This is a genomic window from Cohnella sp. GbtcB17 (assembly GCF_019091135.1).
In the GTDB taxonomy this organism is placed as follows: Bacteria; Bacillota; Bacilli; order Paenibacillales; family Paenibacillaceae; genus Cohnella.
In genome coordinates this window covers 1-57,671 of the sequence record NZ_JAGXJW010000041.1, presented here as the reverse complement: position 1 = coordinate 57,671, position 57,671 = coordinate 1, and the positions used below count along the sequence as shown (strand labels likewise).

The following is a 57,671-nucleotide window of genomic DNA, read 5'->3' as shown; positions in this document are numbered from 1 at the left end:
CATCAGAATCGCGTCGATAAAACCGAGGGGAGCCACCTGGCCCCGGGTGCTGATATATTCCATCTCGATCCCCTTATCCGTGTGAATGTTTGGTCTATTGTATCAAAAAAGAGGAGCGATTCCCACAATGTATCGAACCTCGTCGCAAGATTCGACGTATTTATGATACGATCAAATGGACAACCCTTGCGCATCGCCGGGAACGGGGAAGAGCGGGCGAACAAAGAACTGACGGAGTCGATCAACTATGGGAACGCCCTATTCCGCCATACTGACATTAATTATCACGGCAGGCGTTATCAACGTGCTCATGGGCATTTACGCGCTGTCCGGCCGCTCGAAGGTGTCCATGGTGAGGACATTCGTCGCCTTCAGCCTGATGTCGGCTATTTACACATTCGGGTCCGCGCTGGAGCTGGCCGCGGGCTCTCTGGAGGAGATCGTCCTCTGGATCAAAATTCAGTACCTGGGCATGCCGTTTCTGCCGCCGCTCAACCTGCTGCTGGTCATGTACTTCCTCGGCATGGAAAAGTATTTGAGGCGCTCGTTGCGTATCGGCCTTTTCATCGTGCCCGCGATTACCTTGATCCTCGTCATGACGAACGAGGCGCATCACCTTTATTACCGGGATATCTTGTTGCGTCCCGATACGCTCACCCCCAAGGCCGATCTCGTCGCCGGTCCCTGGTATCTGATCGCGGGCGCCTACACCTTCGGCTGCATGATCGGCGGCGTCGTTCTGCTGCTCGTCCAGTGGCGGCGCAAAAAGATGTACCGATTCCAGATGGTCACGCTGCTGTTCGGCTTGACCCTGCCGCTTGTCGGCGACTTCTTCTATCTTGGCGGCGTCACGCCTGACGGGGTAGACCCGATTCCCGTCATTATGACGTTGACGTCCGCGGCTTATATGTGGGCGCTGGCGTCCCGAGGCCTTTTCCACGTCGTGCCGATCGCCCGGGACAGTCTGTTCGAGAGCATGCGCGACGGCGTCCTCGTGCTCGACATGGAGGATCGGCTGGTGGATTACAACGCGGCTGCCGCGGGGATCATTCCCGAGCTGGTTGCGACCGATATCGGCCAGCGGCTGGACCGGCTCTGGCGCGGACATACGGATGCCGTATTGCTGCCGCGCGATACGGCAGGCGAAGGCAATGCGAAGGACGCTGGCGTCGTGGATATTCAGGAGATTCCATGGGCGATCGAGGACCGCTCGTATCATTATCAGGTTCGCACGTCGATCGTGCGCAACCGCGGCGGATTGGAAGCGGGCAAGCTCATCGTCCTGATCGACATCACGCAGCGGGTGCAGCTGCAGGAACAGCTCCGGCAAATGGCTTATTACGACGGCCTGACGGGCGTGTACAACCGGGCTCGCTTTATGAGCCTGTGCACGTCGATGCTGAGCGAGGCCGAGCGCGCGGGCGAGCCGATGGCCGTCATCCTGTTCGACATCGATCATTTCAAGCGGATCAACGATACTTACGGGCACGACGTCGGCGACCAGGCACTGCTCCATATCGCGGACCTGTGCAGGCGCGCGCTGCGGACGGAGGATCTGCTCGCGCGGTACGGCGGCGAAGTGTTCGTCATCGCGCTGCCCGGCATGGATGCGGCGAGAGCGGAGTCCGCCGCGCACCGCATCCGGCGCGAGCTGGCGGCGCAGCCCCTGAGCGTGCCGGGCGGCGAGCTGCGGATGACGGCGAGCTTCGGCATCGCTGCGTCGGAAGGAGCGGCTGGCGGCGGAGCCGGCAAGGCAGGCGGGATGGAAGGCGCGAGAGAAGCGGACGGAGCGGACGCGGGGGCGTTGCTGAAGCTGCTGCTGAAGCAGGCGGGCCTGGCGCTGTATGCGGCCAAGCACGGCGGGAGAGACGCGGTGCGGCTCGCGGGGAGCGAGGGCGCGAGCGCTTGATTGTTCCACGTGGAATATGGGTGGAATTTAATGGCAGGCTGTGGGCGTGCGTGATATAATCTTCGCAAATCGAAGCGGAGGGATCGCACTTGATGCGCAGCGGCAATCCAACATTGAACGACAAGGCATTTGAAAGGCAGGGCCAGGCTTACGGCCGGGATACGATGACGATCGACGGCACGGTGAACAAGGCGTTTATCATGCTCGTCCTGCTCATGGCGGGCGCGTTCGTCGCCTGGAACAGCTACTTCGACGGAGGCGACGTGATTCCGTTCGCGATCGGCGGCGCGATCCTCGGCTTCGTGCTGGCGCTCGTCATCAGCTTCGCGCCGAAGACGGCGCCTTATCTGGCGCCGGTCTACGCGGTGGCGGAGGGTGTATTCCTTGGCGCGATATCGGCGAATTACGAATCTTACTACGACGGCATCACGCTTCAGGCCGCGCTGCTGACGATGGGCATCTTCATCGCGCTGCTGCTCGCCTACAAGACGCGGTTGATCAAGGCGACCGAGAACTTCAAGCTCGGCGTGTTCGCGGCGACGGCCGGCATCGCGCTCGTGTACCTGCTCAGCTGGGTGCTCGGCATGTTCGGCGTGACGGTGCCGTACCTGCACGACAGCACCCCGCTCGGCATCGGCATCTCCGTGTTTATCGTCATCATTGCGGCGCTCAATCTCGTGCTGGACTTCGACTTCATCGAGAACGGCGCCCGCCAGGGCGCACCCAAGTACATGGAATGGTACGGCGCGTTCGGCCTGCTCGTGACGCTGGTATGGCTGTATCTCGAGATTATCCGGCTGCTGGCGAAGATTCGGAGCCGCGACTAGGCGGGAAGGCTGTGAATCGAATCGAAGGAAGTTCGTGCCTGGGGGCGCGGGCTTCTTTCGTTTTGATATGGAGACCCGGCGGCTGGGGGAGCGCCGTTGTGCGGTGGAACCGTGTAATTCCAGACTGATGGTGTCTCGGGCGCGCCGTTGTACGATAAAACCGTGTAACTCTGGGTGAAAGGTGTCATGGGCGCGCCGTTGTGCGGTAAAACCGTGTAACTCTGGGTGGAAGGTGCCATGGGAGCGCCGTTGTGCGATAAAATCATGTAACTCCTGGGCGGAAGGTGTCATGGGAGCGCCGTTGTGCGGTAAAACCGTGTAGCTCTGGGTGGAAGGTGTCATGGGAGCGCCGTTGTGCGGTAAAATCGTGTAACTCTGGGTGGAAAGTGCCATGGGCGCGCCGTTGTGCGGTAAAACCGTGTAACTCTGGGTGGAAGGTGCCATGGGAGCGCCGTTGTGCGGTAAAACCGTGTAACTCTGGGTGGAAGGGTGCCATGGGCGCGCCGTTGTGCGATATCACCGCGCAACTCTCGCAGGCCGACACTCGGGAGCGAGAGCGGTGTTACACCGAAAAACCGCACAACGCGATGCCGATGGACCCAAAAAGGCACTAACGCGACCACTGCGACGCTCGAAAAGGTGCCGATAAGTGCAAAAGGGCGTTAACGCCACCTCTGTGACGCTCAGAAAGGTGCCGATAAGCGCAAAAGGGCGCTAACACCACCACTGCGACGCTCTCAAAGGCGCCGATAAGTGCAAAAGGGCGCTAACGCCATCTCTGCAACGCCCGGAAAGCTTCTGCATTTTCCGCTTCAATTACCTCAGCCCTGTCCGTTCCGGCACTTCGAAGGAGACGGTCGTGCCTTGCCCGGGTTGGCTGACGATATGGAGGCCCGCGCCGTACAAGCGTTTGAGCCGGCGGTTGGTATTGTACAGGCCGACGCCGTGGCGGCCGGACGCCGGCTGCGACAGAGCCTGCCTTGCCTGTTCGGCGGTCATGCCGACGCCGTCGTCGCCGACTTCGATGCGGACAAGGCCGTCGGCGCGCAAGATCCGGATGCGCACCGTGCCGCCCTCGCTTTGCCGGAGCACGCCGTGCTTGACCGCATTTTCGACGAGCGGCTGGATCGAGAGCGGCGGCACGTACGGCTCCAGGCCGGGCTCCGTCTCCCAGACGACCCGCAGCCTGTCGGGGAAGCGCTCGCGCTCGATGAACAGATAGGTCTCGGTGAGCCGGACCTCATGCGACAGCACGACCAGCTCCTCGGTATTGAGGGAGTCGAAGCTCAAGCGCAGAAACGAGGCGAACGCATGACCGAGCTCCCGCATGCGGTCGGGGTCGGTCTCGCCCAGCGAAACGATCGAGTTCAGCGTATTGACGACGAAGTGCGGCTGGATCTGGGCTTGCAGATAGGCGGCCTCCAGCCGCAGGCGCTCGCTGGCCGACAGCTTGAGCGCGACGAGCGCGCGGATGCGGTAGCGCAGCTCGAGGGCATCCACCGGCTTGGCGACATAATCGCTTGCGCCCGCCTGAAATCCCGCATAAATATCGGCAGGCTGGCTGCGCGCGGTAAGGAGCAGAATCGGCAGCTCGGAGGCATTGTAGCGCGTCCTGACGGTTTGCGTCAGCTCGTAGCCGGACATGCGCGGCATCATCACGTCGGCGATGAGCAGGTCCCATCTGCGTCCGCCAAGCATAGCGAGAGCTTCCTGCGCCGAACGGACGTACGAGATATCGTACGGCTCGTTGGAGAGAATGCCGGCGAGCACCGTCAGGTTCACCGGATCGTCGTCGACGGCGAGGATGCGCGCGCGCGTTTCCTGCGCTCCAAGCAGCGCAGCTGCGGCGACTTGCGCGGAGCCGTCCGACGCCGATCCATCCCATGCCGATCCGAGCCGGTCGCCGGCGAGCGCTTCGCCCGGCTCTGCAGCATCGCTCGGTTTCGCATCGTCGCTGCGACGGGCGGCTTCTTCTGCGGCAGACGATGAATCCGTCGTTTCCGCGGCGGTGGCAGGTCTATTCGCCGCAGCCTCCGCATCCGACGACGCCAATGCGGACTCCGCGACCGGCAGATCGAAGCTGAACGCAGCCCCCTCGCCCGGCGCGGACCGCACTGTCAGCGTGCCGCCATGCAGCTCCGCGAGCTGTCTGGAGATGCTGAGACCGAGCCCGATGCCGTCGCCGTAGCCGTCGGCGCCTTGCTCGTAACGCTGGAAGACGCGATTCTGCGTGGCCTCGTCCATGCCGCTGCCGGTATCGGACACCGTGATGCGGACGCGCCCGCCCTGCAGCGCGGCGGACACGGCGACGGCACCTTCGTCGGTGAACTTGACCGCATTGTGCAGCAAATTGTACAGAATCTGCACGACGCGCTGCTCGTCCGCGAGGACAGCGGGCAGCGTCTCGGGAATGTCCGCGCGCAAGCGGACGGTCTTGCTCTCCGCGAGAAAGCCCAACATGTCCAGCACGCCCGGCACGACCGACTGGATGCGCATCGGCGCCATCCGCAGCTTGACGCCGCCGTCCTGCAGCCGGGCGACGTCGAGAAGATCGTTCAGCAAGTGCGACATGCGCCGGCTGACGCCGACGAGCAGGTCCATGTCCTTGAGGGCGCCGTCGCTGAGACGCTTGCGTTCCCGGGCCATCACGTTTTCCGCTATATTCATGATGCCGTGCAGCGGCGTGCGAAGCTCATGCGACGTGTTGGCCAGAAACTCGTCCTTCAGCTTGTCGGCGGCACGCAGACGTTCGTTGAGCTGCGCGTTCTCCCTGGCGTTGCGGAAGTAGACCTGGAACCAGTACGACGAAAAGCCGATGATTGCAACGAGGACGTCGATCGGATAGTACGTAGGCATAAATTCGATTATGCCCCCGACGACGCTCGACAGCACAGCCAGACCTGAAGCCATGAGGAACACGGAGCCTTCTTCGTTGCGCCTGCGGACATACATCCGGACGATGAGCCAGCCCATCCTCGCGAACGGCACAAGGTAGAAAATGCTGAACAGGTAATAATGGCGCGATATGTATACCCAAGAGGCCGGCACGATGGCAACGAACGCCGTATAGGCGCATAATGCGCCGAAGAAGACCCGGAACCCTGCCCTCCAGATGGGCTCCGTACTGAACCTTTTGTAAATCAGAAGTATGAGAAAGGACAGCCACATGTACGAGAACAGACGGATCTTAAGACTCCAGGCGAAGTCGATCGGCAGCCAGAGCATAAGCAGGTTGTCATGGTCTGAAGTCACGGTCAATCCCGCGGCGAGCGTGAGCAGGCTGAAGAGCAGGAACGTCCGGTCGCGCCGGTTGAGCAAATACAGAATGACGGCGTAGAGGCCGTGGAGCATCAACACAACGAAGGTGATCATCTGAAAGCCGATCGAATACCATCTGATGAAGTCGATCGACGACGCCGCGCCGAACAGCACGGAACGGGAGAAGCCGCCCATCAAGGGATGGTCAAAGTTCGATACCTGCACGAGTAGATCGATCTCCGTCGCGCCGACGGCGTCATAGGTCGAGGTGAAGGAGACGCTCCTGGGCATATAGGTCTCCTTGGTCGCGCCCACCCGGCCGATCGTGCCTTCCGAAAAGCCGTTCATCGACACGAAGGCGGAGGACTGGACGCGGTTGAGCCATGCCGTGACCGGCTTCTCCAGCGGGTCGGTCAGGATGCGCAGCCGGTACGTGCCATAGCCGTAGGAGGGCGCTCCGTCGTGGGCGTCCAGCGCGCTGCGCCAGTCGCCCGGCACTTGAATGGGACGGGACGCGTACGTCTCCGCCCTGGCCTCTTCCTCGGAGAGGAGGCGTGAAGGATAGAACTGCCACTCGCCGTCCAGCGCGAACGGCGGCGAGGCTTCCAGATCGACGCCGCGCAGATCGAGCACGCCGTCCTCGATGACGGGGTACGTGATCGGGAAAAAGAGATGGGTCCAGGACCATCTGAGGCCCAGAAGGACGGCGAAGAAAAGCACGGCGACGGCGATATATTGGCGAGTGGATAACGGTTTTCTTGTCATAACCTGCAAATTCGACAACGCCTCGCAAATTTCCTAGCGGCGGGCTTATTTTTTTGTTTCCAGCGGCAGCGTCACCGTGAACGTCGTTCGCTCGCCGGGCACGCTCTTGGCGGAGATCCGCCCGCGATGCTGCTCGACGATCGACTTGGCGATGGCGAGGCCGAGACCGTAGCCGCCCTGCTTGCGCGAACGCGAGGCGTCGGCGCGGTAGAAGCGGTCGAAGATGCGGTCGACGTGCTCTGCCGGGATGCCCGCGCCGGTATTCGAGACCGCGAGCTGAATCTGATGATGCTGCTTCTTGAGCGTCAGCGCGATCTCGCCCTGGGACTCGTTGTACTTGCTCGCGTTGTCCAGCAGGATCATGACGACCTGCTTGATCTGCTCGGCGCTGCCGAAGGCCGTCAGGCCGGGCTCGATGTCGTACGACAGCGTAAGATCCTGCTCGAAAATGACGGCCTCCATCGTCAGGAGCACGCCCTCCGCGGCGTCGCTGACGTCGAAGGGCACGAAGATCGTCCGCGAGCGGGCATCCTCCATCTCGGTCAGATACAACAGATCGTTGGTCAGCGTCTTCATGCGCTCGGTCTCCGACTTGATATGGTGCAGCCACTTCGCTTGCGACGCGATCGTCTCGCCTTCGTTGGCGAGCAGCACGTCGGCATTGGTGTTGATGACGGCAAGCGGCGTCTTCAGCTCGTGGGAGGCGTCGGCGATGAACCTCTTCTGCTTGTCGAAGGCGTCCCGCACCGGCGCGATGGAGCGTCCGGCGAAGTAGCGGCTCGTGGCATAGATGACCGCCAGCATGACGAGCGCGACCGCGGAAAAGGCGTACACGAGATTGGTGAGAATCTTCTGCTGAGCGGTGACGTCCATGTAGGAAACCGTGTAGCCCGACGGACCGGGCTCCACACTGTACGCCCATCGCGTGTCGCTTAGCGTGAAGCGCCCGCTTTTCACAGGTTTGGCTTCGGCCTTCTTAAGCGCCGCAGCGTAGAATTCATCGTCCATATCGTACCGGGAGTCCGCCTGGAGCAAGTTCCAGTCCGCATCCGTCCGCAGGCCGAACGATACGGAGCGTTCCGCGAACGGACCCATGTCGTCGCCCGCCATCTGCTGCGGCGGTCGACCGCCGTCCTGCCCCTGACGCTGCTTGCCCCCGTTCATGAAGTCGCCTTTATGATAGAAGTCCGCTACGCGGTGGAGTTCCATGTCGATGTCCCGCTTCGTGTTCTGGTACGTGATGATATAGATCGACGCGAAGGCGACGAGCATGATGATCGTGATGATGACCATATTCATCAGAAGAAACCGATTGCGCAGCCGGTTGAACATCAGTCCGCCGCCTCCAGTACGTACCCGACGCCCCGTATCGTGCTTATGCGCGCTCCCGCGTTCAGGAAGGTCAGTTTTTTCCGCAGAAATGAAATATACACCTCCACGTTGTTATGCTCCGCGTCCGAATCGAAGCCCCACAGCTTCTCGATGATCTGCTCCTTGCTCGTCACCGCCTGCTTGCGGGAGATGAGTAGCTCCAGCAGCTCGCTTTCCTTCAGGATCAGCTTGAGCTCCTTGCCCTTGCACGACAGCTTGAGCGTCGACGTGTTGAGCTCGAGGTCGCCGAACCGCAGTCCGTCGTCCGGTATGACGGCCTCGCCCTTGCGCCGCAGCGCCGCCCGGATCCGCGCCAGCAGCTCGCCCGTAACGAACGGCTTGGCGATATAATCGTCCGCCCCATAATCGAGTCCCGCGATCTTGTCATCGGTCTCGCCCTTGGCGGTGAGCATGATGACGGGCGTCTGAACGCCTTGCTTGCGGAGCGTCCGCAGCACCTCGATCCCGTCCATTTCAGGAAGCATGATATCGAGCAGCAGCAGGTCGTAGATGCCGCTCAGCGCATTGTCCAGCCCCGACTGTCCGTCGTGCGCGGTGTCTACGGAGTAGCGGTTTTTGCGAAGAATCTGCGAGAGCGCCTCAGCCAGATGCACCTCGTCTTCTACGATCAGTATTCTCATGGTTGTCCGAACCCCTTCATCTATCGTCTTGCCCTTTATTGTAGGAAGAGAACCTTTAATCAACCTTAATCGTACCATTGCGGCGCGCCGGACAAAAAAGTTTTTACACGACGTTTACAATTTAAGATTCGTTAAAGGTTCCCGCTCTAAGCTTGTGCCATGGAAGGGCGAGACAGTCGCCGACAAGGAAGGGAGCGCGGACGCATGGCGATCGAAGTTTTCAACCGCTACGAGAACAAATACCTGATGAACACGAAGGCCTTTTACTGCATTTACAACCGCCTCACTGAATACATGGAGCTCGATGCGCACAACAAGGACGACAAGTTCTACTCGATCAGCAACCTTTATTACGATACCCCGCAGCACACGCTGATCCGCATGAGCCTCTCGAAGCCGAAGTATCGGGAAAAGCTGCGAATCCGGGCTTACGGCGTGCCGGAGCCGGACGCGAAGGTGTACCTGGAGCTGAAAAAGAAGGTGTTCGGCCTCGTGAACAAGCGCCGGACGTCGCTGGGGCTCGGCGAGGCGTACGAATTCGTGAGGACGGGCCGGCCGCCGGCCTTCCGCGAGGGGATGAACAAGCAGGTGATCGCGGAGATCGCGTATTTCCTGTCGCGGTACGAACTGGTGCCGATGACGTACCTGGCGTACGACCGGATCGCGATGTTCGCGAAGGACGGCCGGGATCTGCGAATTACGTTCGATACGAACATCCGGTCGCGGCGGCACGATCTGGCGCTGGAGGCCGGCGATTACGGCGAGCAACTGATGGAGAAGGGCCAGTGGCTCATGGAAGTGAAGGCGGAGAAGACGGTGCCGGTGTGGCTGTCGCGGCTGCTGTCGGAACTGTCGATGTACCGGACGGGCTTCAGCAAGTACGGCAACGAGTACAAGAAGTCGATCCGATACGCAGGCAGGGTGCCGGAGCTCTACGCGGCGCGTGCCGGAGGGATCGATGCACAAACGATGGAACGGGCGCAAGTGGAAAGGGAGAGAATTGGGCTATGATCGACTCGATCTTCACGACGGTTGCCGCCGACACGGAGCTGACCTTGACGCACGCGCTGCTCACCTTCGGAATCGCCATCCTGCTGGGCGGCATCATCAGCTTTACTTATATGAAAACGCAAGTCGCTTACTCGCCGAGCTTCACGCTCACGATGATGGTCCTGCCGACGATCGTCGCGATTATTATTCTCCTCATCGGCAGCAACATCGCCCGAGCGTTCAGCCTGGCGGGCGCCTTCTCGATCATCCGGTTCCGAAGCGCGCCCGGCGATTCGAAAGACATCTCCTATGTGCTGTTCTCGATGGCGGCGGGTCTGGCCTGCGGCGTCGGCGCTTACGGGTACGCGGCGCTGTTCACGGTGTGCTTGTGCATTCTGATGTTCGTGCTTAAAGCGATTAACTTTGGCGCGAACAAAGCGCAGACCAAGCTGCTGAAGGTCACGATTCCAGAAAATCTGGGCTATGAAGAGGCGTTCGACGAAATTTTCCGCAAGTTTGGCGTTGGCTATGAGTTGAAAAAGGTACGGACGACGGAGCTCGGCAGTTTGTACGAACTTGTGTATGCGGTCCAGATCGGGCCGCAGACGAGCCAGAAGGAGCTGCTGGACGCGGTACGAACGCGCAACGGCAATCTGGATATTACGCTTACGATGAACCCCGTCGTGCAGGAGTATTGATAACATTCTGACCGAATCCTAACCGAAAAGAGGGAATCCTATGAAACATTCGCATCGAGCAAAAGCGATCGCTATCGCGCTTCTCGCCGCCATGCTGGCGGCAGGCTGCAGCGCCAAGTCGGGAGACGCGGCCGGCGCCGCGTCAGCGAGCACGGTCCAGACGGCAGCCACATCGTCCGCGTCGTCGGGGACAGGGGTCACGCTGGCCAGCGTGAATCTGGACGACAAGGTGACGTTCGACGCGGACGACACGACGGCAACGTGGTCGGCGGAGGGCGCGACGACGATCGCGTTGGATGGCGGCGCGGCGACCGTGACCGGATCGGGCGCGACTGCGCAGGGCGGCGCCGTGAAAATAACGGCGGCGGGTACCTACGTGCTGAGCGGCACGCTGGACGACGGGCAGATCGTCGTCGAGGCGGGAGACAGCGACGTCGTGCGCCTTGTCCTGAACGGCGTTGATATAACGAACAAGAACGGTTCGGCCATCTATGTGAAGGCGGCCGACAAGGTTGTCGTGACGCTGGCTGACGGTACGGAAAACGCGGTGACAGATGGCACGACCTATGCGGACACCTCTGAAGAAGCGCCGACGGCGGCGATCTACAGCAAGGACGACCTGACGATCAACGGTGCCGGCAAGCTGACCGTCACGGGCAACTTCAACGACGGCGTGAAATCCAACGACGATCTGAAAATCGCGAGCGGCACGATCGCGGTCAAATCGGCGGACGACGGGCTGATCGGCAAGGATCTCGTCGCGGTCCGGGACGGCGACCTCACGATCGACGCGGGCGGCGACGGCATCAAGTCGACCAACGACAAGGACGCGGAAAAGGGCTTCGTCGCGATCGCGAACGGCACGTTCAAGATCGTGTCGGCGAACGACGGCATTCAAGCGGAGACTGCTCTGTTGGTGGCGGACGGCACGTTCGACATCGTGACGGGCGGCGGCGCGGCGGCCTCGACCATCGTCCATACGGAGAACGGGCCGGGCGGCATGGGCGGATTCGGCGGCGGACGCGGAGATTGGCAGGGCGCGGACGGCCAGATGCCGCAGCCGCCGGCGGACGGGCAAATGCCGGCCGACGGGCAGCAGCCGCCCGAGCCGCCGACGGGCGGCCAGGGTCCGAGTTCGAGCGGCGTGACGGCCGATGTCAGCGGGAACGACGCGGATGAAACGAGTGCGACGTCGACGGCGACGGAAGAGACCGAATCGACGAGCGCCAAGGGATTGAAGGCAGGCGGCGATATCGCTATCGCAGGCGGCACGTTCGCGGTGGATGCGGCTGACGATGCGATTCACAGCAACGCCAACATCGGTATCTTGGGCGGCACGTTCAGCCTGCAGAGCGGAGACGACGGCATTCACGGCGACACGACGCTGACGATCTCGGACGGCACGATCGACATCGCCAAGAGCTACGAAGGCATCGAGAGCGCGAGCATCACGATCGCGGGCGGCGAGACGCACGTCAAGTCCAGCGACGACGGCGCGAACGCATCGGCAGACACAGGCGAAGCGCTGCTCACAATCTCCGGCGGCTACCTCTACGTGGATGCGGGCGGCGACGGGCTCGACTCCAACGGCTCGGTCGTCATGACCGGCGGCACGGCCATCGTCAACGGTCCGACCAACGCGGGCAACGGCGCGCTCGACTACGACGGCACGTTCGAGCAATCCGGCGGCACGCTGATCGCGGCCGGCGCAGCGGGCATGGCGCAGGCGCCGTCCGAGGATTCGAAGCAGGTCTCGCTGCTCATGACCTTTCCGAGCACGCTTGATGCGGGTACCATGGTCACGCTGACGGACAGCGCAGGCAACGCTGTCGCGACCTTCGCGCCGGCCAAGACATTCCAGACACTCGTCTACTCTTCGCCCGATCTGCAATCCGGCGAGAGCTACACGATCTCGACGGGCGGCACGTCCGGCGGCACGCCGAAGGACGGCCTCTATACCGGCGGCGGGACGGCCGGCACGACCAAAGTCGTCACGTTCGAGCTGGGCGACAAGACGACTTACGTGAACGAGTCCGGCATCACGACCGGCGGTGGCGAGATGGGCGGCATGGGCGGAGGACGCGGCGGCTTCGGCGGCGGCCGAGGCATGGGCCGTCCGGGTGCGGACGGTACGACGGGCACCAATTCGACAGGCGCGACCGGTTCGACAAGCGGCAGCGCCAACGGCGCCAGCACGTGAACTCCGATTCAACCGACGCCATAGATTAAAGTGAATGAGGCCTGTGAAACTGCGCGCTCCATACCGGAACCGCGATTTCACAGGCCTCATTTCATTTCGCCATATTCAAACCATGGAACGAGACGCCAGATACCGCCCCGTGTTCCTGGGTAGAAACACTTGTAGCGAGGAACACGCCGAGTACGCCCCAATGATCCTGAGTAGAAACACTTTTCGCCAGCGAGACGCCGGTACGCCCGAATGTTCCTGATTAGGACTACCTTCGGCCCATGGAGTTCCTGGTGCGTCCCAGTGTTCCTGATTAGGACCACCTTCGGCCCATGGTGTGCCTGATGCGTCCCAGTGTTCCTGAATAGGACCACCTTCGGCCCATGGTGTGCCTGATTCGCCCAAGTGTTCCTGTCCAGGACCATCTTCGGCCCACGGTGTGCCTAATTCGCCTCAGTGCGCGAGTCCCGCCTAGTGAATATCGTGCTTCTTGAAGTTGCCGCCTTTAACCTCGGCCACGTCATACACCATAACGAAGGCGCTCGGATCAATTTCGTAGATGATTTCTTTCATTTTGCTCTCTTCCAGCCGGTTGATGACACAGGTGATCTCTTTGAACTGTTCGTTCGAATAGCCGCCCTCGACGACGTTGTAAGTGGCGCCGCGTCCTAGGCGGTCGCGGATCGTCTCGACCATGGTCTCGGGATATTTGGAGATGATCTTGAACGTCTTGGCGCCGCTTAAGCCTTCTTCGACGATGTGGATGACCTTGGAGGCGATGTAGTAGGCGATGCCCGACATGATCGCGCCCTGCAGGCCGAATACGGTTGAGACGACGATAAAGACGAACGCGTTCAGGAACAGGATCAGATCGCTTGTGCCAAAAGGCAGCTTGCGGGACAGCAGCACCGCCAGCATGTCGATCCCGTCCAGCGCGCCGCCGTTGCGCAGGGCCAGACCCATGCCAAAACCGATGATGATGCCGCCGACGACGGTGACCAGCAGCGTATCGCCTTCCAGAATGGGCTTGATATGATGCATCGCAATGGTGCCGATGGCCAGCGAAGCGATGCCCAGCACCGAGTTGATGGCGAAGCTTTTGCCGATCTGCTTGTAGCCGAGGAAAATAAACGGGACGTTGAGCACCGCGATCAACAGGCCGAGCGGCAGATCGATCAGTTCCGATCCGACGATGCTGAGACCCGTCACGCCGCCGTCGGATACGTTGTTCGGTATCAGCACCGCTTCAAGGCCATAGGCCGTTATGAATGCGCCGATGATGACCGCTAACGCCCGCAGCACTTTTCTTAAGACGACAGACTGCTTTTTTCCGCTTCCCAATATCGAAACCTCGTTTCCGAATAATGTACTTCGTTTATTTTATCGGATAACGCGCCTAATATCGAATCGCTTGAGATCGCAATTCGGACGCCCGCGGAACAAGCATACGAAAAACCTCTCCGAAATGTAGTCTGCATTACAGAACCCTTCCCGCATGTCGCGTATGATGAAGTCATAGGAATTCCAACGGGAGGGTTAATGAAAATGAAAAAGAAAACGGTACTGAAGGCAGCGGGACTGTTTGTAGCGGGCGTGGTGGGCGGGATCGGTCTCATGATGAGCAGCGACGCATACAAGGCGGTTAACGATGCCCTCGGCAATTCGACGAGCAATTCGATTTGGAGAGATAATTTGCCGGCGTATAATGCGCTGAAAGCTGCGGAGCAGCAGCAGGCGCAGGTCGGAAAGCTCGTTCAAAATGCGGACGCGCTGAAGAAGCAATCGGATCAAGCTGCGCAGAAGAAGACGGAGGATGCAGCGACCAAACAAGATGAGGCCTCATCGGCGCAGCAGCAACAAGAGCAAATTCAGCAGGAGATGCAGCAGCAGATCCAGCAAATGATCACGCAGATTCAACAGATGCTGCAGCAAATGCAGCAATCCCAAAATGAGACGATCAAGGCGTTGACTAAAGCCTAATCGCCGTTGGACTCCGACCGGTTCCCCATGCCGCATATATGCGGACGAGAGGGAGCCGGTTATTTTTATACGCGCACTTGTGGCACGGTCAGCATCGGCCTCTCTTTCCCTCCCTCTCTCTGTGCGATACAATCGCGCCGTAACCCGCTTGTTCCGTCGTTCGTTCGACAAGCCGTGCCTTACCTGCTCCCCTTCTTTTTGCAATCGGCGCTTGTCCTCCCCGCTCCGGGCCCGACTCTCACTGCCTCTGCACCGCACAGCATACGACTCGACGCCTCTTCGTCAGCATCGCCATATGGCTGTTTATCTCGATTTGCGATACCCACCCTGCGCACCCCCGCGTTCCCTATACCATCGCGACATTTCGCGGCCCGTCCGATCATCGCCATTTTTCCTCTTTTTTCGCACGCTTTCCTGCTTCCTCCCCCTCTCGATATGTGCGGAAGACTATGTCCTATCGTAATATTATCCTATAATTAAAGGTGGCGTTTTGGATCGTTTTTTTGGATGTTTTATTGATTAATGTAAGAATATAGAACCCACCGTTTGCTCTAAAAGGGTCGCTACGAGGTGCGGACGCAAGGTTGGCCGTTAAAGAAGATTATTAATAAAAAGGGAAAAGGGCCGCGAATGGGAAGGAGTTATAGGGCTTTACATTTCAGATGATAAAAAGAGAAAGCGATTACATTTCGCTAAGAGAATTAAAAGCAACGCTGCCGGGTTTCGCCTATTGCCGACAGAATCAGGCGAGAATACGCCTTTTCCCGATCAGCTTCTACAAATATACGCATGGATTGAATCGTATAATCGTTCAAAATTAAAATCGTCATGTATGTTCTCACGATTCGCTTGTCCTGTCGCGAAGCGATCAGTGCAGTTTCTTGGGTGCGGACGGCTGGTTGAGCGGGTTAACAGTTTCCGCAAAAATGTCGGCTTGCGGAGCAGGAGCCGGCACGACGAGCTGAGGAAAGTTCGCCTTCAGCATCTCCTCCAGATCGCGCCTTGTCACGGGACGCGCATGCGGCATCAGCTCGTAGCCAAACGCGCCGTTCGTCTCGATCGTTCCGTACTGCACGTCCCGGACGCTCGCGATGCCCGCCAGCCGCAGCCGCTTTTCCAAATCGTCCACGGAAAGCCGAAGCTTTTTCATATTGGCGGTTAGCAGGCTGCCGTTTTCGATGACCGGCACCGCGACGCCCTTTAATGCCCGTTCCGCAGGATTCCACTTCAGCGTGATCCATTCCGACAAATAAAGGACGGCCAGGAACGTAAATACGGCGAGCAAGGAAGCGAGCAGCCCTTTGCCGGCCACATCGGAGCCGAGGATCGTTCCGATCGTGAGCAGCACGCCGACCTGGGGAATCGTCATTTCGGAGATCGACTTGCGGCCGCTCAGTCGAAGCAGGAAAATGCCGGCGAACGCTAATACGAGGGATTGCCAGAATACGGTGAGCATGGCGGGACTCCTGTCGGATTGGGATGTTTGTGGCCGTCGTTGACACGGATATCAGTCTTGCCGCAGGAAAAAGCTTGTATACTGGAGGGAAAGGGGGAGACCCGGGAGGAATGGGGCTATGCGCTATTCGGCTATCGTACTGGACTTGGACGGGACCTTGTTGACCACAGGCAAGCAAGTCTCGGAACGCAACCGCCAAGCGGTTCGGGCATGCCATGAAAAAGGAATCAAGATCATCTACGCAACGGCACGCCCGCCTCGGTCGGTCAGGCAGTTCCTTTCCGAAGAAATGATAAGCATCGGCGCATTTGTCTACTACAATGGCGCGCAGGCGATGTGCAGCCACACCGGAACTTCATTTTGCGAATCGATCCCTTCCGGCCTGACCGCGAGCCTCATTGAATATGTCATGGGTTATCGGCCCGATTTGGAACTGTCCATCGAAGTGAACGACGAATGGTTCAGCTATCGCGCGTTGGATTATACGGTCGCGATGAATACGGCCGCCAATCCAATCGTCAAATCGCTGGATGAGTTAAAGGCGTTGGACGCTACGAAAATATTGATCGCAAGCGACCGTCCGATTCCCGAATTACTCGAGCGTTTCGGACATCAGGTTAACATCATCGTCACCGATCAGGGTCAGCTGATCCAGATCATGCCCTTGCAGGCGTCGAAAGAGGCAGCCGTTCGGAAACTATGCGATGTCTATGGCATCGAATGGCGCGAGGTTGTTGCTTTTGGCGACGATTATAACGATCTCGGGTTGTTCGAAATGGCAGGCTGCACGGTCGCGATGGGCAATGCGGTGGACGCGCTGAAGGCCGCGGCGCACGAGACGACGGCGACGAACGATGAAGACGGCGTGGCGATCGTGTTGGAGCGCATGTTTACGTTGGAACAAGAGAGACGATGAGGGGAGACCTTTTAATGGAAGCCAATATCAATGAGCTTTTAATAGAAGCGGATATCGCTTCCTTGCAGCACGCGATGGAGGCAGGGACGTTAACGTCGGAGGCCTGCGTGCGCTGGTACCTGGAGCGACTCGAGCGGTTCAACCCGAAGCTGAGAGTGGTGCTCGAGGTTAATCCGGAGGCGATCGCGATCGCCGCGGCGCTCGATGCGGAGAGGCGCGAACGCGGGGCGCGCGGGCCGTTGCACGGCATCCCGATCCTGCTCAAGGACAACATCGATACGGGCGATCGCATGCATACGAGCGCGGGGTCGATCGCGCTTGCGGCGCACTTCGCGCCGGCGGATTCGGCCGTGGCCGCACAGCTGCGGGCAGCGGGTGCTGTCTTTCTGGGCAAAGCCACCATGGCGGAATGGGCGAACTTCATGTCCGGTACGATGTGGGCGGGCTACAGCTCCAGAGGGGGGCTTACGCTTAATCCTTACAGCCCGGGCGAATTTTTCGTAGGCGGTTCGAGCTCGGGCTCGGGCGTCGCGACGGCCGCGAACCTGTGCGCTGCCGCTATCGGAACGGAGACTTCAGGCTCGATCATCAGCCCGGCTTCGCAAAATAGTCTCGTAGGCCTGAAGCCGACGATCGGACTCGTCAGCCGTAGAGGAATCATCCCGATCGCGCATAGCCAGGATTCGGCCGGTCCGATGACCCGCACGGTCAGGGATGCCGCGATCCTGCTCGGCGCAATGACGGCGGCGGATCCGGCGGATACCGCCATGGGAGAGAGCGGGCGAATCGCCTATTCGGATTACACGCCCTTCCTGGATGCGGACGGCCTGCGCGGCGCGCGGATCGGCATCGCCCGGCATTACTATCAAGGATTGGACGAGGCGCGGGCGGAGATTATCGAACGGGCGATCGAACGATGCAAAGCGCGCGGCGCGATCGTCGTCGATCCGGTATCCCTGCCTTGCGAGAGCGCAAAGTGGGATTGGGACGTGATGCCGTACGAATTCAAAAAAGGGCTGAACGATTATCTCGCCAAAGCAGGCCCGGGCGCTTATGTCCGGTCACTGGGCGAACTCATCGCCTTTAATGAAGCGAATCGGGACGCCGCGTTAAAGTACGGGCAGGACACGCTCATCTGGTCGAACCGGACGAGCGGCACGCTAACCGAGCCCGAATACGTGGAGAGCTTGCGCCTCAACCGTGAGATGGCCCGGGAACAGGGCATCGATCACGCGATTCTCGAGCATCGGCTCGATGCGCTGCTGTTTCTCGGCAATGAGGAAGGGCTCGACTTGTCCGCGCGCGCGGGCTATCCGGCGATCACGGTGCCTGGCGGGTACGCGGAGACGGGAATAATCGCGGAAGGCGGCTACACGACCAAGGGCCCGCAAGGCATTACATTCGTAGGAACCGCCTACAGCGAACCCGTGCTGCTCCGCCTCGCCTTCGCCTACGAACAAGCGAGCAGGCATCGCATTGCGCCGCCCGACCCGGTCTAATTTCACAGTAGCAATCTCAGTTGATCGGACCAGCCGGACGGGATAGAATCGGAGACAGCGAGCGAAACGGGGGAAAAGCGGATGAAGATAAACGAAAAGCTGCGCACCTGCGCGTTGTCCGAGATTGCGCATACGAAGGTGCACGGACGCACGACGGGGCGTCTCGATCCGTTGACGTTGTTCTGGACGGGGAGCGGCGTCGAGTGGAACGTGAAGGCGAGCGAGCTGTGGATTGAAGTCGAAGCGGACTACGATCAGTTGGAACCCTGGATCAGCGTCCTCGTGAACGGCGCTTGGGTGAGCAGGCAGATGATCGCGGCGGGCAGGCAGTGGGTGTGCGTGTTCAGGGCGATGAAAGGGGACACCGTTAAAAACGTGCGGATCGTCAAGGATACGCAGGCGATGAGCGCCGACCCGGGCTGCCTGCTGCAGATCCGGTCGGTCCGATGCGACGGCGACTTCTTGCCGGTGGCGGACAAGCCGCGGAAGATCGAGTTCGTCGGCGACAGCATCACGTCGGGAGAAGGTGCGATCGGCGCGACCTGCGAGCAGGACTGGATCCCGATGTGGTTCAGCGCCATCGACAACTACGCCGCGATGACGGCCGAAGCGCTGGACGCCGAGTACCGGATCTTGTCGCAGAGCGGCTGGGGCGTGGTGACGGGCTGGGACAACAATCCGCATTCGAGCCTCCCGGCCTATTACGAGCAGGTGTGCGGCTTGCTTGCGGGTGACCGGAATCGGGAGCTGGGCGCTTTGGAGGCGAACGACTTCGACGCCTGGCGGCCGGATGTGGTGGTCGTTAACCTCGGGACCAACGACGACGGGGCGTTCCACTGGCAAGAGTGGCGGGACCCGCAGACGGGCGAGACGTACGAGCAGCGGCTAAATGCGGACGGTACGATGAATGCGGACGACTTGGCGGACTTCGAGCGGGCGGTGGCGCAGTTTGTGGGTAAGATTCGGCGCTTCAATCGGGACGCGCACATCGTATGGGCATACGGCATGCTTGGCACGGGAATGCTGCCTGCGATCGAGCGGGGGGTGAGTGCGTACCGTGCGCAGTCGAGAGACGAGCGCGTGACGGTGGTTCGTCTGCCGGAGATGACGGCGGACACCGCCGGCGCGCGGAGTCATCCCGGGAAGAGGGCGCATGCGCAGGCTGCCGCGGTGTTGGTCGAGGCAATCGAGGCGATCGAGGCGATCCGCGAGCAGGGGCGGCTGACGCAGACGTAAGGTTCATGTGGAACGCGATGAAGCAGGACAAGCATCGGCTACGGGCTCGTGGTTGGCTGGCGCTTGTCTTTTTGTTATAGGCGAGAAGACGACATTTATATAACTTTACAGAAATATAACCAGAAGGTAATATAATATTATGGATACCAACAAGTTATTTGAAGTATTGGCCGAGCCGCAGCGGCGGCGCATGCTCGATCTGCTGCGGGTCAAGGAGCGGTCGGTAGGCGAGCTGGTGGCGCTGTCTTCGCTCAGTCAGCCCGGCGTGTCCAAGCATTTGCGGCTGCTGCGGGAAGCCGGTCTCGTGACGACCCGGAGAGCAGGGCAGACGCGCCTGTACCGGCTGGACGCGAAGCCGCTGCGGGAGATTGACGATTGGTTCGAGCCTTATCGGGCCTATTGGTCGGACAAGCTCGACGAGCTGGAACGGCGGTTGGGTGAAGATGACAAGGGAGAGTAGTTGGGCTCGGGAGGGCGGATCAATTTTTAACTCATTTTAAAAGGATTGGGGATGGGTGTAATGTTGGCTTCAATAGAACGGACGGCGGATGGCTATGTGGCGCGGTTCGAGCGGCATCTGAAGCATCCCGTGGAGAAGGTATGGTCCTATCTCACCGAGAACGAACGGCTGGCCAAGTGGTTCGCCGAGCTGTCCGTGGACGATCTGCGCGAGGGCGGCGTGTTCAAGTTCGATATGGGAAACGGGACATTCGAAACGATGGAGATTCTCGAGCTGAAGCCGTACAGCGTGCTGGCATACACCTGGGGCGAAGACCGCGTTCGCTTCGAGCTGTATCCGGAGCCGGGCGGCTGCCGCCTCGTCCTCGTCGAGAACATCGCCAAGCTGACAGACCATACGCCGCGCGACCTCGCGGGGTGGGATGTGTGTCTGGACGTCATCGCCGCGCTGCTGGATGGGGGCACGATCCCGGACCGCAAGGCCGTCTGGGCAGGCCGGTATGAGGAATACAAGGCGCTCATTCGCTCAAGCACTGAGGAGAAATGACGAGATGAATTACTGAACATCCCACCAGAACTGCTGACGAATGTATCAGCGACGTGCGTTTATAATGAGAGGTAAACCTCGTCTTCGAGGGAGGGCTTCCATGTATAAGCTGATTGTCGTCGACGACGAATTCTCCACGCGCAACGGGCTTAAGGTGTGCATCAACTGGTTCGAATACGGCATCGAGGTGGTCGGCGAGGCCGAGAACGGGCTCAAGGGGCTGGCCCTGGCCGAGAGCTGTCGGCCCGATATTGTGCTGACGGACGTCAAGATGCCTGGGATGGACGGCATCGAGATGGCCAGGCGGCTAAGGGCGGACATGCCCGATACCAAGATCGTTTTTATCAGCGGCTATGACGACATTGCTTATCTCAAATCGGCGATGAAGATGGACGCGGTGGATTATATTCTTAAGCCGGTCAATCTGGACGAGCTCATCGCCGTGGTCGAGAAGATCATGGACATGTCCAAGCGGGAGAAAAACCGCAAGGACCTGCTGCAGCAGATGAGCGCCAAGCTCCACCAGAGCATCCCGCTGCTGCGGGAGAAGTTCCTCATCCAGCTCATTCGGGACGCCAACCCGGACCGCGCGCAGATCGAGAAGCGGATCGGCTTCCTGGAGCTGCAATTGCCGTACGATACTGCCTATTGCGCGCTCATCATCCGTATCGAAAATGCATTCGCCGTGTTCGAAGCGATGGCGGAGCAGAACACGCAGCTGATCTCGTTCGCGATCCAGAATATCTGCCAGGAGCTCGTCGATCAGCGGACGTCGGGCTATTCGTTCGAGAACCGGCGCGGCGAATATGTGCTGATCCTTGCCTTGCCGGAAGCGCTGGGAGAGGACTTCCTGCTGCCGTTCGTCGAGGAATTGACGGACAGTCTGAACGGATTTCTGAAGCGGCTGATCGAGATTAATCTCACTATCGGCATCGGCGGCTCCGTCGCGCATCTGGGCCGGTTGGCAGACAGCTATCAGACGGCCGCGGAGGCGATCGAGCGCAAGCTGTTCCTTGGCCGAAACCAGGCCGTGATGTTTGACGCGATGGCGGCCCGCAAGGATGTAGATTACGGACGCATCAACGAGCTGCTGGCCGCGATCGCATCCGTGCTCAAGACGGGAGACGCCGACCAGATCGAGCAGCTGCTTGACGGCATGCTGCGGGAGCTAAGCGAGAGCCGTGGCATCGGCTACAAGGATTGCCAGCGAATCTGCCTGCAGGTGCTGCTGGTCGCCTCGCAGTTTCTGTCCGAATTCGGTCTGCGCACCGGCGTCCAGAATGGCGAGGAGTCAGAGGTGTGGGAGCAGCTGTTGAAGCTGGAGACGCTGGACGAGATGAGCCGCCATCTCAAGCAATACCTGTTCTCGATCTGCCGCCTGGTGGAGAACAAATCGTTCAAGAAAACGCCCGAGGTCATCGGGGAGATCGAGCGGATCATCCGCGGGCGCTACAGCGAGAACCTGACGATCGCGGACATCGCGCAGCAGGTGTATCTGGCCAAAACCTACATCTGTCTGCTGTTCAAGCAGGAGACCGGCGAGACGATCAACGAATATATCACGAGGGTGCGGATGGAAAAAGCGAAGGAGCTGCTGAAGGAAACGGACAAGAAGCTGGCAGACGTCTGTCTCGCGATCGGCTATGCCGAACCGAGCTACTTCACGAAGCAGTTCCGCAAGTTCACGGGCATGACGCCCAGCGAATACAGGGACATTCACCGGAGATAACAACCAAGCGGGATCGTTGGCAAGGCCGAAGCGGTGCGACGATTCCTTTTTTGGCGGAGATTCGAACCGGTCAGGAGAGGCGGTGCGGCGGTTATGGGCGTGACCGGAAAATTCCGGCTGCTGTGGGAGACGCACAGAAGGATGATTCTGCTGTACCTGATCATCGTGCTGCTGCCGGCCGGCGCGCTGCTCTATTACTACTTCCAGCGCTCCGAGGACATTCTCGAGCGGCAGGTCACGATGTCGATTCTCAATTCGGTCCGGCAGGTGAAGATCAATGTCGATTACCGCCTGTCCAAGGTCGACGAGATATCGGACGCGCTGATCCTGAATCGGGAGCTGTACGAGCTGCTTGCCAGCGACCCATCTTCAGGCCCGTCCTATAGCCAGGTGCAGGAGGGGGACAAGCTGGGTCAGCTCATCCGGAGCCTGCAGGGCAGCGACATTCGCAAGATCAAGCTGTATGTGAATCCCGGTAAAATGTACGCGCGCGAGCACGTCAATTTTTTCAGCCTGGACGAAGCTAGGGAGGAACCGTGGTACGAACGGGTGATCGAGCGCAACGGCGCGGTGAGCTGGATCCCGGCGCGCACGGTATCCTATCTCGGTTCGCCGGGCCAAGTCCGCGTCGTCTCCTCCGCTCGCATCATCCGGGATCCGGACGATTATGCCCGAATGATCGGCATCCTGGAGCTCGACGTGCCCGAAGCCAACCTGTCGGCCATCCTTGCGCAGGCCGAGGATCAGACGACGAGCCGCTCGATGTACATCGTCGACGGCGACGGCTTTATCGTGTCGCATGCGCTTGAGGACCGGATCGGTACCCGGCTGCTGGAGCCGGACGCGTTCAACGAAGTGCGGGGACAGTCCTCGGGCATCCGGCGCCTCTCGATCGGCTCCGAAGCCTATTATCTGATGTTCGATACGCTGGACCGCAACGGGTGGAAGGCCGTCTCGCTTGTGCCGGTCCACAGGATCAACCGTCCGAACGCAGACTTCAACTTCGGCTTCTCCCTCGTCCTGGCGCTATCCTTGTCCCTGCTGGTCATCCTGGGCGCGTTCCTCGTATTCGCCAACGTCAACCGCAGCATGATCGCGAGACTGCGCCACATCACCGAGCAGCTGCGCGAGCGGGGAGCGATAGCGATCGAGGAGGGCATTCCCCGGAGCCGGGGCGTCGTCATTCGGTTGGAGAAGAGCGTGACGAACATGCTGAGCACGTTCCAGCACCTGCTCGAAGACAACTACCGGACCAAGGAGAAGGAGAAGGAAGCGCGGATGCGCGTCCTGCAGGCGCAGATCAACCCGCATTTCCTCTACAACGCGCTCGACACGATCAACTGGATGGCATTGACCAAAGGGGCGAACGACATAAGCCGAATGCTGCACATGCTCGCGCAGTACTTCCGCCTCAGCCTGAGCAAGGGCAAGGACATCGTCACGCTGGAGGAGGAGATGAATCTGGCGAAGGCGTATCTCGAGATCCAGAAGCAGCGGTTCCATAACTTCGAGTTCGAGCTGTCGTACCCCGAGCAGCTGGCGGGACGCTCCCTGCCCAAACTGACCGTGCAGCCGATCATCGAGAATGCGATTCTGCACGGCATTCAGAACAAGGAAGGTCATGAGGGCCGCATCCGGCTGGATGTCCGCGAGGACGGCGACGGCTTCGTCATCCGCGTGACCGACGACGGAACCGGCATGAGCGAGGACCAGGTCCGAGAGCTGCTCGCCAGCTTCTCATCGCCGCCGGGCGCCTCGTCCAGCTATGGTCTGTACAACGTCTGGGAGAGGCTGCGCCTGTTCACGGGAGGCGCCGGCCGTCTGGACGTCGCGTCTGTGCCGGGAGAAGGAACGACGGTGAGCCTGATGTTCCCGGACAGGCCGCCGCCGGAGGACACGCCAGGCGCAGCCGGATAAGCCCGGCACAATTGAATCGCTGTCCCGCACCGCCCTCCCGAACCGCCGGGAGGGCGGTTTTGTGCTGCCCGGGGGATACGGCAACCTGAACATTCGACCAGCGATGCTGAAGGCTGTACCTCACGCGTCGGATGCCGGGGGAGCTATCCTATAGTCGTAACCTACGCCGGAGGGGAGGAGCGGCATGAGAGGCCTATCGAATTGGCTGCCCCAGATTCGCCGCAACTACGACTTATATTTGCTGCTGATCCCGGGTCTCGTGTTTTTACTGATTTTCAAATACACGCCGATCTACGGTCTGGTCATCGCTTTTCAGAATTTCAACATCTTCAAGGGTATCGGCGGCAGCGAGTGGGTCGGCCTGCAGCAGTTCGAGCGATTGTTCCACTCCGCGGACTTCGGACGCGTCATGGCAAATACGCTGCTCATCAGCCTGTACAAGATCGTCTTCCTGTTCCCGATCCCGATCGTCCTTGCGGTGCTGATGAACGAAGTCGGCAGGATGTGGTTCAAGCGGTCGATTCAGACGATCATCTACCTGCCGCACTTCCTGTCCTGGGTCGTCATCGCAGGCCTGTTCGTCAACATCCTGTCGCCGTCCACCGGGATCGTTAACGGCATCATCGGCTTTTTCGGCGGGGGGCCGGTCAACTTCTTCATGGACAATGACTTTTTTCGCAGCATTCTCGTCGCCACGGCGGGCTGGAAGGAATCGGGCTGGAGCGCCATCATATTCATCGCCGCGATCGCCGGCCTGGATCCCGAGCTGTACGAAGCGGCACGGCTGGACGGCGCGGGCCGCGTGCGGCAGATCTTCTCCATCACGCTGCCCGGCATCGCCGGTACGATCGTCCTGATGCTCATCCTGCGTATCGGCAGCGTGCTGGAGGCCGGCACCGAGCAGATCCTGCTGCTGTACAACCCGACCGTGTATGAGACGGGCGACGTGATCGGCACTTATATTTACCGAATGGGGCTGACTTCTATGGAATACAGCTTCTCCACCGCGGTCGGACTGTTCGAGTCGGTGATCGCCTTCCTGCTGGTCATCGGCGGCAACCAGCTGGCCAAGCGCATCACAGGCAGGAGCATCTGGTGAGGAAAGGAGGTGAGAGTAGATGACCCCTTCGCGCAGCAGGCCCTTATCCGAAGTCGTCTATGTCGCGATCGTCTACGTCGTGTTGACCGCAGCGGGCATTCTCTGTCTGTTCCCCTTCCTTAACGTGCTGGCCAAGTCGCTCAGCGCCAACTGGGCGATCGTCTCGGGGAAGGTCGGGCTCTGGCCGGTCGACTTCAACCTGAAAAATGTCGGATTCGTCATCATGGATGCGATGTTCCAGCGAGGACTGGTCATCTCGGTCGGGCTCACCGTCGTCGGCACCCTGGCCGCCATCGCCATGACGGCGATCTCCGCCTATCCGTTGTCCAAGAAGCAGCTGCCCGGGATCAAGTTCGTGCTGCTGCTGTATATTTTCACGATGCTGTTCAATGGCGGACTGATTCCCAATTACCTGCTCATCAAAAATCTGGGCTTGATGGACAACCTGCTGTCGCTCGTGCTGCCGGGACTGATCAGCGTCTTCAATCTGCTGCTGATGAAAAACTATTACGAGAGTCTGCCGGAAAGTCTGGAGGAGTCGGCCAAGCTGGACGGCGCCAGCAATCTGCGCATCGTCCTGTGGATCATCATCCCGCTATCGGCGCCCGTGTTCGCCACGATCAGCCTGTTCTACGCCGTCGCCTTCTGGAGCGACTGGTTCCATCCGATGCTGTACCTGAACGATCCGGCGTTGAAGCCGCTGCAGCTCTATATGCGGGATGTCGTGCTGCAGGCATCGGACGAGAATCTGATGAATCTGGACAACGATCTGCTGCTGGGCGTGTCGCCCGAAGGAATTCGCAACGCCACGATCATCGTGTCGACGATCCCGATTCTGCTCGTGTACCCGTTCCTGCAGAAGTACTTCATCAAGGGAATTCTGATCGGCTCTGTCAAGGGATAACGGAATGCCGAGGGCTTATTTATAATGACGATATGGAGGGGTTCACATGACTCGGAAAAAATGGTTCGCATCGGCATCCGTGCTGCCGCTTGCCTGCGCTATCGTACTGGCCGGCTGCGGAGGCAATAACAATGACGGAAACGCGGCGGCGACGGGCAGCGCGGCGACAGGCTCCGGCACGGCAAGCCAGGGTGCGGGGACGAAGGACAAACCGACGCTGAAGCTGCTGCGCTATTACATGGCGGACGACTATAATGCCTATCCGGTCAATCAATTTCTGCAGGAAGCGACCGGGTACAAGCTCCAGAACGATGTCCTGCCCCAGGAGAATCCGAGCGACAAGCTGAATCTGATCATGGCTTCCGGCTCGGAGTACGATCTGGTCGAAGCGATGAACAAGCAGGACTTTTTCAACTTTGCCGAGAACGGCGCACTGACGGATCTGACCCCCCTGATCGAGCAGTACGGGCCAAACATCAAGCGTGCGATCTCGGCGGAAAGTCTGGCCGGCGCTACCGTCGACGGCAAAATTTACGGCATTCCCACGCTTAACGTCTCCTATGTGCGGTCTGATCTGCTGATTCGGACCGACTGGCTGCAGAAGGTCGGCAAGCAGATGCCGACGACGCTCGATGAATTCGTCGACGTGCTAAAAGCATTCAAAGACCAGGATCCGGGCGGCAACGGCAAGAACAACATCCCGATGACGATCAGCCCGACGGCCTTGCTGGACAATCTGATGGGCGCTTACGGAATCTACGGATTGTGGATGGAATTGGACGGCAAGCTGGTCAGCGTCGTCAACCACCCCGCGCTCAAGGACTATGTGACGTTCATCCGGGGGCTGTACGAGCAAGGTTTGCTGGACAAGGAATTCGCCACGAACAAGGCGGCGACCGCCGACGAGAAGTTCACGAGCGGGCGGGCCGGCGTGTATCTGTCCGGCTGGTCTGCGATTCCCGGCTTCGATGAAGCGTTGAAAAAGAATGTGCCGGACGCTCAGTATCAATTCGTGCCTCCGCTGAAGGGACCTGACGGAAAAAGCGGCTTCACCAAAAACGGCGGGTTCAACAAGATTACGTTCGTACCCAAGACGGCCAAGCATCCGGAGGATGCCATTAAACTGGTCAACGCGATGCTGGAGCCGAATACGTTCAAGGAGCTGTTCATCGGCAAGGAAGGCGAGACCTATACGATGAAGGACGGCAACTACATGCCGATCGATCCCGCATTCTTCGACAAGCGCGGCCAGGCCAATGCCTTTGTCATCGGGATGGACGAGGCCAACTTCGTCCAGTATTGGCAGGCGCGTCTGCAGAAGAACAAGCCGATGTTCGACAACTATCAGCTGGTCAACTCCGTGCCCGAGGACCAGATTCATATGGATCCGCTCGCCTTCGCGCCGTATCTGCCGAAGCTCTCGGCGAACAGCGACAAGCTCAGCACGCTCGTGAACGACCGTCTGATCCAGATGATCGTGGACGGCGTCTCCGACAGCGGGATCGGCAGCCTTCAGAAGGCCTGGAAGGATGCCGGCGGCGAGGACGTGGCTAAAGAAGTTAACGACTGGTATGCGAGCCAAAAGTAAAAAAAAGCCTGGGGCCTTGCCGTAACAGCGGGGTCTCGGGCATGAAGGAGGAAGAGAGCAATGTCCACGAAGTCCGCGTTCGTGCCGCTGCGCTCGGCGCCGGTCGTCCGGCGCTGCGCCGACAACCCCATTTTGGCTCCGCATCAGGTGCCTTACGGCCCGGCGATGGTATTCAATGCCGGCGTGGCCAAGTACGAAGGCCGATATGTCATGGTGTTCCGCAACGATTATGGCGATGCCCTGACCGAGCGGGTCGATCCGGCCAGCACGACCAATCTGGGACTGGCATTCAGCAAGGACGGCATTCACTGGGACGTACAGCCGAAGCCCTGCTGGCAATGGCATGACGAGGAAGTCGTCCGCGTGTACGATCCCCGCCTCACGGTCATGGAAGGCAAGGCGTACCTGTGCTTTGCCGTGGACACCCGCCACGGCGTGCGCGGAGGCATCGCGTCGACGGAGGACTTCGAGACGTTCGACATCCACTCCTTGAGCACGCCGGACAACCGCAATATGGTGCTGTTCCCCGAGAAGGTGAACGACCGCTATGTCCGGCTGGAGCGGCCGATGCCCGTGTACGGGCGGGGCGGCCGCGACCGGTTCGACATCTGGCTGTCGTCGTCCCCGGATCTGGCCGATTGGGGACAGTCCGCCCTGGTGCTCGGCGTCGAGGATGTCCGCTTCGCCAACGACAAGATCGGACCCGGGGCGCCGCCCGTCCGCACCAAGCACGGATGGCTCACGACCTTCCATGCCGTCGACATCGATCCGCAGCGCGGCAAGAACGGCTGGGAAGCGTCGTGGACCAAGCGGTACAGCGCGGGCATCATGCTGCTCGACGCCGACGATCCGAGCCGGATCGTCGGACTGTACCGCGAGCCGCTGCTGGCGCCGGAGGCGCCCTATGAGACGGACGGAGGATTCCGCAACGACGTTATTTTCCCGGGCGGCATGATCCTTGAGGATGATGGCGAAGTAAAGATCTATTACGGATCGGCGGACACGGTGGAATGCCTGGCCACCGCGCATGTGGACGATCTGGTTCAGCTCTGCCTGCAGGGCGGCAAGCTGGACCGGCAAGGCGGCGGATAGCGCAAAAATAGAGCATTAAAAAGCGAACGGGATGAAACAGGTCATGGCCTGCTTCATCCCGTGTTGCTTTTATTATTTGGATTGTTTGCAATTTGACAGAAAGAGTGGGGGAGCTGGGAAGGCTTGTATAAACACAGGATCCTTTGCTTCCTTTGCGGCTGATGGGATAAGCTGTAGGTAACAGAACGAGGGTCGGAAGATCGGAAGGACGGTTGAGTGAAGTATGATGCAAATTCAGATCGTATGCGTGGGCAAGCTGAAGGAGAAGTACTGGTCGGACGGCGTGGCCGAATATTCGAAAAGGCTGGGCGCCTACGCCAGGCTCGACATCCGTGAGCTGCCGGACGAGAAGACGCCCGATGCCATGAGCCCGGCCGAAGAAGAGCAGGTCCGCGTCCGCGAAGGCGAGCGCATCCTCGCCGCGCTCAAGCCCGACGCGCACGTCGTCGCGCTAGCCATCGACGGCGACGCCTGGTCCAGCGAGCAGCTCGCCGCGCACCTGGACCGCCAAGCCGTCTACGGCGGCGGCGCCGTCGCCTTCGTCATAGGCGGCTCGCTCGGGCTCTCGCCCGCCGTCTTGGCCCGCGCCGACAAGAAGCTGAGCTTCGGGCGGATGACCTACCCGCACCAGCTTATGCGTGTATTGCTGCTGGAGCAGGTGTATCGGGCGTTTAAGATTAATCGGGGGGAACCGTACCATAAGTGACAACGAAAAATGTTGTGGAATAGTTCAACATGTCATTGAGAGGGGCGATCGATGACTATTCAGCAATTGGAATAGGCGGCCGTTATTGGCCGTCTTTTCTATGCCAAAGTGCATACACAGAAAAATTGGTGTCCGATTTTCGGCGGAGCTTTTTTTCGGAAACTTTATAATCATAATTGTGCTTCGGAATGGCTTTAATCCATTCAAAACTGCATGAAAGAGGAGGAGCAGAATGATACCGACCGACAGGAAACTCGTGTATTATCAGGCGCTTATCGATAAAAAGTCCGAGTATGAAGGCATTTTCTATGTCGGGGTTAAGACAACCGGTGTGTTTTGCCGACCTACATGTCCCGCAAGAAAACCTAAATTTGAAAACTGTGAATTTTATGAGACAGCCAAGGAAGCCCTTCTGGCATCATTCCGACCCTGCCAGCGATGCCGTCCGCTGTCTCATCCGGGCCAAATCTCGGAGCTAGTTCGTACGCTAGTCCATGCGGTGGAAGAAAACCCGGAACACCGCTGGACGGACGAAGACTTTCGAAAATTATCCGTGGATGCTACAACTGCGCGCCGCCAGTTCAAGAAGAGGTTCGGAATGACTTTTGTTGAATATGCGAGATCTCGGCGAATGGGAATAGCCTTGAAGCATATCCGGGCAGGCAGCACGGTCATCGAAGCTCAGTTGTCTGCAGGTTATGAATCCGGCAGCGGCTTTAGGGATGCGTTTTCGCGGATTATTGGTGCAGCGCCTGCCGGGCTGGGCAATCAGCAGATTTTAAAGGCATCCTGGCTGGACACGCGTCTTGGCCCGATGATCGCAATCGCTGACGAACAAGCCCTATATTTGCTCGAATTTGTGGATCGCAGAGGGTTGGAGCGCGAGATCGAACGCCTAAGAAGGAGAACAAAATCCGCGATTATTCCGGGCAGCACACTGCCAATCCATTCGATTGAAAAGGAACTTAGAGATTATTTCGATGGCAATTTAAGAGAATTTACAACGCCAGTGAAACTACTTGGATCGCCTTTTCAGAAGAAGGTGTGGGAACAATTGCGGGAAATCCCACCAGGCCTGACGTCTTCGTATGGCGACATTGCCGCGGCGATTGGAAAGACAAGTGCTTATCGCGCCGTTGCCCAAGCAAATGGAGCCAACCAGGTGGCGATTGTGATTCCATGTCACCGCGTTATCAACTCGAACGGCGACTTGGGCGGTTATGGAGGAGGTATATCTCGGAAACAATGGCTGCTTGACCATGAGAAGAATGGGGGCGTGGAGAAGGACATAGATGAAAATCAAGCAAACTAGATGGGTTAAAAGACTCACTTATTAATGATTGAATGCCTCGGCTCTGCATGGTAATATTTTCACAAAACTAGGATTTTGGTTCTATTCCTGGGAAACTACTAGGGGGCAGCATTGAGTGCGAAAAATAGGATTGGCGGTATTGTCGATTTTTATCATGTTAAGTGTGTTTTATTTTCCTGTTCGCTCACAGGCGGCGGATGTTTCCCCACGCATTATGGACGTTCAGATGGATACCCTTCTGATGGACGACGGTACGATCTGGCTTAAACGACCGTGGGCAGCGTCGGGGTATCAGAAGGTAAACGTCGGCGCCTCGGCAATTTACAGTGCTAAACGTGCATCTAGCGATTCCTACGACTATGGAATTTCCAGCAAAGGCGAGCTCATTTTATGGAACAACGAGTCGCTTCCTACAGTGGATCCAACGCAAAACGGCATCAAACTGGTTACGGGGCAATACTATTTAAAAAATGACGGCACGGTATGGAGCCTACAAAGCCGTAAGCAAATAGAAAGCCTAGCCGACATCTCCTTGCTTGCAACAGGCTTCCAATCAATGGCTTATGTGACGAATAGCGGAGAGATTCACCACTCCTACCTTAAATATGTGGCAGACAAAGTCGCCGATTCCTCTGCGATCGTGGCGTTGAAATTGATAAGCGATTATTCACTTGCATATATGGACAATACGGGGAAAGTCGTTTTCGTCGATTTGGACAAGTCTGACTACAACAATGGGGATGTGAAGTTCTTCCCTCAAGTTGTGACGTCCGACGCAGCCTATATTGAAAGCGCCGGCGAGGATAAACTTCTAGTCACCAAGAAAGACGGAACGGCATGGTTGGGCGAACCTACTTGGAGTGGTACAACTAAGAGTTATCAATTAGTTAAGCAAGTAGCAGGCATCACAAATGCCGTGAAGGTTACACCGTACGAGGGTTCGCTGGCGGACAAACCCCGTGACGAAAAGAATAAATCCATGGTCTCTTTAGCAGGCGGTCGGAAATGGCTGGTTCTTCAGAAGAATGGAAGCTGGAACATCTATGGCGAGGGAGGTGTGGTGTCAATCGAACCGCCAGCCGTGTCGGGACTTACGCTCGCAGCCTCCAACTCCAAACCGGCGGTGGGAAACACGATTCAATTTAAAATCGTACAAATGTACAGCAACGGCTATAAGGAAACTTTGTCAGGCAAGGAAGCCGCACTGCAGGTCGACAAGCCCTATCTGCTGCAGGAACAGAATGACGGCAGTTATAAGGTGTTAGGGGTTGGCGAATCGAAGATAACCGCAACGGCGGCGGGGAATAGCAAAACGATTACGGTAACGGCCAGTCTGGGCGCTAATCTGACTGGTGCGGTAAATGCCAACGGAATTGTCATGCTGCCTATTAAAAGTGTATTTAAGTCGTTGGGTGGCACAGTAACGTATGATTCGGCAAACAAACGTTATAATGTCGAATTGGGTTTGACTGCTATACGCTTAACGGTTGGGCGTAATACGGCGACCGTGGATGGAAAAGAAGTCACGCTGAGTAGTGCCGTTAGCTTAAATAAGGGAGAAGCGGTTTTCCCAGCGGACTTCCTCAAGAAGAATCTCGGCGCGGTGACGCTATGGGATTCGAAACTTAAAGTGATGAAGGTGTCCATCGGCGCAGGGACGCTGGTAGTGGAATCGGCCGATACGCCCCAGCTTAAAAAGAAGGTCGTGCAGGGTAATCTTGCCGGACTAATCGGTAAATCGTATTGGGTCAATAATTATAACAACTGGGAACGGTTCTCTAAGGTAACGATCACCGATATCCTGCCGGTAGGCGGAGATAACTTTGAGATTGTATTCGCCACCGCTAAAGGCAAGACGTTAAAATCAGAAGTGACTTCGAGAGGTTTCGTGACGCTCATTTTAGGCGATCCATACACCTTCCTATCGTATGATCCTTTTAAGAAATATAATTGGTCTTCATCCACTTGGAATACGATTAAAGCATCCAAAATAGCAATAGGCATGAGCAAGACGCAGGTGGATTTATCCTGGGGCAAGCCCTCCTCCACCTCTCAGGCGGCCGGCAACGGAATTGCCGTAGATGTATGGAGGTACGGTTACCAATATGTAGTCTTCACCAACGGACTCGTGACACAAATCTATTCGTAGCTATAAATGTAAATGAGATGCACAAATGAATCTATAACAACAGTGGCGGCCACAGGGCCGCCATTTTGATTTGATCGGTAGACCCGACCCGATAAATGGCTCGAGGTCACTTCGCAGCGTCGGTCGACGCCTTCAGGACATCGCGCACGGATAGCGGCGAGCGGCCTAGCAGCTGGCCGAGCGTCGGATCGACGGCCGCGAATTCGCCTTCCCGGCTGGCACGGAAGATGCCGAGCAGCATATGGGCTTGCGCTTCGGGGACGCCGTGCGAGACGAGCGTGTCCCGATACGTATCGTCAGATACGACCACGCGCCGAATGGCGCGGCCGGTCAACTCCGAAGCGATCGCGGCAATGCCGGCGAGGTCGATCGCTTCGTTCGCGGTGAGGCCTGGCGAGAGGCCGTCGAGACGCTGCTCGGTCAAGGCGATGGCGGCAGCCTCGGCAAGATCGGCGTGCGTGGTCCAGGAGACCGGGCCATCCTCGGGGGCGGCCAGCTCGCCGGTCGAGAGAGCGTTGCCAAGCAGCATGAGCGCCGATGCGGTGTAGAAGCCGTTGCGCAGCGACGTGAAGGCGACGCCGGATGCCTGAAGCGCCTCTTCGGTAGCGGCATGATCGATCATCGGCGCAAAGTGCGAGGATGGGGACGAGCCCATATGACTCGTATAGAGAATGCGGCTCGCTCCGGCCTTCTTGGCCGCGTCGATCGCCGTAAGGTGAAGCCGAACGCTCGCTTCGCCGAAGCTGTCCGAGGAGACGATCAGCACTTGGGTCGCGCCTTCGAAGGCGTGGGCGAGACTGTCGCCGTCGTTGAAGTCCGCTTTTCGGACGCGTACGCCCTTCGCTTGCAGATGCTGCGCCTTCTGCGGATTGCGCACGCTGACACCGAGCCGTTCAGCCGGAATGCGCTCCAGCAGCCGCTCCACCGTCATCCCTCCGAGTTGACCGTTTGCTCCCGTTACAATGATCATGTTGAATCACCTTTCTTTATCGATATGCTAGACTGTACAGTGTAAAGGTAAACGGAACGGGGGACCCGAACAACCGGCATTCGGCCGATTACGTTGCGTAGCCGACATGGCGGTCGATGTGTCGGGTTTGGACCGCCGAAAGGGACGAGGTCAAATATGCCAGTTAACCTGGACGATCCCCGCGTGAAGCGGACGCGTCAGCTGATGCTGCAATCCTTTATGGATCTGCTTGAGCAGAAGAAAAACATTTACTCCATATCGGTACGGGACATTGCGGCCCACGCAACGGTGAATCGTGCCACCTTTTATGCCCACTTCGACGATAAATACGCATTTCTGGCCTGCTGGATGAGCGACAAGTTCCGCAAGGTCGCGGAGCTGCGCCTGCCTGCCTATGCGCTGACGGGAATAAGCGACCTGGAGACTTTGATTCATGTCACGTTTGAATTTATGGCCCGACTGCGTCAATATACATCGCCTGGGGACGTCCAATTCGAGCCGATGTTCGAGATCGCGATTCAGAAGGAGATCGAGAATCTGCTGCTCCAATGGCTGCGCGACAGTGAGGGACCGCAGGCACCCGTCGCGGAGGGCATGATCAAGACGCGGGCGGAAGTGATCAGTTGGGGGATATTCGGATCGGCCATGCAGTGGAGCCGCCACCCCGGACAACGTTCGTCCGAGGCGATGACGCGGGACGTGCTGGCCGTGGCTGCGGCGGTATTGGCACCGACAAGCTGACTCGCCGCGTGTGTGCAGCTGTGCGGCCCTTGGCCGATGGGATAAGCTAGGCTCGCTTGGCCTCTCGTCCGCCGTCTTGTTCTGATATGCGGAGAAAAAAGGAGAAATGTAGCATGGGAGTTTCTGTTTATTACACTTGCATGAGAAACCATAACCTTACCGACAGTGAGAAGCAAGAGATAACGGCCATCATTGATAAATACAATGCGGGTTTTGAAATGAAGGATATTGGAGAAACATTTTGTGTTTATGACTATGATCAGGATAAACCAACAGTGATCTTTGCAGGTTCAACAAAGCTACCCTTTTCAGATAATTTTGAGGATACATTGCATGCGCTTTTTTATTGGTTGAGCTGTTTGACGGATATTAGAAGAAGTATTTCTAATGGGGATTGGCATGTGCACCTGGATGATACGGATGCCATCTGGGATGAGGATAAGGGTTGGAAAATGCCGGAGGATTAGCTCTCGTATTCCTAATGAACCTCAAACAAAGGAGCAGCTTTTTACCTTCGTTCGCTCGAGGACAGTTTTTCGAAACTTACGGAGGAGTGGACGAGGAAACAAAGCTGTTAGCGCGACTGATCGCGGTATATATACCGGTACTGATCTTGATGCAGGCGGTCGATGATGGACATGAAGCGATTGCGGCTGAGGCGAGGTCGAACATTATACGAGCACTGACGGATTAAACTTATTATCCTTGTGGCTAAGGGGCTGCCAGCTATCGGCATCAATTGTTGCTAAAGCCTACAATCGAATACTCGAAGAGAGGAGCTCCGCTTCAAGCAAAGCTCCTCTCTTTGTCTCAGCCTACATGCGCCACAGCCCGAACCTCTACCCACTGTTCCGGAAATGCCAGGTAAGTCACCCCGATCATGCTTCCCGCCGGCCGATGCTCCCCGACATACTTTTTGAATAGACCGATCGCGGTTTCCCCGTGCTCCTGCGCATTCGTCAAATACAGCTCCACGTAAGCCAGATTATCCTTCGTCGCTCCGAACGCTTGCAACACGGCATCCAAATTCTCCAGCGTCTGCGTCATCTGTGCCCGAATATCGCCTGCTCCGACGAACTTGCCCTCTGCGTTATGGGAGAACTGTCCCGAGATATACAGCGTGTTGTCGACAAGGTACCCCTGCGAAATCCCGTGATCCCAGAGATTATGGTTGTACGTTCGAATGGTCGTCATTGCTTTAGCCCCTTTACTTTAAAGTAAGGCTAGTATAGACTGGGCGAAAATAAAGGGATAGTACGCACAAAGAAGTGGACTACTATCCGAAAGGATAGTGTGAACATGGGCATTTCCGATTTGAGGGGCAAGGAAACGGTAATCCAAGACACACCGTTCGGTTATACGATGTCCGTGATCGGCGGAAAGTGGAAGATGGCGATTCTGTACCTGCTGTCCGCCAAGCAGCCGGTTCGATTCAACGAAATGCAGAGACAGCTCGGAGCGGTGACGTACAAAGTCCTCAGCGCGCAGCTTAAGGAGTTGGAGGCCGACGGGCTGGTGGAGCGCGTGGAGTATCCACAGATTCCGCCCAAAGTGGAGTATTCGCTGACACCGAGAGGACAGACGCTGCTGCCTGTGTTGGAGCAGCTTTGCGAGTGGGGAGCACAGAATCGGTGAGATTTTACGTATTTTTGCAAGGAACGGGAAAATCCCTATGGCTACTCCGGTGAGTATTGGGACGAAATCACAACGCTCCAATACCTTCGAATCCACTGGTACGACGTAGGTTGGGACGGAAAATTTCTTGAACAACTTCTTTGCTAATTTTGTCATCATCATCTTGATTTTCTAGTACTACAGCAAGTGCAGTCATTTTAAGATGTGCAGCTTCTGAAAAAATACTTCGCCGCTGATATTAACAGCTTCATCGACGAGACCGACGATCTTGCCGCAGTGCAAATATTGACTGGCCTTATGTCAAGTAGGAAAGTACACCTTACGGTGGGAAAAAAGCGTAACATAAAATGTTGGCAGCCACAGGACCACCATTTGTTTTCACCGATAAACCCGATAAAGTGTACTTGGAAATAAAAAGTAGCACCAATATAAAGACGTTATTAAGTCTTTGTATTGGTGCTTGCCCTTACATAAGCTTTAAATACCAGTGACTATTTTTCTATAATCTTCTGGGGTTATTGAAAAGTCATGAACCATTTCAAAAACCTCTTGCGTCTCCTGTATAGAAGAAAGCTCAGTGGTTAGTAATTTTATTAATTCTTCTAGCTCCTGGTGTTGCTTCTGAGAGGACCAAGTCAAATTTAATTTTCCCCATTCATACAAACGCATTAGTTCAATGTGAGTCCATTCTGAGAGATTTTGTTTTCTGTCACTTAAATTAATGCCGCTGGTTGTTGTTAAATCCATGAGTTGTAAAGATTTTAGCAAGCTAGAACCGGAATTAATTTGAACATATATATTACTAATTACTACTTCAGGCCAATCTTGTAAAAGTCTCTTCCTCATATCACTGGTTATGTTTTCTAGAATTGAATGATCTTTTTGCCAAATGAGTTTTCTAATAATAATCGGTATTAATCCATTACTTTGAGTAAAGTCACGAATGCCTGAGAATATCTGCCAAGAAGTAATACCCTCTTTGCTCCATTTACGAATCCTTAATACCTGTTCCATGGACAATATATCATCTTGCAGATCTTTTTTAACATTAATAAATTGCGGTTCTTCCGATAAGTATTCAACTAATGCTTCGTGACGAAAAAAAATTACTGGATGAACGGAGGAACAAACAACAGAGAGTTTTTTGGCGTTACTTGTCTCATTTGGCTGAGCCAACTCATCTCCTCCTTAAAAATTATTACCTTGGTGTTACGGAATCAACCCATTGAGGCTGGCCTCCACCATTAGGAATAGAATAAACCTTTCCTGTGCCAGGATTCCAGTAGAGGTTAGACTTTGATTTCCCAGTTTGGTTTTTTAATGAAGGCCTGTGTGAAAGGGTTCTTTTTACCTCCGTATTACACTCACCGAATTCAAAATATGGTATATTTGGATCAGTCCTGTGTATGCAACAATAGGAGGAACAGATGTGAAGAAGGTTTTAGTATTCGTTCTTTTGTTAATTATGGTCGTACCGTCAGCAGCTTTAGCACATTCCGGCCGTACAGATTCAAACGGGGGCCACAATTGCTCCGCTAAGTCAAAGGCTAAAGGCTTATGTAGTGGTTACCATTATCATAATGGTGGAGGCTCATCCTCATCCTCGTCCGATTCTTCTTCATCCAGCTCATCCAGCAGCCATTCGTCTAACGGCACGTCCACAAGCGCTAAGAGTGGAGTGAAGAGCACCTCATCCAAATCAAAGTCTTCTACGGTTCAATACAAGAGCGCAAGTACTTCCATTTACTTGAATAATGAGCGGTTAGCCTTTAATAATGCTCCCATTGTAATTAACGATACAACTTTGGTTCCTCTGAAGGCTGTGGCAGATGCCGTAGGTGCATCTGTTCAATATGACGCCAAGAACAAGGTTATACAGTTGAAAAAGTCGGATAAGTCTGTTGTGCTCGTGGTCAACAGTAAGACCATGAAGGTAAACAATGTTGCTTCTACGTTAAACGTAGCGCCGGTTATCTATAAGGGTACTACCTATGTTCCCATCAAAGTTTTCTCCTTAGGTCTTGGCATTTCAATTTCCTATGACTCGTTTTTGGATCGTATCAATATCGCGTCTTAATCGATAAGGATCAATCCTGGCGGCCATAGTGCCGCCATTTGTCTTCTTCGTCATCTATGTAAGAACGTTAGACGAACAGGTTAATCCAAGTTATTTTCATAAAGAGGAAAGGCGGCAAGGTCCTGTGAAGGAGTACGCATGGTTTGCTTGGCTTATTGTCATCCCGATTGCTATGGGGATCATCTCAGGACTAATGCAGCCAGCTAAGAAGAAAAGGAGCGGCAATCGGCGGAAGCGTCCTACTAAGACGGTGAATAAGAAGACTACGACGCTGCCCTCGCGAACGTCGAAGTCTTGCCGTTCGGATGAGGTCCTTCTGACGTCAGCACTTGATCAATTAAACGGAGTAGAGTTCGAACGTCTGCTGGCACTGTATTTCAGAGGTCAAGGCTACCAAGTTCATGAGGTGGGCGTCGGCGGCAATGACGGAGGCGTTGACCTTGTAGTTGTGGACAAGCGAGGAGAACGGACGGCTGTTCAGGCCAAGTGCTACGCAGACCATAACTTTGTGCCAGTTCAGACAGTTCGGGAATTGGTCGCGGCGAAGCGCAACCACAACTGTATTCTATCGCTTCTGATTACAACATCAGACCTGACCAAGCCCGCCAAAGCAGAAGCAGAGAAGTTCAAGGTGGATTATTGGCACGGAGGCGTAATCGAACAAAAGCTTAGAGCTTGGGGAAAGTGGCAGCCCATAAAGTCACGGCGGGCATAAGCGTAACAAAGTCTGGCGGCCACAGGGCCGCCATTTGTTTTCGCCGATAGATCCGTTAAGGGGAACCCATATCGCAGTGCAAGTTTATAGTTTTTTAAATATTATCTCATAAAGCATATTACGCATTTCATCCATCTTTGAATGGTTTCTATTAAGGATCTCAAATAATATGGGATAGGCCATGATAAATATTCCAAGCAACTGAACTGAAAGAGTTAACCACAGCAGGGTTGTTTGATTAAAGGTAACTTCCTTTAATTCCGAAAAAGGAATCAGTCTTGCAAGCAAGACCACTATCGTACCAAGAAAGCTAATTAGCTTGGTACTCCTTTTTTTATCTCGAAGTTTTTCATTTAATATTTCAATTAAATAGTGAATTTTGTTTTCAGATGCTGTCTTATCCGATGGATTGTAAATTCCCTGTTTTTCAAGCAAATCAATTAGAATGACATACTTTCTTTCTAGAAAATCAATCTTTGTGCCATACTTTCTATTTCTAATCCTGGAAAGTTCTTTGTCGATAAACCAATACAAAAATATAGCCGAGATGAACATCGGGATATAGTAAAGTTGATTTGTATAAGATCCCAAATGACTGAAAAGAAAAATGAAAATAAATAGAATAGTAGCTTTAATTTGTGATCTAAAAGTAATAAACCTTAAAATCATTTTACTTGTAGAGAGATCTTTTTTGAATTGCTTAAAGATTAAATTAAATGTAGTCATATACTCCCCCGAAAACAATTTTTATTAATAGTACTTTTTATATACAGATCGGGTTTCAACCCACTCATCGGATATCAAAGGGCAAGTCCATCCGCTAACTGTTGGACAGGTTGCGCAGGACTAGCACACATAGGAACACCTGCATACAAATTACATGTATTACTGATTTAAAGGATAACAGTGTGTGGGATATCACAGTACGGTCGCTAATCAGCCGGACAAGGAGGATGCCGAATGGATAAAAAAGCCCAAAAAATATTGCTGAATACCTTCTGGTCGTCAAAGGGGTGGAAAGACGGACCGTATGCCTTTGCTGGCGAGGACTTCGACTATGCCAAGAGCAAAGGGCTTATGTTCGATCCTATCACGATCCATCATGATGATCTCATTAAGCGATTGCACGAATTGCATCAGGAGATTACTAAGGAACGGGTAGCCGCTGCGTTCCTGCACAGTCTGTCTACGAGAAAAGTTTATCTGAGGAGCTCCCTTTCAAGCTGGGCGCTGACTTCCGGGTTGCCTTTGCATTCCTATGAACAGCGGAGCTCGGTGCGGACAAATACGAGCAGCTGCGGGGATTGTAATTATCATCGGCTCATGGCGGATCGGGAATATGTGGAGGAGGATTTAAATGTGCTGAATTTCGAGCGGGTCAAATGGGGAGGCGTCCGCTTGAACGATCTTCTGTACTGTTGGCTGGACCTCGAACTACTCAGTAGAGAGGAAGCGATGGAATGTACGGACGAGGATGTGGCCATCCTCCACAACATGCTCGAAGCGATTCGGAGCTGTGCGGACAATGAGAGCGCCCGGATGTTGGAGAAGCGTTGGAAGAATGCGATGGTTTCCAGCAAACAAGAACGGGATGCGGTGATGGAAATATGGGGATATGCCGGTTTGCTGACGCAGCGTGATACACCCCGTAAACATAGAGGTGTAGGTCTTGATTTTAACGCTATGGCGCAATGGCAGGGGGATGATGGATACTCCGAAGAAGCGCTTGATTATTACTTCGGAGCTTACGTTCTTTAGATGATATTCTTGAGGAGGCTTAAATGTGAATTTAGAAAGCGAAAGAATTTATTTGCGAAAACTTGAAGAATTAGATGCACCGATCATGTTAGCTAATACAATGGATGAAGAAATACGTTATATGACAGGTACTAAATCTAACTTTACGTTGGAACAAATTCAAACGCATATAAATAATATTAATAACGATCCTTCTCGCTACGATTTTGCTATTTGTTTAAAAGACGATGACCGAATGATTGGTGAATTATCTATTTCGGATATTGATGAAGAAAATAAAAAAGCAGGATTTAGAATCACAATGAATTCAATTCAATTAACAGGAAAAGGTTATGGAACTGAAGCTATTAAAATTGTATTACGATTTGTTTTTGAAGAACTAAAATTAAATCGATTAGAATTAGAAGTATTTAGTCATAATCTTCGGGGAATAAGAGCATATGAAAAAGCAGGTTTTGTAAAAGAGGGCGTTTTACGTGAATCTTTGTATTATGACGGAACTTATTCCGATGAAATTATTATGGCAATGATTAAAAAAGATTATATGAAGATGTAGTGTTTACTCCGGCACCCAAACGGATGTGCGGCTCCGAAGTCTGCTTTGGAAGAATTGGCACCACTGGGACGTTGCAGATATCGTTGTATTTCTAGCCCAGAGGAAGCGCGATGGATCACGGGGCAGTTCATTGATGCTGCCGGTGGATTCCAGCTTAAGCGAGCAAGCGGATCTGGAGCAGGCCGATGCGCCAGAACGCTTGAAACCGTCAGGGAAGCTCCTGACGGTTTTTGGCTTCTGCGAGCTTTTACGAGGTCGGGAATGGGGGCGTTAGGAAAATGAGTAATCCATCACGACGATCCCATCTACGAATGGGCCGATAAATTGCAAAAATTGTTGATGCAGGGGGTGCTGAATATAATCCCGGCAAGCCGGCTGATCCTCAAAGGTAACTCGGATCCCCAGCGTAAAACCCTGCGCGTGCTCGACTTCCTCGGTTATGTTGATCCCGGCGCTAAGACCAACGACCCCCGGAATTTTCCCTTTAAAGTCATGTGCGCGCTTCACCGCATCTTCTTTCACTTCAGTAGAAACATTGGGCTTGAACTTCAATAGCACGATATGCTCAAACACGTGAATCCCTCCTAGGTCCCGGTTTAGTTTCGACTTTGATCCGCTTCAATGGCGAGATTTTTCCTTCATCCATTTCACGAAATTGTCGACTACGAGATCAAGGTACTTCATGGTAGGTTCGTCCGTCAGCTCGCCTTGCTCGTTAAGCTTTTCATGAACGAGGCCGATGTACGCTTCATTCCCCGGCAACAGCGGCGAAGAGATGCCGGACGAGAACAGAATGTCTCGCAGATGGCCCTGCGCTTTGACCGATCCCAACAATCCCATGGAAGATCCTACGATCCAGGAGGGCTTCCCGATCATGACGCGATCCACGCGGGATAGCCAGTCAATCGCATTGGCCATGACGCCGGGAATCGTCGAATTATACTCCGGAGTGACCCACAACACCGCGTCGGCAGCAGCGACTTGCGCCTTGAAGTCGATAACCGGCTGCGGCGGAGTCGTCTCGATATCCTGATCGTAAAAAGGGAGATCCCGAATGTTCAACAGATCCAACTGGAACAGATGCTGATAACGGTTCTGAATATAACGGGCTAACTTCAAGTTGTACGAATCTTTACGAATGCTTCCGACAATGGCAGCTACTTTCATTTTCATCACCTCTATGAGTATCTTGCTATTCTCCCTAAGGAGGACATAGACTAGTGTACATGGGCTTAACGAGGACAGGGAGAGATCTGGATATCGTAGGATTGGGAATCCTACTTTCATAAAGGGATAGGAGGCATGGCGATCATGGCGAACAAATTGGATCGTTATGAGGAATTAGCTCGTTTTTTGCGCTCACGCCGTGAACGAATAACTCCAAGGCAAGCCGGATTGCCGGAATCTGGACGCAGACGCACACCCGGGCTTCGTCGCAGCGAGGTGGCTCTGCTGGCCGATGTAGGATTGGATTGGTACACCTACTTGGAACAAGGGCGTCATATCAACGTATCCGCCGAGGTTCTTGATCGAATAGCAGAAGTGCTTCGGTTCGATGAATCGGAACGCAGGCATCTATACCATCTTGCCCGCAAGCAATTTCCCTTGATCGATACGAAGCAACCCTCTAAGGTAACTCAGGAACTTCAACGCTTTTTGGATAGCCAGAATTTGTCCCCTTCAAATGTCATGGATGCGCGAATGAACATCATTGCCTGGAATGAAGCCTACTGCGCATTAAATGGGGACCTTGCGGCGATGTCGGAGAGGGAGCGAAACTTTGTCTGGATGACGTTTACTTCTCCCCGTTTCCGCTATATTAAGGGAGACCAATGGGAATTGCATGCGCGACGGATCGCCGCTCATTTCCATGCCGGGTATGCGCGTCACGGCGACGACCCTTGGTGGTCCGAGCAGTTCGAGGCGCTGTCCCAGGCTAGCGGGGAGTTTCGGGAATTTTGGGACGCTCATGAGGTTCTCGATGCCATTGATGCTCCCAAGACGCTGCATTGTCCGAATCTCGGGATATTGAATTTTGACCTTGTGTCGTTTCAGTATTCGAACGATTCGAATTTGACCATTTCCATTCATGTTCCCCAACGAGACGGCACAGCGGAGAAGATGCAGCGGCTGCTGATCGAATATCGGAGCCGGCGCTCAGAGCCGCTTGAATCTTCTCAAAGAGTTTAGTACGGAGGCAATCAGAACTTTTTTAGACATAAATCAAGGCACCCATGCGGGTGCCTTGATTCATCTGCGGTTCGGCGCGGGCGTCGAGCCGACTACGCCGTAGCGGTACAGCACCTTGCGGCCGATCCAGCCGACGATGCGGTCGGTTGTGAAGCCCATCAGGCCGAGGCTGATCAGGCCGACGAAGATCCAGTCCGTCCGGAAGAACAGCCGCGAGTTCCAGATCAGGAAGCCGACGCCTTCGTTCGCCGCCATCATCTCCGCGCCGATGATGGCCATATAGGAGGTGCCCATCGCGAGGCGGATGCCGGTGAACATATAAGGCGTCGTGGCCGGAATGACGACGTGCAGCAGAATTTGCCATTCCGAAGCGCCCATGCTGCGGGCGGAGCGGACCTTATCCTCCTCCAGCGACAGCACCCCTACCAGCGTGTTGATCATGACGATGAACAGCGTCGCATACATGATGAGCGCGACCTTCGACTGCTCGCCGATGCCGAACCAGACCAGGAACAGGGTGATAAAGGCGATGGGCGGAATGAAGCGGATAAAATTCAGGAACGGCTCTGCGAACACGCGGATGACGGTCACGCGGCCGATGATCAGCCCGAGGGGAATCGCGACCAGACTCCCGAGCGACCAGCCGGCGATGACGCGATAGAAGCTGATGCCGATGTCCTTCAGCAGCGTGCCGTCGCTCAGCAGCTCCCGCGCCCCGCCCCAGGTCTCGACCGGCCCCGGAATGATGTCCGGTCCGTAGATCCAGGCGCCGAGCTGCCAGAGGGCAAGCGCGATCACCCAGAGCAGCGGGATCGTTATCCATTTGTTGTTCAATATGTTCACGGATAGCCCCCTCCTTCGAGCCCGGAATCGAAGTGCGACTGAATCCGCCGATTCAGAGAGAGAAACTCGGCGGATGCGGCGTCGCGCGGATAGGGCAGCGGTACGTCATAGACGTCCGCGATGCGCGAATCGGGTCCGGAGGACATGACGCCGATGCGTTCGCCGAGCAGGATCGCTTCCTGGATGTCGTGCGTAACGAAAATGACGGTCTTGTTCGTCTCCCGCCAGATCTGGCAGAGCTCCTTCTGCATCGTGCGCCGCGTCATCGCGTCGAGCGCCCCGAACGGCTCATCCATCAGCAGAATCGCCGGATCGTTCGCCAGCACCCGCGCCAGCTGGACGCGCTGCTACATGCCGCCCGACAGCTCGCGGGGAAATTTGTTCTCGTGGCCGGACAAGCTGACCATGCGGATGAACCGGTCGGAGATCTTCCGGCGCTCGTCCTTCGGCGTCTTCTTCATCTTCAGCCCAAACTCCACGTTCTGGCGCACGGTCAGCCAGGGAAACAGCGAGGAGTCGGCCTGCTGAAAGACGACGGCCCGATCCTGCCCGGGTTTGCGGACTTCGACGTCCCCGACCCGCAGATCGCCTCCGGTCTTGGAGACGAAGCCGGCGATGATGTTCAGCAGCGTCGACTTGCCGCAGCCGCTGGGGCCGAGGAGCACGAAGAACTCCCCGCCCCTGACGACCAGGTCGACGTCCTTGATGATGTAGTGCACGGCGCCGCCGGAAGAGCCCGGCTTATTCGCCGCGTAGCTCTTGCTCAAGCGCTCGATCGTGATGGTATTGGATGATGACGGGTTCGCTAAAGACATGACGTTCCCTCCATTATTGGCCGTAGGTGACCCGGTCCGGCACGGCCTGCTTTAGGCTGTCCAGGCCCAGCTTCGAAGCCAGGTCAAAATCCTTCTCGATAATGCCGTTGTCGACCATGTACTGCTTCTGGCCCGACAGGCTCTCGAACGATTCCTGCGAAAATCCGATCGCCCAGTTGACCGTCGACAGATCGCGCAGCGTCGCGTCCTTCGGCTGCTTCACTTCCGCGAACATAATGTCGGCCGTCTCCTCCGGATTCGCCGCGATGTACTGCGAGGCCTCTTCCACCGCCCGCAGGAAGTTGGCCACGCCCGCCGGATGCGCCTCGAGCAGGCTGTTCGGCGCGATGACGTCGCCGCCGATGCGCACCGGCGTCTTGGACATATCGGTCAGCTCGTGCGCGCCTTCGATGGTCTGAAACTTGGCGATCAGCGCCGCGCCGGTCACCCAAGTCGCGTCGATCTGCCCTTTCTGCAGCGCGATATACGCTTCGTCCAGCCCGCCTTGCCCGATCTGCTCGGTGTCCTTCACGGCGATGCCGTTGGCCTTAAAATATTCGTCCCACAGATAAGGCAGGAACGTTCCGCGCAGCGTGCTCAGCTTCTTACCCTTCAAATCGGCGCCCTGCTGAATGTCGTCCTGGGCGAACAGCTTCCACTGGGCCGCCGCCGCGTCGGTGTTCGTGCCCGTCGCCGCGATGATGGAATAGTCTCCTTTGCTCACCGCGTTCAAAATCGGGAAGTCGGCCCCCCACGCCAGGTCGGTCTGCTTGATGAACAGCGAGTTGATGCCTTCCGCCGGCGTAGCGAATGTGACGATGTCCGCGTCGATGCCGTATTTGTCGAAGAAGCCTTTGTTCTTCGCGACCCGGAACACCGGATTGCTGACGATGTCGGCAATCTTCACCTTGATCGGATCGTTCGCCGCCGGCGCAGGCGAAGAAGCTCCGGCCGTCTGCGCAGCGTCCGACGAGCCGGCGCTCGGGGAGGCGGAGCCGGACGGCGAGGTGCTATTATTGTTGTTGTTATTGTTGTTGCCCCCGCAAGCGGTCAGGATAACGGCGAACAGCGCGACGGCTGTCAGCATTCCGAATATGGAACGCGTTTGTCTGGCGATCCTGATTCTATGGATAATGGTCCTCATTTTATTTTCTCCTCCGGTTTCCGTTATCGAATGGATCAGTCCTCAGACGCCGGTCTCTCGCCGATGCTGGGTACGCAGAACGCCCCGTCCTCGAAGGAGATCGTTCCGGCGATCTCGACGACGGACACCGCGCCTCTCGCCGCCGCTCCCGGCACGCGATAATCGGCGACGTCGATCGGCGCGATCGCTTCCTCGCGCGGCTTCTCGAGCTGTGGAATCCATTCGTACGGCACGCGGTAAGCGCGATAGACCATATTCGAGTTGCGGTTGTTCTTGTAGGGCGAGATGTACTCCCACACCAGCTCGTGTGCCGCCGTAACCTCGAAGATCCGTCCGTCCGCCCCTTCGGTAATCAGCGTGTTGCCGTTCGGCAGCCGCTGCGCCGAGCTGATATACGGACTGTAGAAGCGATAGGAATCGAGCGGCGCCAGATAACCGGCCTCGGTCGGCGTATACTGCCATTCAATCTCGAGCGTCACCGGGTTGATCTCCAGCACGCGCGAATGATCGCGCACAGCGTTCTTCAGGCCGTCCGGCGACGCCGGATTCGGCAGCCCGTAGCCGCCCCAGCCGCCGTTGTCGAATACGAGCAGATTGCCTTCGCCGGGCAGCCCGCGTGGAATGATGTGCGCGTGATGCTGGCCGACGATCCAGCCGAGATGCTTGACTTCGGGCTTCGAGAAGTCCGGGCCAAGCTGCCAGACAATCTTGCCGGTCTTGCGGTCGGTAATGGCGATAATGTTCGACTCGCGGGCATCCCAGATGACGTTGTCCGGATGAAAGCGTTCGTCGCCGGCATCGTAAAACTTGTTCGGACCGACCCACGAGGCGGAATTGATATGCATCCAGTCGCCGCCGGTATTGCCGCCGAAATGGCGGCTGTTCGGGTCGCGGAACAGCGCCGCCTTGGCGTCCTCGTCGAAGCCCAGCTCTTCGAAATGATCGCTCGCCGCCCACTCCCAGACAATGTTGCCTTCCCAGTCCACTTCGATAATGACGTCGTCCAGCAGCAGCTTATCCGAGATTTCGGGTTTCGTCACGTTGCGATGAACGAGCACCAGCGTGCGGCCGCCCAACGCCTTGGGCTCCTGTCCCGGCACATAGTAGCCGACCGGGTTCCCCTCTCGCTGATAATCGTGGTGAGCGCGTGCCATCCACTGCGGCTCGTAGCCGGGGTCCTCGACGAACTCGAAGCGGCTGAAGCCCCAGACGACGTTGCCGTCCCAATCCAGCTGCACGAGATCGATCTCGTCCTGGAAGCCGTATTTCGGATCCCGCTCCTTGGTGCTGCCCGTCACATAGCCGCCCGGCAAAATCTTGTTCGGAAAACCGCGCAGTCCCTTCCACAGACGAACCTCCTTGCCGCTCATATCGATCAACAGCGCGCCGAGCTCGGCTGCCTGGAAGATCGTGTAGCCGCTCCAGGCTTTTTCCGGCAAGTATACTGTCGCTCCGGTAGGGTAAATCGTAGGATGTCCCATGATCCATCTCTCCTCAAATTTAGTAGTTTAAGAAACGGTTGTTCGGCGGGGAGTGATCCGGCCGTTTGCCGGGCTTCTCCATCGCCTGCTCCGCATTGTCCTTGACAAGCTCCATCACGGTTTCCGAGAAATGCGCCAGCCGATCGGCCATATTCCGGAAAATCTCCTTCTGCGTCTCCAGCTCCTGCCCGGTAAAGTCACCGAACAGGAGCGTGATACATCGCTGGCCCACATCCCGGTTCCGCGCGAGCATCGCGCGTCCTTCCGGCGTAATGTCGAGCAGCACGGTGCGGCGATCTTCTTCCATTCGCCGGCGCCGCGCAAAGCCCTTGTTTTCCAGCTTGTCGCACAGCGTCGTGATCGCTCCGGAGGTCAGGTCCAGCTCTTCCGCCAGATCCCCGAGCCTCTGCTCGCCGTCGCGGTTCACCTTCTGCAGGATCAGCATGCCGGGCAGCGCGATCCCTTCGACCGACACCTTGTCGCGTTCCTTCACAAACTTCCGAACCATCCGCCGGAACAGCCAGTCGATTTCCTCCAAACGTTTCCATTCTTCATCCGTCATCCTTTTTTTGTCGCACCCTCCTTCAGAGCATCAAAAAAAGACCGCAACTGTCCCCGAATCGGGGATCGCTGTGGCCTTTGGTTGGTCCAATCGGCTTATGAAATTGCTTTAACACTAAAATAACGAGTGCTAAAAGGTTTATGAGACGATATTAAACCCATAAATCACAGAAGTCAAGTCGGAATTTTTAGTTGGTTCGTAATAATTGATCAAATATTAATCTTGAAAAGTAAAGTGAATGGTATAATAGTTACACTTGAAATAACGGAGGAGCCTACATGGGACAGCACGTAGATCTGTTCAATATGTTTGAACAAGTTTATAACCAGGCTCCAATGGGCATTGTGCTCACGTCGGTTGTAGGGGATATATTAAAAGTAAATCAGGCATTCTGTGACTTATTGGGCTATTCTCATCAAGAGATAGAGGGGCTTTGCTATAAAGATATTTCATTTCCAACTGATTTCACTGAAAATGACCATTTGATTAGAGAATTAGCTGAGGGTCAGCGTTCTTATTTCCATTTGGAAAAAAGGTATATTCGAAAAGATAAAACGACGTTATGGGCATCCTTGCACGTATCGTTCGTTCAAGGACAAGCCGGGAATCATCCCTACTTGATATGCCATGTGATTGATATTTCCGAACAGAAGAAGGTTGAATTGCAATTAGTTGAGCGGGAAAAGATGTTTAGACTCATTACAAATCATGCGCAGGATATCATTTATATCACTAAACTGGATGGCATGTGTGAATTCATATCCCCATCCGTTTTTGATCTTCTTGGCTACCGCCCGGAAGAGTTTATCGGAAAATCGAACAGCGATTATTATCATCCTGAAGATTTAAAACGTCTGAGGAAGCTGAACTTTTCGCAGCAGGGTATTCTTCGCTATAGATTGCGCCACATCAATGGACATTACTTATGGTTTGAAACCACGTACGAAGTCGTCGGCGAATTGCCGGAAGACCAAAGGATACTTGCGATCGGTCGGGAAATTACGGATCGATGGAGAAGCGAGACAAACCTGAGGGAAGCTCAGAAAATTGCCAAGCTGGGTAGTTGGGAATATTATTTTGACACAAAAGAAGTGTGGGTTTCCGACCAAGCGTCTGAAATACTAGGACTTGATAATCAATCCGGACTTTTTAAGGCCGCTGACTTGCTTGAGGGGGTTCACCTCAAAGATCGCGATCAATTGTTAAACGCCATCAAGAATGTGTGCAAGGGAGATTTAATTGAACAGGAATATGCTTTTGCTGATAAGTATCTTAGTATAAGGGCTGTTGCTTCAAGCGATAAGCTTGGTGGAACGGTACAGGACATTACTGAGCGCAAGCAAGCAGAACTAAAACTGCTGGAGACCATTGAACGATATACATCGCTTAAACATTATAACCACGATGCCATTTTTTCATTTGATTTAGCTGGGAAAATTGAAAATACGAATCCCGCGGCATGCAGACTAACGATGCTGCCTATAACGTCATTACGAGGCTTGAGCATATGCGGGTTCATTGGAGAAGCCAACTGGAACTTGATCCGCAACGGACAGATGGAGCTGGCTGAACAAGGTATCCATAAAATCTTTAGGAGTGACGACACATCGGTCGAGGTGTTAGCTACGATTGCTCCTATCGTTGTTCATGACCAAAAAGTCGGTTACTTTCTCATAGCAAAGGATATCACGGAGCAAAAGCAACTCATGTTCTCTAAAGAAGTAGCGGAACGTGCCAATGAAGCAAAAAGCGATTTTGTAGCCATGATCAGTCATGAGATCAGAACGCCATTAAACGGTGTAATCGGGATGGCAGATCTGTTGCTTGATAAGCAAACCTTGCAGCCGGACGACAAGGATTGTATTGAAGTTATTCGAAGCAGCGGGGAAATGTTGTTGAAGATCGTTAATGATATCCTGGACATCTCCAAGGTCGAGGCCGGGAAAACAGTTCTGGAAGATCACCCTTTTTCGATCAAGGATGAAGTCTCCAGGACAGTTGAATTATTAATACCGAGAGCGCAGTCCAAAAATATTGAACTGTCCCTCTCCTTCGGTCCCCAATTAACGGATGCCGTGAGAGGGGATGCCACACGTTTAAGACAAGTGTTAACAAATCTTATCGGGAATGCCGTTAAGTTTACCGATCGAGGCGGCGTGCGTGTAAACGTGACTCAACTTAAGGAAATCAATCATAGAGCCTGCATTCAATTTGAGATCGTCGATACCGGAATCGGAATTCCGCCGGACCAGGCCGGTCATATTTTCGAACCCTATGTACAGCTCGCTAATTCTTCGGCGTCACAAGGGACTGGCTTAGGACTGTCCATTAGTAAAAAGCTGGTTGAACTGATGGATGGCCAAATTTGGGTCGATGCCACTCCCGGGGGAGGGGCGACGTTTGGATTTACGGCCTGCTTCCAACCGTTGGAGGGAAAAATGACTTAATGGTCTCATTAAAAAGACATCGTCTCGGAGGAGCGATGTCTTATTTAGTTATGTTCAGTGTTCAGTTGCCTATTTCATTTACTACATCATCTGCATCCGTGGAGCAAGCCAGCTCTTTCTGTGCTTCCAGTGCGGCCAGTCTGTCCAGCAGGGCTGCCCGGATTTGCTCATAGGCGTCACTGCCCAACGCCATACGTATCGGCCCCTCGCCCTGATCGACACGGTGGATAATCTGCTGCGCCATCTTATCCGGATCGCCGATAACCATTTTGTTGAACATGCTCATATCTATGCCTGGCAGTTCCCCCTTCATCAGGCTAACGAATTGGCCCGCCTCCGTATTTCGGTATTCGTCCATCCGCTCGCCGATCACGGCGTTGCTTAAAATGAAATTCGTTCGGATCCCGCCGGGCTCCACCATCGTGGTTTTAATATTGAACGAAGCCACTTCCTTAGCCAGCGCTTCGAAGGCCCCTTCGACTGCCCATTTCGAAGAGCAGTACAGTCCCATGCCCGGAATCGAATAATGACCCGCCATACTCGAAATCTGTACAATGTGACCGCCGCCCTGCTTGCGGAAAAAAGGCAGGACTGCACGGGCTGCACGCAGGGAGCCGAGCACATTGGTCATGAACAGATGCTCAATTTGCCTGTCGCTTGCTTCTTCCACTGCGCCATACAATCCATAGGCGGCATTATTGACCAACACATCGATCGTGCCCAGCTCTGAAAATGCACGTTCCACAACTTCGGCAATTTGCTGAGGGTGGGTCAGATCTAAATGAGCCTGCCATAGTTGGGAGCCATACTGTGCCTGCAGATCATCCAGCACACCCGGCTTGCGTACCGTTGCGGCTACACGGTCCCCTCTGTCCAGCAACCGGCGAGTTATACGTGCAGCCAAGCCTCCTGAAGCTCCTGTAATAAACCATGTTTGCATGCTAAGTCCCCTCCAATCGTTGTCTTCCACTGAAGCATACAAGCAACGGGAGGGAGCTAGCCACAGCACGTCTATTCTATTAACGGGAGTAACAGTCTACGGGAGCGGCCTGTCCTGCTCCAGTACACGCAATAATCTCTCCTCCGTGCCGGAACCGGGCACCGGAACAAAGAAACACCAGTGCAGTCCAGGGTCGTTATCGATGACACCCGCCGAATGGAGCGTGAACTCCATCTCTTGTGCGTCAGGAAGACGAAATAATGAGGTGGCTACGCGCTTTTGCTTGACTTCATATAGCTCCCATAAATGCACGAAGTCCTCGCTTTCCCGTCTCAAGCGTTCGAACCGTTCCATATATACCGGGTTGTCCTTGTAAAGGTCAAAGCTTGCCCGCATAACCGCTACGGAGTAACGGGCGGCACCTTCCCAATTCAGCAGTCTTGCACGGTAATCCGGCTTTAAAAACATAATCTCTATCATATTCCGTTCTTTGTCCGGCAGACTGCCGAAATCGGCTATGATCAGTTCTGCTGCCCGATTCCATACGATCACATCCGTACCTTCGTCCGTTATAAAAGAAGGATAATAAAGCTGATCTACGATTTTCTGCAAAACGCCGGTATCCGGCCTTCCGTTATTCGGGACTGTCACGACACTCGCCGCGTCTACATGGGCCAGATCGAACAGATGCTTCTGCTCATCTTCGTCAAGCTGAAGCGCTTTGCCGATACTTAGCAGCACTTCCGGCGAAGGATTCACCTCCTTGCCTTGCTCCAGCCAGGAATAGTAAGTCACGCTGATATGGGCAAGATAAGAGACTTCTTCTCTTCGAAGTCCCGGCGTGCGCCTTCGTCCGGGCAGCGGCAGGATCCCTGCCTCTGAAGGCTGCAAGCGTTCTCTGCGCGATTTGATGAACTCGCCCAATGCGGATGAGGAACGATTCGGTTTCAAGCAGCTCACCTCTAATTACTTATATGGAAGAATACGTATCGAAATTAAACAAGAACCCCAAGCACTTCGTACACGATTATTATAATCTCTGTTCAGGTGTCGTCGCCATGCTGTGGCTAAGCCTTCCTTCTTTACATCTTCCACTCCCAATGCTATCATGCAAACATGACGTTAACGTCATATTATATCCTGGAAGGAGTAATCCATCATGAACCGCATGCGCATTGGCGATCTGACAGAACGAGCCGGGGTAACCCAGCGCACGGTTCGCTATTACGAGAGCATTGGATTGCTTCCGTCCGGCGAGCGCGAAGGCAACGGTCATCATTACTACACGGAAGAAACGGTCGCTCGTCTGCAAAAGATTGATCAGTTGAAGAAGGTTGGCCTAAGTTTGGAGGAAATTCGGGACGTAATCGAGCTTTACTTTACGGATACGAGCGAGGTGCTGCCGAAACGAAAAGTCCTCGGCATCCTGTACCGGCATCTGGCCGACACGGACCAGAAGCTTGAAGCGCTCGGGCAGTTCCGCAGCGATTTGCAGTCGAATATAGAACGTTTCGAGCGGTGGCTTGAGGCCAATGAGAGGGATTAATTTTTTTTTGCCCTAAACATGACGTTGACGTAATGTTTATCGCCCTAAGGAGGTTAAATTCATGAGAGAAAACATTGGATTTATCGGACTCGGACTGCTAGGCATGCCAGTCGCCGCCAATCTGCTCCAAGCAGGATATGCGTTGACCGTATACAACCGCACCCCGGAAAAAGCGGCACCGCTCGTCGCTCAAGGTGCGCTGCAGGCGGGCCGTCCAGCAGACGCTGTGACAACCGGCGGCATCGTCGTCACCTTGGTGTGGGACGATGAAGCGTTGGAAGACGTCGTTAAAAGCGAAGATTTCCTAGAACGCCTGGGCATAGGCGGTATTCACCCGCACGCTCACTGGAAGAAGCACTAGGTATAGCCGAACGCGGCGGGGTTGATCCCAAAGCGGCGGTCAATATGCTTACGAGCACTCTGTTTACCGCCCCCATCTATCAAAGCTATGGCAAAATGCTAGCCGAGAAGTCATCCATACCCGAAAGTAAAATTCCGCAGAAAGATGTTGGCCTCTTGCTGTCGGCAGCGCAAAGCGCACAACTCGCGGCTCCGCTTGCTGGCCTGCTGCTTGATATGCTAGAGAAGGGAGATCGGAGCAGGACATAACGCTGACGTTTGGAGGGGATTGCTGAACGGTGTCGAATAGTAGGATCTAGAGTTCTCGTTTTCGACATCACTGTTTTGGAGGAACAAAATGTTTTTTGCAATCATGCACGATATCCGCTTTAACAAGTACACCCGAATCTTAGTTACCATTGTTTTAACCGTCGCGATCATCTTCTCCTCTGCTCTGTTACCTGTGCAAGCTGCGGTTCAGACGGCGTATCCGTCCTCCGTTCAACCTATCGTCAATCCGCTGCAGGTGTATTCCTATACCCGTATGAGCGCCGATTTGCAGGCTCTGTCGGCAAGATATCCTCGACTCATTAAGCTTGGTTCAGCAGGGAAAAGCGAATATGGCCGTTCGTTGTTCATGGTCGATGTCGGCCATGGGCCTGCCGTCATTATGTTGAATGGCTCACATCATGCTCGCGAGTGGATGACGACAATCGTATTGATGAGGTTGATTGAGGAAATGGCCGTTCAATACGAGAAAAACAGTATAGTCTCGGGCGGGCTTCGTGCCCGCGACCTGCTGGATCGCGTCACGTTCCGTATCGTTCCCATGGTCAATCCCGACGGCGTGACGCTCCAGCAATTCGGCTTGAGCGCTTTTCCGGAAGCCGACCGCGCGAATCTCATTTATATGAATAATGGCAGCAGAGACTTTAAGCGTTGGAAAGCGAATGCCAAAGGCATCGATCTGAACCGACAATACCCTGCGAATTGGGGTGGAATCGCGAATGCAGCCAATAGGCCGACTTATATGAACTATAAAGGCGCCCAACCGCTGCAAGCGAAAGAGGCGAAGGCCATGTACGACCTCGCGCTCGCCGTCAAACCGGAAATCTCGCTTGCCTATCATACGTCGGGCGAAATCGTATATTGGAATTTCCATACCCATCCGGCGAACTACAGCCGCGATTATAGCTTTGCGTCCGCTTACGCCAAGTTAACGGGTTATTCGCTCGTAGCGCCGCAGCCCAATCCGTCCGGCGGCGGGTTCTCCGACTGGTTTATCCAGCAGTTCGGCAGGCCCGCCCTGACGCCAGAGCTCGGAGTGGCCGCCGGATCGACGCACGTCCCGCTGTCGCAATGGAATCGAATCTGGCGGCAGCATAAAGATACGCTATGGATGATAGCGGAGAAAGGCTACGGCCTATGGTTGAAGCGGCAGCCGGCTGCTCAATGGACGAAAGAGGTTCGACTGCTCGCCGATGAAAAAGGATACCAATTCCCTGAACTTCGTTCGAAGTCGGCGGGTATCGTATATAAAGGCAGCTACCAAACGTTGCGACAGAAAGGCGATTGGCTGGAAATCTCCTCGCCGGCAGGTTCCGGCTGGATCTCCTCCAGAGCGGTCATAACAGGTCCGTTCGAGAAGCCGATGAACCTGGCCGTCAGCTTGACGGAGCAAGTCGTTCATTATGAAACGCCGATTGCTACGGAGCCCTCTCCCTCCAAGCTTCAAACGCAAACCGCCATCGTTCTCGAGCGTTGGGACGGTTGGCTTCTCGTCGAGGCGGTGGAGAGCATGATCTGGATCCGCGAGGCAGATCTACCGGCTGATGCCCTGACGACGATCTCGGAGGAAGAGACGCAAGAAGGAACGGAAATACCATCCAGTGATGCGACTACGTCTGTAGAAACAGAGGCGGACAGCGGGAGTGTTCCCGTGAATTCGTGAGCTTCTGCCGACCTCAGCGAGCCTTTCGAACACAATAATGTAGCAAGGCTTACCCCGCAGCGCCTCTATCTGCGGATGATCCCTTTTTCCTACGGATAAACAGCCGATCGATGAAAAAAGCGATGAGCAAGGACAGGGCGCCGAGCATAACCGGTATGCCAAACGCTTCAAGAGAGAAGGGCCTGCCCTCCAGCTTCAGGTGATCGGTGGCGCGATATTCAAGCCTCTTGGCGGCAAACTTCGCTGTCCGGATATCCTCCTGCCTGGCCAAATCCTCGAATGCGGGATCTATTGCGAACCGATCCGCCGCGTCGCGGTGCAGGAACAGCAATTTCGTGCTGCTGCCGCTGTTCTTCCATTGGTTGATGTCATCGGCGGCTGCAGCCTCGGCATCGGCACCGACAACGATCATTTTCGACAGCTTCGGCACGTCTTTGATCTGATAACGCGCGACGAGGTTCAGGCCGTGCTTCGTTACGATCGGTTCGTTCGCGCTGGAGACGGTCAACGTCGTTGTCGTACCGGAAGCGGCGTACGTATCGAATGCGGCGGACAAATCCAGTTCATCGGCGCCGTTATATAGCAGCACACCCGCCTTTACTTTGTTCCATTGAAAAGCGTTATTCAGTACGTACGTTATATCGCTGAGTCCGGCGACGAACGGTTTCATTTGCGGGTTTGTCACATAATCGTAGGAGGGATAGTTCATCTCTCCTGCCACTTTCTTCGCCGCCGCCTCGCCCAACTGCTGGGAGACGACGTATAGCACAGCGTCAATTCCCGAAGTCAGACCGGCAGAAGATACGAGGTTGCCTTGCGGGACGTAGCGCCGATCCTTCACCCACTGGATTTCCGGATATTTCTTTATGAGCCGGTTGATGTCTCCCCAGTGCGTCGCAGCCGATTTGCCGTTCAGCAAGCCGGTATCCGCCAGGTTTTCAGCCCCATTGCAAATGGAGAGCAATGTCGTCTTGGCACCCGAGTGCTTCCGAATCCATTCCCGGACGGGCGCATATTTTTTCTCGTTCAAAATCGGCATAAACGGAATGACGATAATGTCCGGGCTTTTACCGAGCATCGCATCCATCTCGTCAAATGAATAATGCGGGACGACATCGAGTCCGCCCGTTAGCGATTTAATCTCGCGATCCGGGGCAACGCCGTATACATTGTAAGCTTCAGTCATCGCAAACATTTCGTACGGGACGAGAAAATCGAACACTTCCGTCACTTCGTTCGCCAGCAGCACGGCCACTGTCGGTTAGTTTGCGTCATATTTTGGTACCTTTACATCCGTCAATGAAGGGGCGGTTTTATCGTATACCGACATTCCGGCATTCATGGTATGGACGTACCCGATGGCACCTGTCCCCCGTACGACGACGACAAAAACGATGATATAGATAAGGATGCGTAGTATAGTTTTCACTTGATCCGTTCCTTCCACAGCTAGATTGCTTACTCGTAAAATATAACGAAACAAGATAAACATAACCTCTGTCTGTGGTTCGATAAGTTCCGATGGCTTCGGAGTGATTTAAACGATAGAAAAGACAAACAAGCAGCGGCATCCGCTGCTTGTTCGTGTAATTTTACGCATGGTTTCGAGGATCATCTCTGCTTTCTCTGAATGACGACCTTCCCCCTCTTAGGATTCGTTTCGCACTTGCGGTACGCTTCGGATACTCCTTGAGATGTGAATGGTTCAATCCCGCTCAAATGAAC

General features: G+C 55.5%; 50 protein-coding genes and 3 pseudogenes (1 of these 53 running past the window's edge). 33 read left to right on the top strand and 20 right to left on the bottom strand.

Going from position 1 to position 57,671, the window contains the following annotated elements:
• A protein-coding gene (gene thrC, locus KVT38_RS21715; RefSeq protein WP_217595842.1) for a threonine synthase crosses the window boundary here: on the bottom strand, positions 1-63 show its 5' end (the start). Its footprint begins 1,326 nt before the window's first position; 63 of the gene's 1,389 nt are visible here — the first part of the coding sequence; the start codon lies at positions 61-63; the stop codon falls past the left edge of the window.
• A 184-nt stretch (positions 64-247) separates the two neighbouring features.
• On the opposite strand from thrC, the gene KVT38_RS21710 reads away from it, so the two are divergent.
• Together KVT38_RS21710 and KVT38_RS21705 are read left to right on the top strand one after the other, a co-directional pair.
• Positions 248-1,909: a histidine kinase N-terminal 7TM domain-containing diguanylate cyclase gene (locus tag KVT38_RS21710; RefSeq protein WP_217595841.1), complete on the top strand. Its 1,662-nt coding sequence runs from the start codon at positions 248-250 to the stop codon at positions 1,907-1,909.
• A gap of 92 nt (positions 1,910-2,001) precedes the next feature.
• Entirely contained in the window at positions 2,002-2,736 is a 735-nt protein-coding gene (locus KVT38_RS21705) for a Bax inhibitor-1/YccA family protein (protein WP_217595840.1), read from the top strand.
• A gap of 816 nt (positions 2,737-3,552) precedes the next feature.
• Here KVT38_RS21705 and KVT38_RS21700 read toward each other — a convergent pair.
• Genes KVT38_RS21700 through KVT38_RS21690 form a run of 3 tightly spaced genes read right to left on the bottom strand, consistent with a single transcriptional unit; the run spans position 3,553 to position 8,771 of the window.
• The gene (locus KVT38_RS21700; RefSeq protein WP_217595839.1) at positions 3,553-6,759 is read right to left on the bottom strand and encodes a hybrid sensor histidine kinase/response regulator; all 3,207 of its coding nucleotides are present in this window, start codon (positions 6,757-6,759) and stop codon (positions 3,553-3,555) included.
• Positions 6,760-6,804: 45 nt separating this feature from the next.
• The gene (locus tag KVT38_RS21695; RefSeq protein ID WP_217595838.1) at positions 6,805-8,091 is read right to left on the bottom strand and encodes a sensor histidine kinase; all 1,287 of its coding nucleotides are present in this window, start codon (positions 8,089-8,091) and stop codon (positions 6,805-6,807) included.
• Positions 8,091-8,771 (bottom strand): response regulator transcription factor, encoded by a 681-nt coding sequence (locus KVT38_RS21690; protein ID WP_217595837.1) that lies wholly within the window; start codon positions 8,769-8,771, stop codon positions 8,091-8,093. Before KVT38_RS21690 ends, KVT38_RS21695 begins: the two co-directional genes overlap by 1 nt.
• A 204-nt stretch (positions 8,772-8,975) precedes the next feature.
• On the opposite strand from KVT38_RS21690, the gene KVT38_RS21685 reads away from it, so the two are divergent.
• Genes KVT38_RS21685 through KVT38_RS21675 form a run of 3 tightly spaced genes read left to right on the top strand, consistent with a single transcriptional unit; the run spans position 8,976 to position 12,659 of the window.
• Positions 8,976-9,782, top strand: coding sequence for a polyphosphate polymerase domain-containing protein (locus tag KVT38_RS21685; protein WP_217595836.1), 807 nt, complete (start codon positions 8,976-8,978; stop codon positions 9,780-9,782).
• Positions 9,779-10,459 (top strand): DUF4956 domain-containing protein, encoded by a 681-nt coding sequence (locus KVT38_RS21680; protein WP_217595835.1) that lies wholly within the window; start codon positions 9,779-9,781, stop codon positions 10,457-10,459. Before KVT38_RS21685 ends, KVT38_RS21680 begins: the two co-directional genes overlap by 4 nt.
• 40 nt (positions 10,460-10,499) lie before the next feature.
• Positions 10,500-12,659 (top strand): carbohydrate-binding domain-containing protein, encoded by a 2,160-nt coding sequence (locus KVT38_RS21675; RefSeq protein WP_217595834.1) that lies wholly within the window; start codon positions 10,500-10,502, stop codon positions 12,657-12,659.
• A gap of 459 nt (positions 12,660-13,118) precedes the next feature.
• Here KVT38_RS21675 and KVT38_RS21670 read toward each other — a convergent pair whose 3' ends face one another.
• Positions 13,119-13,988: a YitT family protein gene (locus KVT38_RS21670; protein ID WP_217595833.1), complete on the bottom strand. Its 870-nt coding sequence runs from the start codon at positions 13,986-13,988 to the stop codon at positions 13,119-13,121.
• 204 nt (positions 13,989-14,192) lie between these two features.
• On the opposite strand from KVT38_RS21670, the gene KVT38_RS21665 reads away from it, so the two are divergent.
• Positions 14,193-14,627, top strand: a complete 435-nt coding sequence (locus tag KVT38_RS21665; protein WP_217595832.1) for a hypothetical protein — start codon at positions 14,193-14,195, stop codon at positions 14,625-14,627.
• A gap of 868 nt (positions 14,628-15,495) precedes the next feature.
• On the opposite strand, the gene KVT38_RS21660 is transcribed toward KVT38_RS21665, so the two are convergent.
• Positions 15,496-16,083, bottom strand: coding sequence for a DUF421 domain-containing protein (locus tag KVT38_RS21660; RefSeq protein ID WP_217595831.1), 588 nt, complete (start codon positions 16,081-16,083; stop codon positions 15,496-15,498).
• Between the two features lie 118 nt (positions 16,084-16,201).
• On the opposite strand from KVT38_RS21660, the gene KVT38_RS21655 reads away from it, so the two are divergent.
• From KVT38_RS21655 to KVT38_RS35425, 14 genes are all read left to right on the top strand, one after another.
• Positions 16,202-16,999 carry an HAD family hydrolase gene (locus KVT38_RS21655; RefSeq protein WP_217595830.1) on the top strand — a complete coding sequence of 266 codons (798 nt, stop codon included), beginning with the start codon at positions 16,202-16,204 and terminating at the stop codon, positions 16,997-16,999.
• Positions 17,000-17,013: 14 nt separating this feature from the next.
• Positions 17,014-18,498: an amidase family protein gene (locus KVT38_RS21650; RefSeq protein ID WP_217595829.1), complete on the top strand. Its 1,485-nt coding sequence runs from the start codon at positions 17,014-17,016 to the stop codon at positions 18,496-18,498.
• A gap of 81 nt (positions 18,499-18,579) precedes the next feature.
• The gene (locus KVT38_RS21645) at positions 18,580-19,734 is read left to right on the top strand and encodes an SGNH/GDSL hydrolase family protein (RefSeq protein WP_217595828.1); all 1,155 of its coding nucleotides are present in this window, start codon (positions 18,580-18,582) and stop codon (positions 19,732-19,734) included.
• Between the two features lie 139 nt (positions 19,735-19,873).
• Positions 19,874-20,194, top strand: a complete 321-nt coding sequence (locus tag KVT38_RS21640; RefSeq protein WP_217595827.1) for an ArsR/SmtB family transcription factor — start codon at positions 19,874-19,876, stop codon at positions 20,192-20,194.
• A 60-nt stretch (positions 20,195-20,254) separates the two neighbouring features.
• Positions 20,255-20,740, top strand: a complete 486-nt coding sequence (locus KVT38_RS21635; protein ID WP_217595826.1) for an SRPBCC family protein — start codon at positions 20,255-20,257, stop codon at positions 20,738-20,740.
• Positions 20,741-20,840: 100 nt separating this feature from the next.
• Positions 20,841-22,469 carry a response regulator gene (locus tag KVT38_RS21630; RefSeq protein WP_217595825.1) on the top strand — a complete coding sequence of 543 codons (1,629 nt, stop codon included), beginning with the start codon at positions 20,841-20,843 and terminating at the stop codon, positions 22,467-22,469.
• 99 nt (positions 22,470-22,568) lie between these two features.
• The gene (locus tag KVT38_RS21625; RefSeq protein WP_217595824.1) at positions 22,569-24,386 is read left to right on the top strand and encodes a cache domain-containing sensor histidine kinase; all 1,818 of its coding nucleotides are present in this window, start codon (positions 22,569-22,571) and stop codon (positions 24,384-24,386) included.
• 184 nt (positions 24,387-24,570) lie between these two features.
• A complete protein-coding gene (locus KVT38_RS21620) occupies positions 24,571-25,485 on the top strand; it encodes an ABC transporter permease (RefSeq protein ID WP_217595823.1) in 915 nt (304 codons plus the stop codon).
• A gap of 19 nt (positions 25,486-25,504) precedes the next feature.
• Positions 25,505-26,389, top strand: coding sequence for a carbohydrate ABC transporter permease (locus KVT38_RS21615; RefSeq protein ID WP_217595822.1), 885 nt, complete (start codon positions 25,505-25,507; stop codon positions 26,387-26,389).
• A gap of 46 nt (positions 26,390-26,435) precedes the next feature.
• Positions 26,436-27,977 (top strand): extracellular solute-binding protein, encoded by a 1,542-nt coding sequence (locus KVT38_RS21610; protein ID WP_217595821.1) that lies wholly within the window; start codon positions 26,436-26,438, stop codon positions 27,975-27,977.
• A 60-nt stretch (positions 27,978-28,037) separates the two neighbouring features.
• The gene (locus KVT38_RS21605) at positions 28,038-29,069 is read left to right on the top strand and encodes a glycoside hydrolase family 130 protein (protein WP_217595820.1); all 1,032 of its coding nucleotides are present in this window, start codon (positions 28,038-28,040) and stop codon (positions 29,067-29,069) included.
• A gap of 226 nt (positions 29,070-29,295) precedes the next feature.
• The gene (gene rlmH / locus KVT38_RS21600; protein ID WP_090116893.1) at positions 29,296-29,775 is read left to right on the top strand and encodes a 23S rRNA (pseudouridine(1915)-N(3))-methyltransferase RlmH; all 480 of its coding nucleotides are present in this window, start codon (positions 29,296-29,298) and stop codon (positions 29,773-29,775) included.
• Positions 29,776-30,007: 232 nt separating this feature from the next.
• Positions 30,008-31,087, top strand: coding sequence for a bifunctional transcriptional activator/DNA repair enzyme AdaA (locus KVT38_RS21595; RefSeq protein WP_217595819.1), 1,080 nt, complete (start codon positions 30,008-30,010; stop codon positions 31,085-31,087).
• 115 nt (positions 31,088-31,202) lie between these two features.
• Complete coding sequence (locus tag KVT38_RS35425) at positions 31,203-33,236, top strand: copper amine oxidase N-terminal domain-containing protein (RefSeq protein ID WP_217595818.1); 2,034 nt, start codon at positions 31,203-31,205, stop codon at positions 33,234-33,236.
• A gap of 106 nt (positions 33,237-33,342) precedes the next feature.
• On the opposite strand, the gene KVT38_RS21585 is transcribed toward KVT38_RS35425, so the two are convergent.
• A complete protein-coding gene (locus KVT38_RS21585; RefSeq protein ID WP_217595817.1) occupies positions 33,343-34,206 on the bottom strand; it encodes an NAD(P)H-binding protein in 864 nt (287 codons plus the stop codon).
• A gap of 156 nt (positions 34,207-34,362) precedes the next feature.
• On the opposite strand from KVT38_RS21585, the gene KVT38_RS21580 reads away from it, so the two are divergent.
• The 3 genes and pseudogenes from KVT38_RS21580 to KVT38_RS34905 all read left to right on the top strand — a co-directional run.
• The gene (locus tag KVT38_RS21580; protein ID WP_217595816.1) at positions 34,363-34,947 is read left to right on the top strand and encodes a TetR/AcrR family transcriptional regulator; all 585 of its coding nucleotides are present in this window, start codon (positions 34,363-34,365) and stop codon (positions 34,945-34,947) included.
• Positions 34,948-35,060: 113 nt separating this feature from the next.
• A complete protein-coding gene (locus KVT38_RS21575) occupies positions 35,061-35,414 on the top strand; it encodes a hypothetical protein (RefSeq protein WP_217595815.1) in 354 nt (117 codons plus the stop codon).
• 35 nt (positions 35,415-35,449) lie between these two features.
• Positions 35,450-35,641 (top strand): annotated as a pseudogene (locus KVT38_RS34905) (aminoglycoside phosphotransferase); the annotation flags it as partial.
• Positions 35,642-35,757: 116 nt separating this feature from the next.
• Here KVT38_RS34905 and KVT38_RS21570 read toward each other — a convergent pair.
• Positions 35,758-36,141: a RidA family protein gene (locus tag KVT38_RS21570; protein WP_217595814.1), complete on the bottom strand. Its 384-nt coding sequence runs from the start codon at positions 36,139-36,141 to the stop codon at positions 35,758-35,760.
• A 105-nt stretch (positions 36,142-36,246) separates the two neighbouring features.
• Between KVT38_RS21570 and KVT38_RS21565 the strand changes: the two genes are divergently transcribed.
• Positions 36,247-36,582 (top strand): winged helix-turn-helix transcriptional regulator, encoded by a 336-nt coding sequence (locus tag KVT38_RS21565; protein ID WP_217595813.1) that lies wholly within the window; start codon positions 36,247-36,249, stop codon positions 36,580-36,582.
• Positions 36,583-37,059: 477 nt separating this feature from the next.
• Here the strand turns inward: KVT38_RS21565 and KVT38_RS21560 are convergent, their stop codons facing one another.
• Positions 37,060-37,758, bottom strand: coding sequence for a hypothetical protein (locus KVT38_RS21560; RefSeq protein WP_217595812.1), 699 nt, complete (start codon positions 37,756-37,758; stop codon positions 37,060-37,062).
• 253 nt (positions 37,759-38,011) lie between these two features.
• Between KVT38_RS21560 and KVT38_RS21555 the strand changes: the two genes are divergently transcribed.
• Positions 38,012-38,659 carry a copper amine oxidase N-terminal domain-containing protein gene (locus KVT38_RS21555; protein ID WP_217595811.1) on the top strand — a complete coding sequence of 216 codons (648 nt, stop codon included), beginning with the start codon at positions 38,012-38,014 and terminating at the stop codon, positions 38,657-38,659.
• Between the two features lie 124 nt (positions 38,660-38,783).
• A complete protein-coding gene (locus tag KVT38_RS21550; protein ID WP_368859145.1) occupies positions 38,784-39,374 on the top strand; it encodes a restriction endonuclease in 591 nt (196 codons plus the stop codon).
• Positions 39,375-39,458: 84 nt separating this feature from the next.
• Here KVT38_RS21550 and KVT38_RS21545 read toward each other — a convergent pair whose 3' ends face one another.
• Positions 39,459-40,100, bottom strand: coding sequence for a hypothetical protein (locus KVT38_RS21545; RefSeq protein ID WP_217595810.1), 642 nt, complete (start codon positions 40,098-40,100; stop codon positions 39,459-39,461).
• A gap of 234 nt (positions 40,101-40,334) precedes the next feature.
• Here KVT38_RS21545 and KVT38_RS21540 point away from each other — a divergent pair, with 234 nt between their 5' ends.
• The gene (locus KVT38_RS21540) at positions 40,335-41,132 is read left to right on the top strand and encodes a hypothetical protein (RefSeq protein WP_217595809.1); all 798 of its coding nucleotides are present in this window, start codon (positions 40,335-40,337) and stop codon (positions 41,130-41,132) included.
• Positions 41,133-41,157: 25 nt separating this feature from the next.
• The gene (locus tag KVT38_RS21535) at positions 41,158-41,688 is read left to right on the top strand and encodes a GNAT family N-acetyltransferase (protein WP_217595808.1); all 531 of its coding nucleotides are present in this window, start codon (positions 41,158-41,160) and stop codon (positions 41,686-41,688) included.
• A 270-nt stretch (positions 41,689-41,958) separates the two neighbouring features.
• Here KVT38_RS21535 and KVT38_RS21530 read toward each other — a convergent pair whose 3' ends face one another.
• Together KVT38_RS21530 and KVT38_RS21525 are read right to left on the bottom strand one after the other, a co-directional pair.
• Positions 41,959-42,261, bottom strand: coding sequence for a Dabb family protein (locus tag KVT38_RS21530; protein ID WP_217595807.1), 303 nt, complete (start codon positions 42,259-42,261; stop codon positions 41,959-41,961).
• Positions 42,262-42,306: 45 nt separating this feature from the next.
• Complete coding sequence (locus KVT38_RS21525; protein ID WP_217595806.1) at positions 42,307-42,855, bottom strand: NADPH-dependent FMN reductase; 549 nt, start codon at positions 42,853-42,855, stop codon at positions 42,307-42,309.
• 144 nt (positions 42,856-42,999) lie between these two features.
• Here KVT38_RS21525 and KVT38_RS21520 point away from each other — a divergent pair, with 144 nt between their 5' ends.
• Positions 43,000-43,878 carry a helix-turn-helix transcriptional regulator gene (locus KVT38_RS21520; protein WP_217595805.1) on the top strand — a complete coding sequence of 293 codons (879 nt, stop codon included), beginning with the start codon at positions 43,000-43,002 and terminating at the stop codon, positions 43,876-43,878.
• Between the two features lie 60 nt (positions 43,879-43,938).
• On the opposite strand, the gene KVT38_RS21515 is transcribed toward KVT38_RS21520, so the two are convergent.
• From KVT38_RS21515 to KVT38_RS21495, 5 genes and pseudogenes are all read right to left on the bottom strand, one after another.
• Entirely contained in the window at positions 43,939-44,721 is a 783-nt protein-coding gene (locus KVT38_RS21515) for an ABC transporter permease (protein WP_217595804.1), read from the bottom strand.
• A pseudogene (locus tag KVT38_RS21510) lies at positions 44,718-45,536 on the bottom strand (ABC transporter ATP-binding protein). Before KVT38_RS21510 ends, KVT38_RS21515 begins: the two are co-directional and overlap by 4 nt.
• A 13-nt stretch (positions 45,537-45,549) precedes the next feature.
• Positions 45,550-46,680 carry an ABC transporter substrate-binding protein gene (locus KVT38_RS21505; protein WP_254639421.1) on the bottom strand — a complete coding sequence of 377 codons (1,131 nt, stop codon included), beginning with the start codon at positions 46,678-46,680 and terminating at the stop codon, positions 45,550-45,552.
• 35 nt (positions 46,681-46,715) lie between these two features.
• On the bottom strand, positions 46,716-48,161 hold the full coding sequence (locus tag KVT38_RS21500) for an aryl-sulfate sulfotransferase (RefSeq protein ID WP_217595803.1): 1,446 nt from the start codon (positions 48,159-48,161) through the stop codon (positions 46,716-46,718).
• A 19-nt stretch (positions 48,162-48,180) separates the two neighbouring features.
• The gene (locus KVT38_RS21495) at positions 48,181-48,723 is read right to left on the bottom strand and encodes a MarR family winged helix-turn-helix transcriptional regulator (protein ID WP_217595802.1); all 543 of its coding nucleotides are present in this window, start codon (positions 48,721-48,723) and stop codon (positions 48,181-48,183) included.
• A 278-nt stretch (positions 48,724-49,001) separates the two neighbouring features.
• Between KVT38_RS21495 and KVT38_RS21490 the strand changes: the two genes are divergently transcribed.
• Positions 49,002-51,170 carry a PAS domain S-box protein gene (locus tag KVT38_RS21490; protein WP_217595801.1) on the top strand — a complete coding sequence of 723 codons (2,169 nt, stop codon included), beginning with the start codon at positions 49,002-49,004 and terminating at the stop codon, positions 51,168-51,170.
• A gap of 61 nt (positions 51,171-51,231) precedes the next feature.
• Here KVT38_RS21490 and KVT38_RS21485 read toward each other — a convergent pair whose 3' ends face one another.
• Positions 51,232-52,110, bottom strand: coding sequence for an SDR family oxidoreductase (locus KVT38_RS21485; RefSeq protein WP_217595800.1), 879 nt, complete (start codon positions 52,108-52,110; stop codon positions 51,232-51,234).
• 96 nt (positions 52,111-52,206) lie between these two features.
• Positions 52,207-53,070: a helix-turn-helix transcriptional regulator gene (locus tag KVT38_RS21480; protein WP_368859144.1), complete on the bottom strand. Its 864-nt coding sequence runs from the start codon at positions 53,068-53,070 to the stop codon at positions 52,207-52,209.
• Positions 53,071-53,269: 199 nt separating this feature from the next.
• Between KVT38_RS21480 and KVT38_RS21475 the strand changes: the two genes are divergently transcribed.
• From KVT38_RS21475 to KVT38_RS21465, 3 genes are all read left to right on the top strand, one after another.
• A complete protein-coding gene (locus KVT38_RS21475) occupies positions 53,270-53,656 on the top strand; it encodes a MerR family transcriptional regulator (RefSeq protein ID WP_217595798.1) in 387 nt (128 codons plus the stop codon).
• A 61-nt stretch (positions 53,657-53,717) separates the two neighbouring features.
• Complete coding sequence (locus KVT38_RS34900; RefSeq protein WP_254639420.1) at positions 53,718-54,017, top strand: NAD(P)-binding domain-containing protein; 300 nt, start codon at positions 53,718-53,720, stop codon at positions 54,015-54,017.
• Between the two features lie 336 nt (positions 54,018-54,353).
• A complete protein-coding gene (locus KVT38_RS21465) occupies positions 54,354-55,946 on the top strand; it encodes a M14 family metallopeptidase (RefSeq protein ID WP_254639419.1) in 1,593 nt (530 codons plus the stop codon).
• A gap of 49 nt (positions 55,947-55,995) precedes the next feature.
• Here KVT38_RS21465 and KVT38_RS21460 read toward each other — a convergent pair.
• Positions 55,996-57,375, bottom strand: a pseudogene (locus tag KVT38_RS21460) (DJ-1/PfpI family protein).
• Positions 57,376-57,671: the final 296 nt, after the last annotated feature.

Excerpts from the sequence above, each read along its gene's own strand:
- KVT38_RS21710 (WP_217595841.1), top strand. The coding sequence starts at position 248 with ATGGGAACGCCCTATTCCGCCATACTGACATTAATTATCACGGCAGGC.
- KVT38_RS21705 (WP_217595840.1), top strand. The coding sequence starts at position 2,002 with ATGCGCAGCGGCAATCCAACATTGAACGACAAGGCATTTGAAAGGCAG.
- KVT38_RS21700 (WP_217595839.1), bottom strand. The coding sequence starts at position 6,759 with ATGACAAGAAAACCGTTATCCACTCGCCAATATATCGCCGTCGCCGTG.
- KVT38_RS21695 (WP_217595838.1), bottom strand. The coding sequence starts at position 8,091 with ATGTTCAACCGGCTGCGCAATCGGTTTCTTCTGATGAATATGGTCATC.
- KVT38_RS21690 (WP_217595837.1), bottom strand. The coding sequence starts at position 8,771 with ATGAGAATACTGATCGTAGAAGACGAGGTGCATCTGGCTGAGGCGCTC.
- KVT38_RS21685 (WP_217595836.1), top strand. The coding sequence starts at position 8,976 with ATGGCGATCGAAGTTTTCAACCGCTACGAGAACAAATACCTGATGAAC.
- KVT38_RS21680 (WP_217595835.1), top strand. The coding sequence starts at position 9,779 with ATGATCGACTCGATCTTCACGACGGTTGCCGCCGACACGGAGCTGACC.
- KVT38_RS21675 (WP_217595834.1), top strand. The coding sequence starts at position 10,500 with ATGAAACATTCGCATCGAGCAAAAGCGATCGCTATCGCGCTTCTCGCC.
- KVT38_RS21665 (WP_217595832.1), top strand. The coding sequence starts at position 14,193 with ATGAAAAAGAAAACGGTACTGAAGGCAGCGGGACTGTTTGTAGCGGGC.
- KVT38_RS21660 (WP_217595831.1), bottom strand. The coding sequence starts at position 16,083 with ATGCTCACCGTATTCTGGCAATCCCTCGTATTAGCGTTCGCCGGCATT.
- KVT38_RS21655 (WP_217595830.1), top strand. The coding sequence starts at position 16,202 with ATGCGCTATTCGGCTATCGTACTGGACTTGGACGGGACCTTGTTGACC.
- KVT38_RS21650 (WP_217595829.1), top strand. The coding sequence starts at position 17,014 with ATGGAAGCCAATATCAATGAGCTTTTAATAGAAGCGGATATCGCTTCC.
- KVT38_RS21645 (WP_217595828.1), top strand. The coding sequence starts at position 18,580 with ATGAAGATAAACGAAAAGCTGCGCACCTGCGCGTTGTCCGAGATTGCG.
- KVT38_RS21640 (WP_217595827.1), top strand. The coding sequence starts at position 19,874 with ATGGATACCAACAAGTTATTTGAAGTATTGGCCGAGCCGCAGCGGCGG.
- KVT38_RS21635 (WP_217595826.1), top strand. The coding sequence starts at position 20,255 with ATGTTGGCTTCAATAGAACGGACGGCGGATGGCTATGTGGCGCGGTTC.
- KVT38_RS21630 (WP_217595825.1), top strand. The coding sequence starts at position 20,841 with ATGTATAAGCTGATTGTCGTCGACGACGAATTCTCCACGCGCAACGGG.
- KVT38_RS21620 (WP_217595823.1), top strand. The coding sequence starts at position 24,571 with ATGAGAGGCCTATCGAATTGGCTGCCCCAGATTCGCCGCAACTACGAC.
- KVT38_RS21615 (WP_217595822.1), top strand. The coding sequence starts at position 25,505 with ATGACCCCTTCGCGCAGCAGGCCCTTATCCGAAGTCGTCTATGTCGCG.
- KVT38_RS21610 (WP_217595821.1), top strand. The coding sequence starts at position 26,436 with ATGACTCGGAAAAAATGGTTCGCATCGGCATCCGTGCTGCCGCTTGCC.
- KVT38_RS21605 (WP_217595820.1), top strand. The coding sequence starts at position 28,038 with ATGTCCACGAAGTCCGCGTTCGTGCCGCTGCGCTCGGCGCCGGTCGTC.
- rlmH (WP_090116893.1), top strand. The coding sequence starts at position 29,296 with ATGCAAATTCAGATCGTATGCGTGGGCAAGCTGAAGGAGAAGTACTGG.
- KVT38_RS21595 (WP_217595819.1), top strand. The coding sequence starts at position 30,008 with ATGATACCGACCGACAGGAAACTCGTGTATTATCAGGCGCTTATCGAT.
- KVT38_RS21585 (WP_217595817.1), bottom strand. The coding sequence starts at position 34,206 with ATGATCATTGTAACGGGAGCAAACGGTCAACTCGGAGGGATGACGGTG.
- KVT38_RS21580 (WP_217595816.1), top strand. The coding sequence starts at position 34,363 with ATGCCAGTTAACCTGGACGATCCCCGCGTGAAGCGGACGCGTCAGCTG.
- KVT38_RS21575 (WP_217595815.1), top strand. The coding sequence starts at position 35,061 with ATGGGAGTTTCTGTTTATTACACTTGCATGAGAAACCATAACCTTACC.
- KVT38_RS21570 (WP_217595814.1), bottom strand. The coding sequence starts at position 36,141 with ATGACGACCATTCGAACGTACAACCATAATCTCTGGGATCACGGGATT.
- KVT38_RS21565 (WP_217595813.1), top strand. The coding sequence starts at position 36,247 with ATGGGCATTTCCGATTTGAGGGGCAAGGAAACGGTAATCCAAGACACA.
- KVT38_RS21545 (WP_217595810.1), bottom strand. The coding sequence starts at position 40,100 with ATGACTACATTTAATTTAATCTTTAAGCAATTCAAAAAAGATCTCTCT.
- KVT38_RS21540 (WP_217595809.1), top strand. The coding sequence starts at position 40,335 with ATGGATAAAAAAGCCCAAAAAATATTGCTGAATACCTTCTGGTCGTCA.
- KVT38_RS21525 (WP_217595806.1), bottom strand. The coding sequence starts at position 42,855 with ATGAAAGTAGCTGCCATTGTCGGAAGCATTCGTAAAGATTCGTACAAC.
- KVT38_RS21520 (WP_217595805.1), top strand. The coding sequence starts at position 43,000 with ATGGCGAACAAATTGGATCGTTATGAGGAATTAGCTCGTTTTTTGCGC.
- KVT38_RS21505 (WP_254639421.1), bottom strand. The coding sequence starts at position 46,680 with ATGAGGACCATTATCCATAGAATCAGGATCGCCAGACAAACGCGTTCC.
- KVT38_RS21500 (WP_217595803.1), bottom strand. The coding sequence starts at position 48,161 with ATGGGACATCCTACGATTTACCCTACCGGAGCGACAGTATACTTGCCG.
- KVT38_RS21495 (WP_217595802.1), bottom strand. The coding sequence starts at position 48,723 with ATGACGGATGAAGAATGGAAACGTTTGGAGGAAATCGACTGGCTGTTC.
- KVT38_RS21490 (WP_217595801.1), top strand. The coding sequence starts at position 49,002 with ATGGGACAGCACGTAGATCTGTTCAATATGTTTGAACAAGTTTATAAC.
- KVT38_RS21485 (WP_217595800.1), bottom strand. The coding sequence starts at position 52,110 with ATGCAAACATGGTTTATTACAGGAGCTTCAGGAGGCTTGGCTGCACGT.
- KVT38_RS21475 (WP_217595798.1), top strand. The coding sequence starts at position 53,270 with ATGAACCGCATGCGCATTGGCGATCTGACAGAACGAGCCGGGGTAACC.
- KVT38_RS34900 (WP_254639420.1), top strand. The coding sequence starts at position 53,718 with ATGAGAGAAAACATTGGATTTATCGGACTCGGACTGCTAGGCATGCCA.
- KVT38_RS21465 (WP_254639419.1), top strand. The coding sequence starts at position 54,354 with ATGTTTTTTGCAATCATGCACGATATCCGCTTTAACAAGTACACCCGA.